Origin of the sequence: Pseudogemmobacter humi (assembly GCF_900609055.1) — a bacterium.
Taxonomy (GTDB): domain Bacteria; phylum Pseudomonadota; class Alphaproteobacteria; order Rhodobacterales; family Rhodobacteraceae; genus Pseudogemmobacter; species Pseudogemmobacter humi.
In genome coordinates this window covers 1-53,947 of record NZ_UXAW01000052.1, presented here as the reverse complement: position 1 = coordinate 53,947, position 53,947 = coordinate 1, and the positions used below count along the sequence as shown (strand labels likewise).

Genomic DNA, 53,947 nt, shown 5'->3' with positions numbered 1-53,947 from the left:
GTGACCAGCGCCGCCATGCCCGATCCCGCGGGCAGGAACTGCGGCAGGAAGGCCACGAAGAACAGGGGCAGCTTGGGGTTCAGAAGGTTCAGCACCACGCCCCGCCAGACGAGGCGGCCCGGCGAGCCGCCCTCCGCCGCGGTGATCGCCATCTGGCCGCTGTCTTTCAGCACCGCCCAGGCCATCCAGAGAAGATAGGCCACTCCAGCGTATTTCAGCACCTGGAACAACACCGCCGAGGTGTGCAGCACCGCCGCCAGCCCCGCCATGGCGACGACCATATGGAACACGGTCGCCAGCGTGCAGCCCAGGGTCGCCCAGAACCCGGCACGGAAGCCGCCGCCCAGAGTGACCGAAAGCGTATAGACCACGCCGATCCCCGGCGTCACGCAGACGACGAAGGCGGTCAGCAGGAACTCGGGTGTCAGAACATTCATGCGTCAGTCGCTTTGTGGCCGGAGCGCGGAGAGGGTGTCTCGCAGACGGCGAGAGCGGTTGGGTCTGGCATGAGAATGTGCATCCGCGGGCCTCGTCAGTCGTTCTGCCGAAGGGTTTCGGGGATCGCGGCGGCGATGGTGTCGAGGACATGGGCCACCCGCGCCTCGTCGGAGACGGCGGCCTGGGCGGGCAGGATCAGCCTGCCGCCGTCGAGCCAGACCGCGCCGCCCCGGCCCGGGCCGCCGACCATCGGCTCTTCCGGTTCGGCGGCAGGGTTGGACAGCAGATCCGACGCCCGGGCGGCATCGAGGATCGCATCCAGCGCGGGGCGGTCAACCTGAGCCTCGCGCGTCTCGCATCCGGGGCCTTCGGTCGCATAGCCCTTGCAATGGCGCAGCACCAGCCTGCCGGTTTCGGAAATCGTCGCAGTCGTTTCCCAGGCGTATTCGGGCGGCAGGCTGCCGGAATTCTGCCAGTAGCTGGCAAGCGGCGCCTCTTCCGCCGCGGCCGGAGCGGCCAGCGCGAGAAGCAGCGAGGCAAGCCGCAGGGGCGCCGTCACGCCCGGGCCTCTTCGCGCAAGACGCGGGGCACCTTGAATTCGATGTCCTCGATGGCGGTCTCGACCAGTTCCACCGCCACGTCGAACCGCGCGCGCACCGCGTCGATCACCTCGTTGATCAGCACTTCGGGGGCCGAGGCCCCGGCGGTGACGCCGAGCGCGCCGATCCCGTCCAGCGCCCGCCAGTCGATGTCGGCGGCGCGCTGCACCAGTTGCGCATAGCCGCAGCCGGCGGCGGCGCCGACCTCGACCAGACGGCGCGAGTTCGAGGAATTCGGCGCCCCGACTACCAGCAGCGCGTCGATCTTCGGCGCGATGGCCTTGACCGCGGCCTGGCGGTTGGTGGTGGCGTAGCAGATATCCTTGTGGCCCGGCCCGGTGATCAGCGGGAACCGCGCGCGCAACGCCTCGACGATGGCGGCGGTGTCGTCGACCGAGAGCGTGGTCTGGGTGGCGAAGGCCAGCTTCGCCTCGTCGCGCACCACCAGCCCCGCCACATCGGCGGGGGTCTCGACCAGCAGCACCTCGCCCGGCGGCAACTGGCCCATGGTGCCCACCGTCTCGGGGTGGCCCTCGTGGCCGATGAAGATCAGTTGCAGGCCGTTCGCGTGATGGCGCCCGGCCTCGTTATGCACTTTGGTGACCAGCGGGCAGGTGGCATCGACCGCGATCATCTCGCGTCGCGCGGCCTCGGCCGGTACGGCTTTCGGCACGCCATGGGCCGAGAACACCACCGGCCGGTCGTCGGGGCATTCCGACAGTTCCTCGACGAAGACGGCGCCCTTGGCGCGCAACCCGTCCACCACATAGCGGTTGTGGACGATCTCGTGGCGGACATAGACGGGCGCGCCCCATTTCTCCAGTGCCATCTCGACGATGCGGATGGCACGGTCCACCCCGGCGCAAAAGCCGCGCGGGGCTGCGAGGTAGAGTTTCAGGGGCGGCCTGTCGATCATGGGTTCAGAGGTAGTGGCAAAGCGGGCCGGGGTCCAGTGCCCGGCACTCAGCCGGGGGCGGAAAACGCGCCGCCGATCCCGGCGGCGGCCAGCGCCAGCGCGGCGTAGCGGCCGGTTTTCGCCAGCGCCGTCAGCGCGAGGAATGTCGCGAACGGCAGCCGCATCAGCCCCGCCAGCGCGACGATCAGATCGCCGCCCGGCGCCCAGGACAACAGAAGCGACCAGCGCCCGTAGCGCGAGAACCAGCCGCGGGCGCGTTCAAGCCCGGCGCCGGTGAAGGGAAACCAGCGGCCGCCGCGCAGTCGCTCACCCTGCATCCCGCACCAGTAGGTGACGCAGGAGCCGAGCGTGTTCGCCACCGAAGCCACCAGGACCAGCGCCACGGCATCATGCCCCAGCCCCTGCAAGGCCAGAAACGGCAGTTCCGAATTCATCGGCAAGGGCGTCGCGGCCAGGAAGGCGGCGATCGCAAGACCTGCAAGTCCCGTCATGCCCGGACGGCAGCCCGCCCGGACGGCGCCGGAGCCGGCGCGGAAAACCCGGCCGGGCGCGTGGGGCGCCCGGCGAGAGACGCGCTCACCGCGCGCCGACGCTGACTTCATCCGCGCCCGCCGGCCGCGGCTCGCGCGGGGGGCGGCCGATCACGTCGCGCAGATCGTCCAGTTCGATGAAATTATCCGCCTGGCGGCGGAGCTCGTCCGAGATCATCGGCGGCTGGCTGCGGATGGTCGAGACGACCGAAACCCGGGTTCCCTGACGCTGCAGGCTTTCCACCAGCGGCCGGAAATCGCCGTCGCCCGAGAACAGGACGATGTGATCCAGCCGCGAGGCCAGTTCCATGGCATCGACCGCAAGCTCGATATCCATATTCCCTTTGACCTTACGGCGGCCCTGGCTGTCGGTATATTCCCGCGCCGGTTTGGTGCGCATGGTGAAGCCGTTGTAATGCAGCCAGTCGACCAGCGGCCGGATCGGCGAATATTCCTCGTTTTCCAGCAGGGCCGTGTAGTAGAAGGCGCGCAAAAGCTTGCCCCGCCGCATGAACTCCATCCGCAGCAGTTTGTAGTCGATGTCGAACCCGAGCGCCTTGGCGGCGGCATACAGATTCGACCCGTCGATGAACAGCGCGAGCCGTTCGTCTTTATAGAACATTATATTTCCCCTCGAGCAGCCGCTCCGGCATGACTATCCCCGACAGGAACCAGCCTTTAGGATCCCCATCAACAAATGCCGCCCGGCTGGGTGCCGGTGTCGGATACGACTGAATGAACTATATGGTATGAAGTTGATCTGCGACAAACCTGCAAGCCCCGCTGTCATCGCGCTGGGCGCAAACTTGCCATTCGGATACATGTTTCCGGCGGAAATTCTCCGCGCGGCTCTGGCTGCGCTTGAGGTTGAAGGGATAACGATTTCAGGGCTCAGCAGGTTCTGGCGCACCCCCTGTTTCCCCGCTGGCGCCGGCCCCGACTATGTGAATGCGGTCGCGCTCGTTCACGGTCATGTGCTGCAAGAGCCCGAAAAATTTCTTTCGATCCTGCACCGGATCGAAGCGGATCATGGTCGCGAGAGGCAGTCGAGATGGGCGGGGCGGACGCTGGACCTGGATCTGATCGCTCTGGGTGATTCGGTTTTGCCCGATGGCGCGACCCAGGACGCCTGGCGCGATCTGCCGCCCGGCCAGCAGGTCTCGCGGGCGCCGGACCGGCTGATCCTGCCGCATCCGCGGCTTCAGGACCGGGCCTTCGTCCTTGTGCCGATGGCCGAGGTGGCGCCCGACTGGATCCATCCGCGGCTTGGCCTGAGCACCCGCGAGATGCTGGCCCGGCTGCCCGAGGCCGACCGTGCGGCGGTGACGCCGTTGTGAACACCCCCCGGGTGCGCGCCTGAATGCGCTTGTCAAGCGGTTCCTTAGGGCTTAGACAAGCCACTTCCGGCAAGCCCGCCCGCCAGGGTGCGGCTGGCCGATTCCGAAACTGGAGTGTCCCATGGCCCGCGTGACGGTCGAAGATTGCGTAGACAAGGTTCCGAACCGCTTTGAACTGGTGATGCTGGCCGCCCACCGGGCGCGCGAGATCGCCACCGGCGCGCCGCTGACCGTGGACCGCGACAACGACAAGAACCCGGTCGTCTCGCTGCGCGAGATCGCCGACGAAACCCAGTCGGCCGAAGTCCTGCGCGAACGGATGATCGAAAGCTACCAGACCCAGATCGAGGTCGACGAGCCCGAAGAGGATCAGATGGCGCTGCTGATGGCGGGCGAGATCGACCGGCCGCAGCAGGACGACATGTCCGAAGAAAAGCTCTTGCGCGCGCTGATGGAAGCCCAGGGCGAGAACTGATCCGACTTCACGGGAATGGACAGGGGGCCCTCCGGTCCCTTCAGGCTGGGCGGCAATGATCGACGTTGAAGACCTTGTCGCCCTCGTCCGCAATTACAACCCGCGTTCCAATGCCGATCTGATCCGCCGGGCCTATGCCTACGGCCTGAAGATGCACGAGGGCCAGTTCCGCAAATCGGGCGAGCCCTATTTCACCCATCCGGTCGCCGTCGCCGCCATCCTCACCGAGATGCGGCTGGACGACGACACGATCGTCACCGCGCTTTTGCACGACACGATCGAGGACACCCGCTCCACCTTCACCGAGATTTCCGAGACCTTCAGCCCCGAAGTGGCCGAACTGGTCGATGGCGTGACCAAGCTGACCAATCTTCAGCTTTCCTCGGCCGAGAGCAAGCAGGCCGAGAATTTCCGCAAGCTGTTCATGGCGATGTCCAAGGATCTGCGGGTGATCCTGGTCAAGCTGGCCGACCGTCTGCACAATATGCGCACCATCAAGTCGATGCGCGCCGACAAGCAGGCGCAGAAGGCGCGCGAGACGATGGAGATCTATGCGCCGCTTGCGGGCCGTATGGGGATGCAGTGGATGCGCGAGGAGCTGGAAGACCTTGCCTTCCGCGTCCTCAATCCCGATGCGCGCAATTCCATCATCCGCCGCTTCATCACGCTGCAAAAGCAGACCGGCGACGTGGTGCACAAGATCACCGCCGACATCCGCACCGAACTGGACCGCGAGGGGCTGGAGGCGATGGTCTACGGCCGCGCCAAGAAGCCCTATTCGATCTGGCGCAAGATGCAGGAGAAGGATCTTTCCTTCTCGCAGCTCTCGGACATCTACGGCTTCCGGGTGATCTGCGGCTCGGTCGCGGATTGCTACCGCATCCTGGGCGTGATCCATCAGCGCTGGCGCTCGGTGCCGGGGCGGTTCAAGGATTACATCAGCCAGCCGAAATCCAACGGCTACCGCTCGATCCACACCACGGTCTCGGGCCGCGCGGCCAGCCGGGTCGAGGTGCAGATCCGCACCCGCGAGATGCACGAGGTCGCCGAATCGGGCGTCGCCGCGCATTGGTCCTATCGCGAGGGCGTGCGCAGCCGGAACCCGTTCGCCGTCGATCCGGCGAACTGGATCAGCCAGATCACCGAGCGGCTGGACGAGGCCGATCACGACGAGTTTCTCGAAAACGTCAAACTTGAGATGTATTCGGATCAGGTGTTCTGCTTCACCCCCAAGGGCGAGGTGGTCCAGCTTCCCCGCGGCGCGACGCCGCTGGATTTCGCCTATGCCATTCACACGCGGATCGGCAATTCCACCGTCTCGGCCAAGGTGGACGGCATCCGCGCGCCCTTGTGGACCCGGCTGAAGAACGGACAATCGGTCGAGATCATCACCGCCGAGGGCCAGCGCCCGCAGGGCACCTGGGTGGATATCGTCACGACGGGCCGCGCCAAGGCGGCGATCCGGCGGTCCTTGCGCGAAGAGGATCGCGGGCGTTTCGTGCGGCTTGGCCAGGAACTGGCGCGCGCGGCTTTCGATCACGTCGGCAAGAAGGCCAGCGACAAGGCTTTGCGCACCGCGGCGAAACTTCTCGGCTGCGTGGACGAGACCGATCTGCTGGCCCGCGTCGGCAGCGCCGAATTCACCGCCCGCCGCGTGGTCGAGGCGCTGTATCCCGAACTGGCGACCGAGCGCGAGGCCGAGATCGACGCGCATCGCCCGGTGGTGGGGCTGATGGACGACCAGGCCTTCCGCCGCGCGCCCTGCTGCCAGCCGCTGCCGGGCGAGCGGATCGTCGGCATCACCTGGCGCGGCAAGGGCGTGGTCGCGCATACGATCGACTGCCCGGCGCTGGAGGAGTTTGAAAGCCAGACCGAACGCTGGATCGACCTGCAATGGATGCCGGGCCGCCATGCTGCGGTGCATACCGTCTCGCTGCAACTGACGATTTCGAACGATGCGGGCGTGCTGGGACGGATCTGCACATTGATCGGCGAGCAACGGGCCAATATCTCGGATCTGCGGTTCACCGACCGCAAGCCGGATTTCTACCGGCTGCTGATTGACGTGGATCTGCGGGACGTCGAACATCTTCACATGGTGATGACGGCCCTTGAAGCGGACACGGATGTTGCGCAGATCTCGCGCTACAGGGATCGCACACGCCAGCCCTGATTTCTGATCGGGCCAGCGACGAAAAGGAAGTGACGTGGTTTTCAAGCGCCGGGATCCGCTAAGCTGGGCCGCCTGGTTCCGCGAGATGGTCTATCCTCGCGGCGGGCTGAAGCGGGCCACGCAATATGTGCTGCACCGGATGAAGCGCCTGCCCGACAGCCCGCAGCGCGTGGCGCGAGGCGTCTTCGCCGGATCGCTGATCGGCTTCCTGCCGCTGCCCGGGTTGCAGTTCGTCGCCGCCTGGATCGCGGCGCGGGTGGCGAACGGCAATCTGCTGGCGGCGCTCCTCGCCACGTTCAACACCAATCCGATCACCACGCCGTTCTTCGCGGTGCTGGCCATGACGCTCGGCCACTGGATCATGGGGATCGAAGCGCCGCTGACCGCCGAATATATCGGCCACCGCTTCGCCGTGGCCGGGGGCGATCTGTGGTATAATTTCATGGCGATCTTCGGCCCGGAAACGACCCGCTGGGGCGGGCTGATCCAGTTCTGGCACGAGATCTACGTGCCCTATTTCATCGGCGCGCTCGGCCCCGGCATCGTGCTTTCGGTGATCGCCTATTACGTCACCATCCCGCTGGTCACCGCCTATCAGCGCGCCCGCGCCGCCAAGTCGAAAGAGCGCAGCGAGAAGCGCCGCCGCCTGCGCGAGATGCTGGCCGAGGCCGCAAGCCGCATCGCCAGCCGCCAGGATAAGGGCGATCAGCCAGGTGACGACGGGCCCGGTTCCCCTTAAGGTGGCGCCGCGCGTGGGGAACTTGCGAAGGGGAAGATGATGGCGGATCGGGGCAGGCTCAGGCTCGGGATCAATATCGACCATGTGGCGACGGTCAGGAATGCGCGCGGATCGGCCTGGCCCGATCCCCTGCGCGCGGCGCTGCTGGCCGAGGCCGCGGGCGCCGACGGCATCACCGCCCATCTGCGCGAAGACCGCCGCCACATCCGCGACGCGGATATGGAGGCCCTGCGCGCCGGGATCGGCATTCCGCTGAATTTCGAATGCGCCGCGACCGACGAGATGCAGGCGATCCTGTTGCGGCTGAAACCCCATGCCGCCTGTCTGGTGCCGGAAAAGCGCGAGGAGCGCACGACCGAGGGCGGGCTCGATGTCGCGGGCGACGAGGCGCGGCTGAAGGATTATATCGCGCCGCTGCGCGAGGCGGGGATCCGGGTCTCGATGTTCATCGGCCACGAGGCGGCGCAGATCGAGGCCTCGGCCCGGATCGGCGCGGCGGTGGTGGAACTGCACACCGGGCTTTATTCCGAACTCGACGCCGAGGGCCGTCAGGCCGAAGCCGGGGCCGAGCTGGCCGCCCTGCGGCGCGGCGCGGCGCTGGCTGCCTCGCTGGGCCTTGAGGTTCATGCCGGCCACGGGCTGACCTATGAGAATGTCGAGCCGGTGGCGGCGATCCCCGAACTGGCCGAGCTCAACATCGGCCATTTCCTGATCGGCGAGGCGGTGTTCCTCGGCCTTGGCCCCGCGATCGAGGAGATGCGCCGCCGGATGGATGCGGCGAGATTCCGGTGATGCGGGGCGCGGGCCAAATTCCTTCGAAGGAATTTGCAAAATTCTTCAAAGAATTTTGCCGGCAGGGTGGCGGATGATCCTCGGTATCGGCAGCGATCTCGCCAATATCGACCGGATCGAGGCCACGCTCGCGCGGTTCGGCGCCCGGTTCCGCGACCGCGTGTTCACCGAATCGGAACAGCGCAAGGCCGAGGGCCGGCGCCAGACCGCCGCCACCTATGCCAAACGCTGGGCCGCGAAAGAGGCCTGTTCCAAAGCCCTTGGCACCGGGCTTCGGATGGGGATTTCGTGGAAGGACATGGCGGTGTCGAATCTGGCCACCGGCCAGCCGGTGATGCATGTCACCGGCTGGGCCGCCGACCGGCTGGCGGCGATGACGCCCGCGGGGCATCACGCGGTGATCCATGTCACGCTGACCGACGATCACCCCTGGGCGCAGGCTTTCGTGGTGATCGAGGCGCTGCCGCTGGCCGCGGGCGTGCCCTGCTTGACACCCCATAACCCCGGGCGCATGTAGCAGCCCAAAGCACAGGCAAGGCAGGATCGGGCATGGCGAAGGCAAAAGGCGAAGGCGGCGGCATCGTGGAAACGATCAAGACCGTCTTCTGGGCGCTGGTCATCGCGGGCGTCTTCCGCACCCTGTTCTTCCAGCCGTTCTGGATCCCGTCTGAATCGATGAAAAGCTCGCTGCTGATCGGCGATTTCCTTTTCGTCAACAAGATGGCCTATGGCTATTCCAAATATTCCTGCCCCTTCGCGCTGTGTCCGATCACCGGGCGCCTGTTCGCCAGCGAACCCGAGCGCGGCGATGTGGTGGTGTTCCGCCACCCGGTCACCGGCGACGATTTCATCAAGCGCCTGATCGGTCTGCCCGGCGATACGGTGCAGATGAAGGACGGCAGGATCATCCTGAACGGCACCGAAGTGCCGCAGGTGGCCGACGGCATCTTCACCGAAACCTTCGAGCCCCAGGGCCCGATGAAGAACTATCCCCGCTGCGAGAACGGTGCGGTCGGGATCGGCGGCACCTGTCAGAAATCGCGCTCGGTCGAGACCCTGCCCACCGGTACCGGCGATGCGACCCGGGCCTATCCGGTTCTCAACATCTACGACGCGCCCGGCCTGCCGGACAATTCCGAGACCTTCACCGTCCCCGAAGGCCATTACTTCTTTATGGGCGACAACCGCGACAACAGCCAGGATTCGCGCTTCCGCCAGGGGGCGCAGGGCGGCGTCGGCATGGTTCCGGCCGAATATCTGATCGGCCGCGCCGACCGGGTGATTTTCTCTTCGGCGGGCTCGCGTCTGTGGTATTTCTGGACCTGGCGCACCGACCGTTTCTTCCACAGGATTGACTGACCCGTGAGGCTTTCGGCCGATCTCAAAGCCTTCCAGAGCCGCATCGGACACGAGTTCCGGCGCGCCGAGTTCCTCGTGCGCGCGGTGACGCATCCGTCCATCGCCTCGGCCACGCGCCCCGACAACCAGCGGCTGGAGTTTCTGGGCGACCGGGTTCTCGGTCTGGTGATGGCCGAGGCGCTGCTCTCCGCCGATCAGGCCGCGAGCGAGGGCCAGCTTGCGCCCCGGCTGAATGCGCTGGTGCGCAAGGAAACCTGCGCCGAGGTGGCGCGCGAGTTCGGCCTCGGCGATGTGCTGAAACTCGGGCGCTCCGAGATGCTCTCGGGCGGGCGCCGCAAAGAGGCGCTGCTTGGCGATGCCATCGAGGCGGTGATCGCGGCGGTCTATCTCGACGCCGGATTCGAGACCGCCCGCGCGCTGGTGCTGCGGCTCTGGGGCGCGCGGATCGGCGCGGTCGAGCCCGATGCGCGCGATGCGAAATCGGCGCTCCAGGAATGGGCGCAGGCCCGCGGCATGCCGCCCCCCGCCTATACCGAGACCTCCCGCGAGGGTCCCGACCATCAGCCGGTCTTCACCGTAGGGGTGGTGCTGGAAAACGGTGCGCAGGAAAAGGCGCGGGCGGGCTCGAAACGCGCGGCGGAACAGATGGCGGCGGCAATGCTGCTGAAACGGCTGGAGGCCGGGGATGACTGAACAGACACGCGCGGGCTTCGTGGCCCTGATCGGCGAGCCGAATGCCGGGAAATCGACGCTCCTGAACCGGATGGTGGGGGCCAAGGTCTCGATCGTCACCCATAAGGTGCAGACCACCCGCACCCGCATCCGCGGCGTCTGCATGGAAGGCCAGACCCAGATCGTCTTCGTCGATACGCCGGGCCTGTTTCGCCCGCGCCGCCGGCTCGACCGGGCGATGGTCAAAGCCGCCTGGGGCGGCGCGGCCGATGCCGATGTGATCGTTCTGCTGATCGAGGCGCATCGCGGTCTGACCGAAGGCGTGCAGGCGATCATCGACCGGCTGGCGAACGAATTGCCGAAAGACCGCCCCGTGGCGCTGGCGATCAACAAGATCGACCGGGTGAAAGCCGAAAGCCTGCTGGCGCTGGCCGACAAGATGAACGCCGCCTGGCCTTTCGCGAAGACCTTCATGATCTCGGCCGAAAAGGGCTATGGCGTCGGCGATCTGCGCGAATGGCTGGCGTCTGAACTGCCCGAGGGCCCGTGGTTCTACCCCGAGGACCAGCTTGCCGACCTGCCGCTGCGGATGATCGCCGCCGAGATGACGCGCGAGAAGCTGACGCTGCGCCTGCATGAGGAACTGCCCTATCAGCTGACGGTCGAGACCGAGAAATGGGAGGACCGCAAGGACGGCTCTACCCGGATCGACCAGATCGTCTATGTCGCCCGCGACGGCCACAAGGGCATCGTGCTGGGGAACCGCGGCGAGACGATCAAGGCCATCGGCCAGGCCGCCCGGGCCGAGATCGCCGCCTTCCTCGACCGCGAGGTGCATCTGTTCCTGACCGTCAAGGTCCGCCCGAACTGGCTGGAAGAGGCCGAGCGTTATTCCGAGATGGGGCTGGAGTTCAAAGACGGCGACGCCTGACGCTCAGGCGCCGCGCGAGAAGCGGTTTCTCACCGCCGCCCAGGCCAGCCAGAGCGCGCCGCCGAGACCGATCGCTTTTGTCGCGCCGCGCGCCACCGGATCGGCGCCGGTGCCCTTCGGATCGGTCCTGATCGCAACGAGCCCGAGCGCCGCGACGATCAGCGCCACGAGCGCGCCGAAAGGTGAACGTCTTTTCCCGGTCATGCCACGCTCCTCACTGCCTGCCCCAAGGATATAATCACCCGAATCCTGCCGCAAAGAGGGGTCGATGACCAGACTGACCGCCGAATTCTGGGTCCAGGCCTATCTGCGCCGCCTGAGCCTCGCCGACATCCCGGCCTATGTCACCGCGAAGGGCGATGCGACCGCCGGGGCGGTGATGGTCAAGCTCGCCATGCTCGACGGCCAGGCCCGCGCCTTCGAGCGCCGCACCGATCTGATGAGCGGCGGACGCCAGTGGATCACCTATGCCGAAGGCCCTGAGCCCGAGGTGGACGCCGCCCTCTCCCGCGCCCGCGCCCGCGACCCCGACCTCTGGATCGTCGAGATCGAGGACCGCCAGGGCCGCACGCTGCTGGACGAGCCTGGGCTGAGCGCCGACTGATCCGCCTCCGGCTGGTGCCGGATGCCCTCCGGGCGGGGGGTATTTGGGTCAGGATGAAAGCCCTTTCACCCTGACGGAAATACCCCGGGGGAGTCTGCGCGACGCGCAGACGGGGGCAGGGCCCCCTCTTGCCGCGGCCCGCCGCAGGGCGGATAGTCCGGCCATGATGGAATGGCGGGATGAAGGCGTGGTGCTCTCGGCGCGGTCCTATGGCGAGCATGGCGCGATTGTTGAGATCTTCACCGGGGGCCATGGGCGCCGGCCCGGCGTGGTGCGCGGCGGCGCCTCGCGCCGGATGGCGCCGCATCTGCAACCCGGCGCCCAGGTTCAGGCGGTCTGGCGCGCGCGGCTCGACGATCATCTCGGCACTTTCACCGTCGAACCTTTGCGCTCGCGCGCGCATCTGATGGGCGACCGGCTGGCTTTGGCCGGGCTGGGGGCGGTCACCGCGCTGTTGCAGGTGGCCCTGCCCGAACGCGCCCCGCATCCCGGGCTGTGGCGGGCCTCGGTCGCGCTTCTGGACCGGCTGGAGCGCCCGGACTGGCCATCCGATTATCTCAGATGGGAGATGGTGCTGCTTGAAGAGCTGGGCTACGGGCTGGACCTGACCTCCTGCGCGGTGACCGGGGCGGCGGCGGATCTGGCTTTCGTCAGCCCGAAGACCGGCCGCGCGGTGACGCGCGCGGGGGCGGGGGACTGGGCCGGCCGCCTGCTGCCCCTGCCCGAGGGCATGGCAGGGGGCGGGCCGCTGAGCCTGGCCGCGGTGGTGCAGGGCGCCGCGATCACCGGCCATTTCCTCGCGCGCGAACTGACCGGGGAGGCCGGCGGGCGACCGCTGCCCGAGGCCCGCGCCCGGTTGCTCGACCTGTTCGCACGCGGGCTCTGAAGCGCCGGGACCCCGGCGCGTTGCACACCTGGCGGGGCCAGATCCGGGGGCGGCTTACCGGCCGAAGCCCGGAGGCGCGTCCGGGGGGCGGTTTGTCAGTCGGCGGGAAAGCCGGTCCCGCGCGAGATTGCGCCGAACCCACAGGCGCGACAATTTTTGTCGTAAACGGTGCAGACGCCGCGGTGCTTCCCGGCTCTGCATGGGCCATGGCGCTGCGATACATTCCCCTTGCTCTCAAACACAGTCCGGTGCCGCAGATCGAGCATTTCGCCCTTCTGTCGGGGCTGGAGGCCGCGGTGCGCGGCACGCTCGTCTCGGCGATGCCGCTTGCGGTCTACCAGACGCTGGGCGATGCGCAGAAAACCTCGGTCGCCTATCTGATGGCCGGTTTCGTCGCGCTGTTCTGGGGGCTGATGGTGCCCTGGATCACTCAGCACATTCCGCGGCGCTGGACCTATACCGGCGGTGGCGGGCTTTACCTGGTGGGGATGATGCTGGCGATCCCGGGCACGCCGACCGGGATCACCCTGGCGCTGATCTGCAATGCCATGGCCACCGCCACCGTCTTCATCTGCCTCAACGCCTATGTGCTGGATTATGTCGAGCGCACCAGCCTCGGGCGCAGTCAGGGGATACAGATGGCCTATGCCGCCACGCCCTGGGCGATCGGGCCGGTGCTGGGCGTCTGGCTCTACGGCAAATGGGCGCCCGCGCCCTTCGTGCTGGCGGGTGTGTTCACGCTTCTCCTGATCGCGGTGTTCTGGTGGCTCCGGCTTGGCAACGGGCGGCAGATCGCGCGGGCGAAGCGGCCGACGGTCAATCCGCTGGGCTTCCTCGGGCGGTTCTTCCGCCAGCCACGGCTGATCGCGGGCTGGTTCTATGCGGTGGTGCGGTCCTGCGGCTGGTGGGTCTATATCGTCTATCTGCCGATCTTCTGCGTCGAGGCGGGGCTGGGCGACAAGGTGGGCGGTTTCGCCTTGTCCTGCTCGAACGCGCTGCTGTTCGGCGCCCCCGCGCTCAACCGTCTCGCGCGGTCGATGTCGGTGCGCCGCTCGGTGCGGCTGGCCTTTGCGGGGGGCGGCGGGCTGCTGATTCTCGCGACGCTGTTCTCGACCCTGCCCTGGGCGACGGTGGTGCTGGCCTTCTGCGCGAGCTTCTTCTTCGTCATGCTCGACGTGGTGGGGGGGCTGCCGTTCCTGATGTCGGTGAAACCGTCCGAGCGCACCGAGATGTCGGCGGTCTATTCCAGCTTCCGCGACGTGTCCGGAATCATGACGCCCGGCGTGGCCTGGGCGGTGCTGTTCGTCTCGCCGGTCTCGGGCCTGTTCGCGGTGACCGGGCTCGCCTTCCTGGGCTGCTGGCTGGTGGCGGGGACATTGCATCCCCGCCTCGGCGTCACGCGCCCCTCGCGCGGGGGCGCGTAAGGCTCAGTCGAGCAGACGCCGCGCGATCACCTGGGCCTGGATCTCGGCCGCGCCCTCGAAGATGTTCAGGATGCGGGCATCGCAGAGGATGCGCGAGATGCGGTATTCCAGCGCGAAACCGTTGCCGCCGTGGATTTGCAGCGCATTGTCCGCCGCCGCCCAGGCGACGCGGGCGCCAAGGAGCTTCGCCATCCCGGCCTCAAGATCGCAACGCTTGTCGTGATCCTTCTGCCAGGCGGCGAAATAGGTCAGCTGGCGGGCGATCATCACCTCGACCGCCATCATCGCGAGTTTCCCGGCCACGCGGGGGAATTCGATCAGCGGCTTGCCGAACTGCTTGCGGTCCTCGGCATATTGCAGCCCGGTTTCCAGCGCCGACTGCGCCACGCCGATCGCCCGCGCGCCGGTCTGGATCCGGGCGCTCTCGAACGTCTGCATGAGTTGCTTGAAGCCCTGGCCGGGCTGACCGCCGAGCAGGTTGTCGGCCTTCACTTTGAACCCGTCGAAGCCGAGTTCGTATTCCTTCATGCCACGATAGCCGAGGACCTCGATCTCGCCGCCGGTCATGCCGGGGGTAGGGAAGGGCGCCTCGTCGGTGCCCGGGGTCTTTTCGGCGAGGAACATCGACAGCCCGCGCCAGTCGGTCGAATCGGGGTCGGTGCGCGCGAGCAGCGTCATCACATGGGTGCGCGCGGCATGGGTGATCCAGGTCTTGTTGCCGGTGATCTCCCAGCCCTCTTCGGTGCGCACCGCGCGGGTGCGCAAGCTGCCGAGGTCCGATCCGGTGTTCGGCTCGGTGAACACCGCCGTCGGCAGGATTTCCCCCGAGGCGAGTTTCGGCAGCCATTCTGCCTTCTGCTCGGGCGTGCCGCCGCAGAGGATCAGTTCGGCGGCGATTTCCGAGCGGGTGCCGAGCGAGCCCACGCCGATATAGCCGCGCGAGAGTTCCTCGGACACCACCACCATCGAGGCCTTGGACAGGCCGAAGCCGCCGTATTCCTCGGGGATGGTCAGGCCGAACACGCCCATTTCGGCGAGTTCCTGAATGACCTCCATCGGGATCAGCTCGTCCTTCAGGTGCCAGTCATGGGCGCGGGGGATGACCTTTTCCTCGGCATAGCGGCGGAACTGGTCGCGGATCATCTCCAGCTCTTCGTCCAGCCCCGAGGCGCCGAAGGTGGCGCGGGCGCGGTCGTCGCGCATCAGTTGCACGAGGCGGGCGCGGGCGGCGGGGCTGTTGCCTTGCGCGATCAGCGTGGTGGCGGCGCCCTCGGGCGTCCAGCTCAGGCCGAGGTCCTGGAGGCGGGCGATCTCGCCCTGGCTCATCGGGATGCCGCCGGCGAGTTGCGAGAGATATTCCCCGAAACCGATCTGAAGGATCAGCGCCTCGATCTCACCGAAGCTGCCGGCCTGTTCCAGCCGCCCGGCCCAGGCGTCGAGCTGGCGCAGGGCCTCGGTATAGGTGGCAAGCCAGGACAGGGCATGGGCCGCATATTGGTGCTCTTCCAGCAGGCGGGCCTGGATCTTGCCGCCCTCGCTGACCATGGCGCGCAGATTCTCGCGCGCAGAGGCGAACAGGGCGTCGGTCTGGGGCAGGGTCGCCTGCGTCAGGCTGCGCAGATCGGGCAGCAGCGGCGAGGCGGTGAGAGGCTGACCATCATGCGGCATGGCGGGCTCCGGGCGGTTTCTGCATCTGCGAATGACCTAAGGCTTTTGCACCTGCGGCGCAATAAGATTTCACATGTATGCCGGTTTCAGACTTAAAATGACCGTCAGGATGTGGCGCCGCAGGCGTCGGCGATCTCGCGCCGCGCTTCGGCCGGGACCACTTCGAATTCCACCCGGTAGAGCCTTTCGCCGCGATCCCAGACCTCGAAGGCCCAGATGCCGGGGATCAGTTCCTGGACCTCGTCGAAACGGAAGAAGACGCTGATCCGGTCGGTGTCGGAAATCGCGGTCGGCCAGGTTTCCGGGGTCTCGCGGCCCGGGCGGAACACCCGCGCCTCGGCCGAGTCGCTGACATAGCCCGGGACGCTGGCGGCCCGCACCCCGAAGGCCAGCCCGAGCGAGGCGGGCACCACGGTCTCGTCGGGCCAGTGGAAGGTGATTTCCTCGCGCGGGACATGCAGCCAGCCCGCGATGGTGCCGGGGGCGGGGGCGCGGTCCATCGCGCGCAGGGCGCAGAAGATGCCCCATTCCAGGCTGTCGATTTCCGGCGCGGCGCCGGGCGGGGCGGGATCGGCCCAGGCGGGCGGGCACAGGGCGATCAGGGCAAGGGAAAGGATCCGGCGCATGGCGGCGATGAAATCACGCCCGCGCGCGCGCCTCAAGCGCGGAAAGCCCGACCCGGGCGGCGGTTCATGCGCCGGGACAGCCGCGCATCTCGACCGCGCCCTTGTCCGAGATCACCGTCACCGTCACGCCCGAGCGGTCCAGCGCGAAGGGCTGGCCCGAGGGCGGCACCAGTTCGGTGACGGCGGTCAGCACGCCGCCCTTGCGCGAGGCGGTGGCTTCCGAGACCCAGACCGAGGGGTCGCCGGTCTCGAAAGCGACGGTCTCGCCTTTGCCCTGGCCCGGCAGCGCGATTGTGGCGGTCAGCCGCAGCCCGTCGGCGATCGGCTCCACATGGCAGGTGATCGAAGTCAGCCCGGCCTCGGCACCGCTGCGGGGCTGCTTTTTCAGCGCGCCCTGGATCAGCGCGTCGGGTGCGCCGGGCCCGTCGATCCCCGCCGCCAGATCCAGCGAGGCGGGCAGGCAGATCTCCTGGCAGATGCCCAGATCCACCTCTGCGGCAAGCCGCATCGGCTGCGAAGGATCGCCTGGCACCAGCTCCACCGGCAGGATCAGCTGGTTGCGATAGCCGATGGTTTGTATCCCGTTGGTCACGAAGACCGAAGGCGCGGGCCAGTGCAGGCGCACCGCCTTGACATTGACCGAGCCGGACCAGTCGAATTGCGGCGGGATGCCGGCATCGCCGGGGCTGCGCCAGTAGGTTTTCCAGCCCGGCGCCAGATCCAGCCGCAGCGCGGCCATATGGGTGCCCTCGGGTGTGGTCCAGCCAGTCAGCACCGAGGCGGCGAGCACCTCGTCCTGGCTGGTGGCGCGGGCCGCAACCCCGGGCAGAAGCACGGCGAGCAGGGCGGAGAGGGCGAGCAGGGCGGGGCGGCGGATCGGGGTCATGGCCCGCAGGATAAGCATCGCCCGCGCCGGGGGAAATCACAACCTGGCGACGACGCGCGTGATGTGGCGCCGCTGCCGCAGAGGGTTTCCCGCGGCCGCTTCGGGGCCGCTCATCGCTGGCGCTCTTCGCTTCGTTTCGCGCGGCGCCTCTTGAGCCGTGGCGCCTGCGGGTCCATGTTGAGGGGGAAAGGTGGCGTGACGATGGAACTTGCGGGCAAGGTGCTGGTTGCGATGCCGGGTATGGCGGATCCCCGTTTTGCCCGGGCGGTGGTGCTGATCTGCGCCCATGGTCCCGACAGCGCCATGGGGCTGATCGTCAACAAACCCTCGCAGGAGCTGGATTTCGGCGGGCTCCTGAAACATCTGGGCATCAGCCCGGGCGCCTCGCGGCGCGAGATCCGCGTGCAATATGGCGGCCCGGTCGAGCGCGGGCGCGGCTTCGTTCTGCATTCCGACGACTGGCGCGGCGCCGATCAGGGCATGATGCAGGTGCCGGGCGGCCTGCGGCTGACCGTGACGCTGGATATCCTGGAGGCCCTGGCCCGGGGCGACGGGCCCGCCCGCGCGCTGCTTGCGCTTGGCTATGCGGGCTGGGGCCCGGGGCAGCTGGAGGGCGAGATCCTCAGGAACGACTGGCTGGTCGCCGATCTGCCGGCGGATCTGCTGTTCGCCGACTCCGACGGGCAGAAATGGGCGCTGGCGCTGAAGCAGATGGGGATCGACCCGCTGACGCTCTCGCCGGTCGCGGGGCGGGCCTGAGGCGCCGGCCCCCTCTCTCATTGTTGCCGATCTGCCATAAATCCCTGCGCTATGACGCGGTTTTGCCACAGATTTCTGTGGCGCAGCGATTCGGGCGCTGCTAAATTTCCCGCATAAAAAGAAAAACGAGCAGGCGAATACAGGCATGACAGCGGGCTCAAGGGCCACGTTCGTCATCTCCTGGTCACAGACGGAAGCGGATGGACTCCGGGCGGTTTCCCCCTCGGCCATCGTCACCGGCGCCACCTGGCGCTGGCTGGGCGAGGCCGTGCGCGTGGATGCGCCGGGGAATATCCTGTTGCTGGAAGGGGCGCAGGGCGAGGCGGATGTGAGGCGGCGCGCGGCATTGATGGTGCAGCGGCTGATCGGAACGGCGGTCGGGCAGGAGAATGCCTCCGGCGACATCGGGGCAGAGCCGGATACATTGCCCGACCAGAGCTTCGTCCTCGGCGACGGGCTCCGGTCCTGGACGGCGACGCTGCTGCCGGTGGCGGGCGGCCGCGGGCATCTGGCGATGTTTCTGGGCGAGATGCCGCCCGCGGGCCGCGATCTCTGGGTGATCCGCAGCCGGATCGCCCCGGCGGCGCCAGACCGCAGCACCGGCGGGGTGATCTGCTTCACCCCCGGCACAAGGATCATGACCCCGACCGGCCCCGAACGGGTGGAGAACCTGCATCCGGGCGATCTGGTCCAGACCCGCGACAACGGCGCGCAGGAGGTGCTCTGGACCGGCAGCCGCCGGATGACCGGCGCGCGGCTCTACGCCATGCCGCATCTGCGCCCGGTGCGGCTGCGCGAGGGCGCGCTCGGCTCCGGGCGGCCGGACGGCGATCTGGTGGTCTCGCCGCAGCACCGGATGCTGGTGAGCGGCCCCGCCGCCCGGGCGCTGTTCAACACCGACGAGGTGCTGGTCGCGGCGGGCGATCTGGTCAACGATCATTCCGTGCTGGTCGATCCGGGCCTGCGCGAGGTGACCTATCACCACCTTCTGCTGGAGCGTCACGAGATCGTCTTCGCCAACGGGCTGGAAACCGAGAGTTTCCACCCCTCGGCGGCGGATCCGGACAGCCTCGACCAGGGCGACCGCGCGCGGCTGACGGCGCTGATGCCGGGCCTTGCCGCCGATCCGATGTGCTATGGCGATTTCGCGCGAAGGATGCTGTCCTCGCCCGAGGCCGCGCTCTTGTGCCATGAGGGCGCGATCTGACAGCGCCCTCCCGATACGCCCGGTTGACTCGGCCCGTGCGGCCTGTATAAGCCGCCCCAAGCTCCCGGGCCATCCGCCCGGGGCTTTTCATTGGTGTTGGCGGCTTCCGCAAGGAATGCCCTGTCGCCGGGCCCGCCCGGAGAGGACAACGCCCTTCAAACCGGCCCGCAACGGGCAACAGAAGGAGATCAGCGATGACCAAACGCACCGCTGCCAAACACAAGATCGACCGCCGCATGGGCGAAAACATCTGGGGCCGCGCCAAGTCGCCGCTCAACAGGCGCGAATACGGCCCGGGCCAGCATGGCCAGCGCCGCAAGGGCAAGATGTCGGACTTCGGCACCCAGCTCCGCGCCAAGCAGAAGCTGAAAGGCTATTACGGCGATCTGACCGAAAAGCAGTTCAAGCGTATCTATGGCGAAGCGCAGCGCGTGACCGGCGACACCGGCGAGAACCTGATCGGCCTGCTGGAGCGCCGCCTCGACGCGCTGGTCTACCGCGCGAAATTCGTGCCGACCATCTTCGCCGCCCGTCAGTTCGTGAACCACGGCCATGTGCTGGTGAACGGCAAGCCGGTCAACATCGCGTCCTACCGCCTGCGCGAGGGTGATGTGGTCTCGGTGCGCGAAAAATCGCGCCAGCTCGCCATCATCGCCGAAGCCATCGCCCTGACCGAGCGCGACGTGCCCGACTATCTGGAAGTCGACACTCAGAAGCTGACCGCGAAATTCGTGCGCACCCCGGCTCTGTCGGATGTGCCCTATCCGGTGCAGATGGAACCGAACCTGGTCGTCGAATTCTATTCGCGCTGATCCGGTCCAGGATTTTTCCCGAAAGGCCGCGCCCCGCTTGCGCGGCCTTTTGCATTTCCCGCCTGCCCTGGTCATTTTCTGTCGCTAAATATCCCGGGGGAGTCCCCGGAACGGGGACGGGGGCAGGGCCCCCTTCCGCCCTTTCCACCCCTTGATTCCGCCTCAGGCCAGGCTATTCCTCACCGCCAGCCGCAACAGGAGCCCCCATGTCCAATCCGGTCGAGAAAGCCTTCGAGAAATCGCTTTTCGCCAGCCGCTGGCTGATGGCGCCGATGTATCTGGGGCTGGTGGTCAGCCTGGTCATGCTGGTTTTCATGTTCGGCCGCGATCTGGTCTGGTACCTGCCCAAACTGATGGAGATGCAGTCCGAGGATGTGATCCTCGTCGCGCTGACGCTGATCGACCTGACGCTCGCCGCCAATCTGGTGCTGATCGTGATGTTCTCGGGCTACGAGAATTTCGTCTCGCGCCTCGATGTCGAGGGCGCCGAGCGGCCCGGCTGGATGGGCAAGGTCGATTTCGGCGGGCTGAAGATGAAGCTGATCGCCTCGATCGTGGCGATTTCGGGGATCTCGCTGCTCAAGCGGTTCATGGCGATCGGCGAGACCCGGGTGCTCAACCCCGACGAGCTGTTCTGGATGGTGGTGATCCATCTGACCTTCGTCTTGTCGGGAGTTCTGATGGCGCTGATGGACTGGTTGCAGGCCAAATCCTACACCAGCCGGAAATAAGCCGACTCGCCTCTGGCTTTGCGGGAAGGCTGCGGCTAGAACGCCTTCGACAGCAGGAGGCCCAGATGTCCGAAGCGATCATTCCGCAACCCGGAATTCTCGATATCGCCCTATACGAAGGCGGTAAGAGCAAGGTCGCGGGTGTGACGAATGTGGTGAAGCTTTCGTCGAACGAGAACCCGTTCGGCGCCTCGGACCGGGCGAAAGAGGCGTTCCAGCGCGCCGTTCACAGCCTCCACCGCTACCCCTCCACCGATCACGCCGGGCTGCGTCAGGCCATCGCCGAGGTGCATGGCCTGGACGCCGGGCGGGTGATCTGCGGCGTGGGCTCGGACGAGATCATCCAGATGCTGGCCCAGGCCTATGCCGGGCCGCGCGACGAGGTGGTCTTCACCGAACACGGTTTCCTGATGTATCGCATCTCGGCGCTGGCCGCCGGCGCCACGCCCGTCGAGGTGCCCGAGCGCGAGCGCGTGACCGATGTGGACGCGATCCTGCGCGCCTGCGGGCCGCGCACGAAACTGGTGTTCATCGCCAATCCGAACAACCCGACCGGCACGATGATCTCGCCCGCCGAGGTCGCGCGGCTGGCCGCCGGTCTGCCGCGCCAGGCGATCCTGGTGCTGGACGGGGCCTATGCCGAATATGTCGAGGATTTCGACGCCGGAAAGGCGCTGGTCGAGGCGCGCGAGAACGTGTTCATGACCCGGACCTTCTCGAAGATCTACGGCCTCGGCGGCCTGCGGATCGGCTGGGGCTACGGGCCGAAACATATCGTCGATGTGCTGAACCGCATCCGTCAGCCGTTCAACCTTTCCACCGCGCAGCTCGACACCGCCGAGGCGGCGGTGCGCGACCAGGACTGGGTGGCGAAATCGCGCGGGGAAAACGCCCGGATGCGGTCCTGGCTTGCGGGCGCACTGGCCGAGGTGGGGGTTCCGTCGGATGTCTCGGCGGCGAATTTCATTCTCGCCCGCTTCGCCAGCGCCGAAGAGGCCGAGGCCTGCGACGCCTGGCTCCAGGGCGAGGGGCTGATCGTGCGCCGCGTCTCGGGTTACAAACTGCCGAACTGCCTGCGCATCACCGTGGGCGACGAGGCGAGCTGCCGCCGCGTGGCCCATGCCGTGACCCAGTTCAAGGCGCAAAGATGAGCCCAGCCTTCCCCCGCGTCGCGCTGATCGGGCTGGGGCTGATCGCCTCTTCCATGGCCCATGCGATGCGGGCGAAGGGGCTGGCGGGCGAGATCACGGGTTACGCGCGCTCAACTGATACCCGCGCCATCGCGCGGGATCTGTTCTGCGACCGGGTGACGGAGACCGCTGCCGAGGCCGTTCGGGACGCCGATCTGGTGGTTCTGGCGGTTCCCGTCGGCGCCATGGGCGGGATCGCGGCGGAAATCGCGCCGCATCTGAAACCGGGCGCCATCGTGACCGATGTCGGCTCGGTCAAGCAGGCGGTGATCGAGGCGGTCAGCCCCCATATCCCCGAGGGGGTGCATTTCATCCCCGGCCATCCGCTGGCGGGGACCGAATATTCCGGCCCGCGCTCGGGTTTCGCGACTTTGTTTGAAAACCGCTGGTGGCTGCTGACGCCGCTGGAAGGCCAGACGCCGGAGCCGCTCGCCCGGCTGCGCGCGCTGCTGGAGGCCATCGGCGCCAATGTCGATGAGATGGACGCGAGGCGCCACGATCTGGTGCTGGCGGTGGTCTCGCACACGCCGCATCTGATCGCCTATACGATGGTGGGGGTGGCCGACCATCTGCGCCGCGTCACCCAGGAGGAAGTGATCAAATATTCCGCCTCGGGGTTTCGCGATTTCACCCGGATCGCGGCCTCGGATCCGACCATGTGGCGCGATGTGTTCCTGACCAACAAGGACGCCGTGCTCGACATCCTCGGCCGCTTCACCGAAGAGCTGTTCATGCTTCAGCGTGAGATCCGCATGGGCGACGGTGAGCAACTTCACGCCTATTTCACCCGCACCCGCGCAATCCGGCGTGGCATTATCGAGGCGGGGCAGGATACTCCGGCGCCGGATTTCGGCCGCGCGCCCGCGGCTGCTCCGGGCAGGACGAAGGCCTGAGACCCGCAAAGGGCAGGGCCGAACGGGGGAAAGGGCCGGGAATGATCGCAAGAGTGCTGGCGGTGCTGATGGTGCTGGCCTCCCCCGCCTTTGCCGAAAGCATGGACCGCTCGCCCCGTCCGCAGGCCAATCCGCGCATGGGGCAGGTCAGCGTCAGCACCTCGACCGCCGCCGCCTCGCCTGCCGCCTCGCCTGCCGTTGCGACAACCGAGGCCTGGCTGCGCCCGAAACCCCGCCCCGCCGCGCTGGAAAAGACCGTGGCCGCGGTGCGCGAAAACGTGGAAGAGAAGAAGAAGGGCAGGGGGCTGAACCTGTTCGGCCTGCGCCCGAAGGAAAAGCCCGAGGTTCAGCTGGTCTCGGCCCCTGCGCCCGCGCCGAAAAAGGACAGGAAGAAGTCGAAAGAGACCGAGACCGTGCGCGGCTCGGTCTGCGGTGTGGCGGCGATCAAAGGCGAGAAGATCGCGCCGATCAAATCGAAGGTCCAGGGCTGCGGGCTCGACGACGGGGTGCGGGTGACTTCGGTTTCCGGGGTGCGGCTGTCGGCGGCGGCGACCATCGACTGCGCCACCGCAAAGGCGCTGAACACCTGGGTCGAACAGGTGGCGCAGCCCGCTTACGGCGGCCAGATCGTCGAATTGCGCATCGCCGGCCATTACGTCTGCCGCCCGCGCAACAACAAGAAGGGCGCAAAGGTCAGCGAACACGGCCGCGGCAAGGCGATCGACATCGCCGGTTTCGTGCTGGCCTCGGGCAAGGTGCAGTCGGTGCTGGGCGGGTTCGACAAGACCATGCGCCGCGCGCATAAGGGCGCCTGCGGCATCTTCGGCACCACGCTCGGCCCCGGCTCGGACGGCTATCACGAAGACCATCTGCATTTCGACACCGCGAACCACGGCAACGGCGCCTATTGCCGCTGATCAGCCCGCCGGAGGCTCGGCCGCGCCCAGTTTCGGCGCCGGGCCAAGCGGCAGCGGGCCAAAGCTCATCCAGCCGTCTTTCAGATCCAGGGGAATGGTCAGCCGGTCGGGCGTGCCGGCCTCGTTCGCCAGCGCGCGCAGCATATTGCCGAGGATCGGCGCCATGCGGGGCTGCACCATGCCGCTGGCCACCAGCAGCGGCGGCAACTGGTTCCAGTTGGTGACGGTCAGCCCGATCCGCCCGGCGGCAAAACCCTGATCGTCGGGCATCAGACGGCCCTGGGCGACCATGGTCAGATCGCCCCAGGTCAGGCTCAGATCGCGCAGTTCGACCGACAAAAGCCGCGGCCGCGTCTCGCCCGCGTGCCGGTCGAGCGGCGCGGAAAGCTCCAGGCTCGCGTCGAAATGAAAGCGGTCGATCACGGCGGGCAGCCGGGTCGCGGGCATGTCCGGCAGATCCACCGCCGCCAGCGCCGCGGTCAGTGCGGGATCGGGGGTGATGCGCTTCGCCTCGATGCCGATGTCATAGACATGCGTGGCCGCCGCATCCGCCGCCGCATCGCGCAGGGCGAGGGCGAGTTCGCCCAGTTGCACCACGCCGCCCGGCGTCGCGTCGATGTTCAGGGAACTGCCGGTCAGCCGGGCCTCGGCCAGCGGCAGATCCATGTCCGGCGCGGCGCGCAGGCTGGCGTGCAGCGCCTCGCTTTCCAGCCGGATCATCCGGTCGGGGGTGGTGATCAGCTGGCTTTGCGGCAGGCCGAGGATCACATGCCAGGGCTTCCAGCTCATCGCGTAAAGCCGCAACGTGCCGCCCTCCCAGGCGATCCGGCCATCAGGGGCGATATAGCGCGGGTTTTCGGCGGTCAGGTCGAACCGGCTGGGAAAGCCCTTCACGCCGAAGCTGTCCATCTCGACGACCGCCCCCGCCGCCCGCTGTTCGGCGATCAGCTTTTCGCTCTGATCCAGGATCAGCGTCCGGCCCGCGAACCACCAGCCGCACCACAGCACCACGAAAAGGCCGAAGATCCCCAGAAGCCAGCGCATTTACAGCCCCCCTTTTCCCGAACGCTCAATCCGTGTTTACAGGGGGGCGAACAGGAGAACCAGCCTTGCAGACGTTGGTGAACGGGCCGCTTTGGGTGTTCGGCTATGGCTCGCTGATCTGGAACCCGGAATTTCCGGTGGCCGAGCGGCGGCTTGCCCGCGTGCGCGGCTGGCGGCGCAGCTTCTGCATGTGGTCGATCCATTACCGCGGCACCGAGGCCGTGCCCGGCCTCGTGCTCGCGCTTGACCGCGACGAGGCGGCGTTCTGCGACGGGGTGGCGCTGCGCGTGGCGCCGGGCGAAGAGGCCGCGACGCTTGCCATGCTGCGCGAGCGGGAACTGGTGTCCTCGGCCTATGTCGAGGTGTCGATGGAGCTTGAGACCGCCGAAGGCGCGGTCAGCGCGCTGGCCTATGTGGTCGATTGCCAGCATGCGCAATATTGCGGCGGGCTGGAGCCAGAGGAACAGGCGCGGATCATCGCGAGCGCCGTGGGCGGGCGCGGGCCGAACCGCGACTACCTGTGGTCCACCACCGCGCATCTGACGGAACTGGGCATCGCGGACCCCGAACTCGACTGGCTGTCCGAGCGGGTGCGCAACCTGGCCCGATAGCACGATCACAACCGGCATCGCGGCGCAGGAATTGATTTTCCCGCCCGGCACAACCTGCTAAGGTCGCGCCAAAGCAGTCACCAGGGCAGGCATCCCCCCTATGCAACGACCCGAGGCGGCGCGGGCAGTGAAGGCGGCGGGCGCCACCTTCAGTCAGCCGATCCGCGCGATTACGAACATGATCATCGTCTGCATCCTGGTGGGTGTGGCGATCTGGTTCCTGCATCGCAGCCTTGCCGATCTGATCATGGGCTCGCATCTGGCGATCAGCGGGCTGATCCTGTTCGTCTTCGGCCTGGGCGTGGTCACCTGCTTCTGGCAGGTCTTCATCCTTGCCCGTTCGGTAAGCTGGATCGAGGGTTACGTCAGTCACCGCCCCGGCGTCGATCAGGCGGCGGCGCCGGTGCTGCTGGCGCCGCTGGCCGCGCTGCTGCGCTCGCGCGCGACGCGGACCATGACGATTTCGGCCTCGTCGGGCCGCACCATCCTCGATTCGGTGGCGCAAAGGATCGACGAGGCGCGCGACATCACCCGCTATCTGGTCAACCTCCTGGTGTTCCTTGGTCTTCTGGGCACGTTCTGGGGGCTGGCGACCACGGTTCCGGCGGTGGTCGACACGATCCGCCACCTGGCGCCCTCGGACGGCGACAGCGGGCTGGACATCTTCACCCGGCTGATGGGCGGGCTGGAAAGCCAGCTCGGCGGCATGGGCACCGCTTTCACCTCGTCGCTTCTGGGCCTTGGCGGCTCGCTGGTGCTGGGGCTGCTGGAACTGTTCGCAGGCCACGGCCAGAACCGCTTTTACCGCGAGCTGGAGGAATGGCTGTCCTCGATCACCCGGATCGGGCTGAGCGAGGGCGACGGCGGCGCCGATCAGTCGGCCGTTGTCCATGTGCTCGATCACATGGCCGGGCAGATGGAGGGCCTGCAATCGCTTTACGTCCAGGCGGATGCGGCGCGATCGGCGATGGAGGGCCGGGTGAACGACCTCGCGACCGCGGTTGAGCGGCTGGCCAGCCGCCTGGGCGAGGGGACCGAGGGCAACGCGCAGACCCTGGCCGCGCTGAACCGGGTGGCCGAGGGGCAGGAGCGCATCACCGCCGCGATCAGCGAGAACCTCGCCGAAAGCGTCGATGCGGAAAGCCGGATGCGGCTGCGCTCGATCGACGTGCAGATGCTGCGGATCCTGGAAGAGATCAGCGCCGGGCGGCAGGAAACCGTGGCCGATCTGCGCCACGATCTTGCGGCCCTGACCATGGCCATCCGCCAGATCTCGCGGCAGATGGCGCCGCCCGGGCCGCGGGAATAGGCCGATGGCACTGTCGAGAAACCGCCGCGATTCCAGCCTGATCTGGCCCGGCTTCGTCGATGCGGTGACGGTTCTTCTGATGGTGATGATCTTCGTGCTGACGATCTTCACCGTCATGCAATCGGTCCTGCGCGAAGAGATCACCACCCAGGACAACGAGCTGACCGCGCTGAACCAACAGGTCGCGGCTTTGTCCGAGGCGCTCGGGCTGGAACGCCGCCGGGTCTCGGATCTGCAAGGCGAGGTCGGGGGCCTGCGGGCCTCGCTGTCCTCCGCGCTGGCCGAGGGGCAGCGCCAGGAGGGCGTGATCGCCGGGCTGCGCGGCGATCTGGCGGCGCGCGAGGGCGAGCTGGCGGATGCCGCGGCGCGGATCACCGGCTTCGAGGCGCAGGTCGCGGCGCTGATCACGGAACGCGACCGGATCACGGCGGATCTGGTCCTGGTGACGGGCGAGCGCGACACGGCGCGGGGCGAGGCCCAGGGGCTGGCGGCCTCGGTCGCCGATCTGGAAGCGGCGAAGGCGCGGCTGATCACCGATGTCGAGGCGGCGCAGCTTGCGCTGGCGGCGGCCCGCGCCGAGATCGACGAAAGCACCGAGGCCGCGCGGCTGGCGGCGGCGCGGCGCGAGGCGCTTGAGGCGCTGGTCGCCGATCTGCGGGCAAAAGGCGAGGCCGACCGCGCCGCGCTGGACGCCGCCCGCACCGAAGTGTCCGAGGCCGAGACGGCGGCGCTCGCTGATGCCGCCGCGCTGGCGGCTTTGCGCGCGAAACTCGAAGGCGCCGACACCGAGATCACCGCCATGACGCTGAAGCTGGAGGCCGAGCGCAAACGCGCCGAAGAGACGCTGACCCTGCTGGCCGCGGCCCGCTCCGACGCGGTGAAAACCGCCGATCAGGGCGAGGCGGCGCTGGCCGCGGCGCAGACCGCGCTGCTGGCCGAGCAGGAAAAGGCGCTCGCCGCCGCGCGCGAGATGGAACTGCTGAACCGCCAGCTTGCGGAACTGCGCAGCCAGCTTGGCGCGCTGCAATCCATCCTGGACGACGCCGAAACGGAACGCGAGGCGTCGAAGGTGCAGCTCGACTCGCTGGGCCGCGATCTGAATGCGGCTCTGGCCCAGGTGGCCGCCGAACAGCGCGCCCGGGCCGAACTGGAAGAGGCCGAGCGCCGCCGGATCGAGGCCGAGAAACTGGATCTGGAGCGCTTCCGCTCGGAGTTTTTCGGCCAGCTTTCGACGCTGCTGTCCGGGCGCGAGGGCGTGCGGGTGGTGGGCGACCGTTTCGTCTTTTCGTCCGAGGTGCTGTTCCGCCCCGGCGCCGCCGATCTGGCGCCCGAAGGCCGCATCCAGATCGCCGGGGTGGTCGAGATCCTGAACGAGATCCGCGGAGAGATTCCCGAGGGCATCGACTGGATCATCCGGGTCGACGGCCATACCGACAACGTGCCCTTGTCGGGGAGTGGCGCCTTTGCCGACAACTGGGAACTCAGCCAGGCCCGCGCGCTGTCGGTGGTGCGCTACATGCAGCACGACCTCGGCTTCCCGCCCGAGCGGCTGGCGGCCACCGGCTTCGGCGAATACCGCCCGGTGGTGGCAGGCGAAACCGAAGCGGCCCGCGCCCAGAACCGCCGGATCGAGCTGAAGCTGACGGAGCGGTAGGGAAGGGGCCCGTTCACCGCCACCTCCAACGCGCGGCCGGGTCGCCGGCTCCGCCTGTCAGCTTTGAAGGTCCGGCACACAGATCTGTTTCAGGGGAATGATCGAGCGATAGCGGGGGGCAAGGCGCGCGTAATGTTCGGGCAGAAGCCCGACAAACTGTTCGCCGTCGATAAGACGCAATTTCGGACGATTGCGCTCCAGCTCTGCCGATTGGCGGCTGAGGGAACCCAGCGTAATGAACAGACCGTATTCTCCCTCACCCAATGTTCCGGGCAACTGATCAACTTCGGGGCGAGGGATCTGATCTGTCTTCCGCTTGCATTGCACTTTGAGAATCGGGGGCTCGAAACCTGGTTTATCGCGATGGGCAATGACATCCACTCCGCCATCGCCCGAGCGTTGAGTGACACGCGCGGTATAGCCGAGGGACTCAAGAAGATGGGCAACAAACTCCTCGAAATCGTAGCCTGACAATTTCGTCATAAGTTGTCGTATCACGAAATCGCCCGTGGTCAGTTCGGCCTGCTGCGAGACTGACACCGTTGCGGTATCGTCGTCAGGAATCACACTCTCGCCGGTGAAGATTGTCTCCTGCGATGCCCCCGCGGCGCCAGCTTTTAAAAGAAATTCCTCGCTGTGTTCACGGATCAGGAAAAGCGTGATATATGCGCCGATTTCGTTCAGCGCGCTCTGGCTGAAATCGTTGCGGGGATAGTGACCGATCCATTCGACCCGGCGGTGGTTCGGATATTCCTCGGGATCGGCGGGGATATGTTCGCAGGCTCCGACAAAACGGCCGATGTTGACCATACGGTCATGCTTCGAGGGGTAAACGACAAAATCACCCTCGCTGATTTCATGTGCAAAACGAAACAGGATGCCCGCGCCAACGGGCGGTTTTCCCCGGGTAATACCGGGCCAGTGCAGCCCTGAGCGTTTCCCGGTCACGATATGCGCAGAGGTCGCCCGTCAGACCCCAGCCGATCGCGACATATCCGTTTTCAATGGGCCGGGCGGCGACGTGTTCGCCCATATGGATGCCCCGGACCCAATGTCATGCCTCTCAATACTGCGGTTCCGATTTCCGGATTCTAAGGCTGCGATGAGACCACATCAAGCCGCACCCCGGCAGGAAGAACCCGGGATGTCGCACAGAGCGGGCAGCGTTCAGAGAGCGCAACGCCGCAAAAGGTGAGCAGGGCGCGGCAGCCGTCAGCCCCTGACCGCGTCTTATGCGCAATGACGCGCCACCCGGGGAGTGGCTCATTTCGCAAAAAGCGAAACCCCCGCCGGAGCGGGGGGTTCAGGTCTTACTCTGCCGTCAGCAGCGGCGGTTTCTGGCTGGCGATCCGGGGCTTGCCCGGCTCCTGGATCTGGAGGTCGATGGCGTCGTCCTTCACCTCCACCCGCACCACGCCGCCCTTTTGCAGTCGCCCGAACAGCAGTTCTTCGGCCAGCGGCTTCTTGATATGCTCCTGGATCACCCGCGCGAGCGGCCGGGCGCCCATCTTGTCGTCATAGCCCTTGTCGGCAAGCCAGACGGCCGCTTCGGGCGACAGTTCGATATGGACGCCGCGGTCGATCAGTTGTGCCTCAAGCTGAAGCACGAACTTCTCGACCACCTGGAGGATCACCTCTTTCGGCAGCGCGCCGAACGAGATCACCGCATCCAGCCGGTTGCGGAATTCGGGCGTGAAGGTGCGCTCGACCGCCACGGTATCCTCGCCGGTGCGCTTTTCGCGGCCGAAGCCGATGGCGGCCTTCTGCATGTCGGACGCGCCCGCGTTCGAGGTCATGATCAGGATCACGTTGCGGAAATCGACCTGGCGGCCGTTGTGGTCGGTCAGCTTGCCGTGGTCCATCACCTGCAACAGGATGTTGTAGACATCCGGATGCGCCTTTTCGATCTCGTCGAGCAAGAGCACGCAATGCGGATGCTGGTCGACACCATCGGTCAGCATCCCGCCCTGGTCGAAACCGACATAGCCCGGAGGCGCGCCGATCAGCCGCGAAACCGCGTGTTTCTCCATATATTCCGACATGTCGAAGCGCAGGAGTTCAACGCCCAGCGTATTCGCGAGCTGCTTCGCCACCTCGGTCTTGCCCACCCCGGTCGGGCCGGTGAACAGATAGTTGCCAATCGGCTTTTCCGGCTCGCGCAACCCGGCACGAGCCAGCTTGATCGAGGCCGCAAGCGCCTCGATGGCCTTGTCCTGGCCGAAGACCAGCCGTTTCAGCGTCCGGTCCAGATCGCGCAGCAGTTCGGCATCGTCTTTCGAGACGCTCTTCGGCGGGATGCGGGCGATCTTGGCCACCACCGCCTCGATCTCGCGGGTGCCGATCTGTTTGCGCCGTTTCGATTCCGGCACCAGATGCTGCGCGGCGCCCGCCTCGTCGATCACGTCGATGGCAGAATCGGGCAGTTTGCGGTCGTTGATGTAGCGCGCCGCCAGTTCCACCGCCGATCTGATCGCGTCATTGGTGTAGCGCAGATCGTGATGCTCCTCGAAATGCGGCTTCAGACCCATCAGGATCTTGATCGCATCGGGGACCGAAGGCTCGTTCACGTCGATCTTCTGGAACCGGCGCGAGAGCGCGCGGTCCTTCTCGAAATGCTGGCGGAATTCCTTGTAGGTCGTGCTTCCCATGCAGCGCAGCTTGCCGCCCTGGAGCGCGGGTTTCAGCAGGTTCGAGGCATCCATCGCCCCGCCCGAGGTGGCGCCCGCGCCGATCACGGTATGGATCTCGTCGATGAACAGGATCGCGTCGGGGTGATCCTCCATCTCCTTGACCACGGCTTTCAGCCGCTCCTCGAAATCGCCGCGGTAGCGGGTGCCCGCGAGCAGCGCGCCCATGTCGAGCGAGAAGATCGTGGCGCCCGAAAGCACCTCGGGCACTTCCTTGCGCACGATCTTCCAGGCCAGCCCCTCGGCGATGGCGGTCTTGCCGACGCCCGGATCGCCCACCAGCAGCGGGTTGTTCTTGCGGCGGCGGCACAGCACCTGGATCGCGCGCTCGACCTCGGATTCGCGGCCGATCAGCGGGTCGACCTCGCCCTTGCGGGCCTTGGTGTTCAGATCGACGCAGTATTTCGACAGCGCGGATTCCTTCGCATCGCCTGCCTCGGCGCGCGGAGTTTCCTGCGGATCGTCCGAGCCCTGGATCGGGCGCGCCTCGCCGAAGGCGGGGTTCTTGGCCACGCCATGAGCGATGAAATTCACCGCGTCGTAGCGGGTCATGTCCTGCTCTTGCAGGAAATATGCCGCGTTGGATTCGCGTTCGGCGAAGATCGCCACCAGCACATTCGCGCCCGTCACCTCGGTGCGGCCCGAGGACTGGACATGGATCGCCGCGCGCTGGATCACGCGCTGGAAGGCGGCGGTCGGCACCGCCTCCGAGCCCTCGACCGAAGTGACCAGCGTCGAGAGATCCTCGTCGATGAAATCGGTCAGGGTCTTGCGCAATTCATCCAGATCGACCGAGCAGGCCTTCATGACGCGGGCGGCGTCGGGTTCGTCGATCAGGGCCAGCAGGAGATGTTCAAGGGTTGCGAGTTCGTGGCGGCGGGCATTGGCCAGCGCCAGCGCACCATGGATGGCTTGTTCAAGCGTGGACGAGAATGACGGCACTTGAGCCTGCTCCTGTTCCTCGGGGCCGGGGGGGCGGGAGGCGCCCTGTCCGACCGTGGCCTCATAAGATTAAAGATCGGTTTTATTCCGCGCACTTCAAGCGCAATCTGACAGCCCGCCCGAATTCTGTCGGCGGATTGCAGGAAAGTGATACCCGCCCGCGCGTCCCGCCTCAGAACCTGTCCTTGCGGGCACGGATTTCCGCAAAGACCAGGGCGTCGGGGGCGTCCGGCATCCCCACGGCGGCCTTCATGCCCGCGAGATGCGCGCGCAGGAAGGGGTTGGTCGCCAGTTCTTCGGCAAGCGTCGAGGGCATCGGCAGGCGGCCTTCGCGGCGCAGCCTTTCCAGCCCTTCGATACGCAAGATAAGCGCGGGATTGTCCGGTTCAAGACTGGCGGCGAAACGCAGATTGCCGTCGAGATAGTCATGGCCCGAGCCGATCAGCGTTTCCGGCGGCAGCGCGGCCAGCTTTTGCAGGCTGTGCCACATCTGATCCGCGCTGCCCTCGAACAGCCGCCCGCAGCCCGCGGCCATCAGGCTGTCGGCGGTGAAGACCATCTTCGACTGCGGGAAATGAAAGGCGATATGGCCCAGGGTATGGCCGGGCACGTCGATCACCACGCCCTCTTCGGGGCCGATCTGCACGCGGTCACCCTCACGCAGCGCGCGGTCCGGCGCGGGCAGGCGGTGGCGGTCGGCCTCCGCGCCCAGCACCTGTGCGCCGGTCGCGGCGCGGATCTCGTCCACCGCCTGGATATGGTCGGCGTGGTGATGGGTGATCAGGATCTGGTGCAGGCTCCAGCCGCGCGCCTTCAGCGCCGCCAGGATGGGCCCGGCCTCGGGCGCGTCGATCAGCGCGGTCTCGCCTGAACCCGCGTCATGCAGCAGAAAGGCGAAATTGTCCGCAAGGCAGGGGATGGTGACGAGTTCGAGGGCCATGGTCTTTCCTTTCCGCGCCGTTAAGATACCCCAGCATCGCCCGAAGGAGGCCCCCGCCGCAATGCACCTCGACGTGCAGGATCTGCGAGACTTCTATTACCGCACCCAGTTGGGGCGGGTGGCGCAGCGTGCGATCCGCGATCAGCTCACGCGGCTGTGGACGCCCGCGCCGGGGCAGACGGTGGCGGGTTTCGGCTTTGCGGTGCCGTTGTTGCGGCCCTGGCTGAGCGAGGCGCGCCGCGTGATCGGGCTGATGCCGGGGCCGCAGGGGGTGATGCCCTGGCCCGCGGGGATGCCCAATGTCTCGGTCCTGTGCGAGGACACCGCCTGGCCGGTGCCCACCGGGCTGGTGGACCGGCTTGCGCTGATGCACGGGCTGGAGACCAGCGAACAGCCCTCGGCGGTGCTGGAGGAGGCGCATCGCGTGCTCGGCCCCGGCGGGCGGGCGGTCTTCGTGGTGCCGAACCGCTCGGGCCTCTGGGCGCGCAGGGACGGCACGCCCTTCGGCTACGGCCGGCCCTATTCCGGCGCGCAGCTTGAGGCGCAGCTGCGCCGCCACGGTTTCACCCCCGAGCGCAGCGTGACCGTGCTGCATGCGCCGCCCAGCCAGGCGCCGTTCTGGCTGCGCACCGCCGATCTGTGGGAGGGGCTGGGCCGCCGCCTGCCCTGGCTGTCCGGCGGCGTGCTGATGGTCGAGGCGACGAAACAGGTCTACGCCCCCACCCGTGGCGGGCTGAAGGCGGTGGTGACGCGGCCGCTGAAGGTGCTGGAAGGGGTGCGCGGCGGCTCGGCCGAGCCGGCGATGAACCAGGTGCCGCACCGGCGGGGCGGGCGCCCCGGGCCTGCCGGCTGAGGGGAGGCGGCCCGCCAGTGCCGCCGTAAGGCGCGGGGCCGCGGCACTCTGGCATGGCTTTTGCTTTTCCCGCCGGATTGCCGTGCGAATTGTCCGGCGCTAACGTGATTCTGCCCGAACGGGTAGCTCCTGCGTCATTCTGGCGCATGGGGCTGCTGCATAGAGTCGCAATCCCTTCGGGCAGGTGCTGAGCCACCTGCTTCCCTGGTGAAACCCTCACGAAACCGCGACCGACGAGGTTGCGGGGTGTTCCGCCCTCTGCTAAGGACGCCCGCGAACAGCGGGATACAAAGGCCTCTTTGTCCATGGCGCGTGACCTGATCGCAGGCGCCGGTGGGCGGGTAAGGTGAGGCCGCAGGAATGGGAAGGACGACCGTGGCGGAACCAGCTTCGATCTCTCAGGGCATTGCCGCGCGATATGCCACCGCGCTTTTCGATCTGGCGAAAGAAGGGGGCGCGCTGGCGGCCATCGAGGCTGACGCCGCCCAGCTGAAAGAGGCCCTTGCCGGCTCGCCCGAGCTGAACGCGCTGATCGCCTCGCCGGTGGTCGTGCGCGCCGACCAGGCCCGCGCCCTGGCGGCGGTGGGCAAGGCGATGGGGCTGAACGCGCTGACCGTGAACACGCTGGCGCTGATGGCCGACAAGCGCCGTCTGTTCGTCCTGCCGCAATTCCTGGCCGTTCTGGGCGATCTGATCGCCGAAGAAAAGGGCGAGGTCACCGCCGAGGTCACCGCCGCCACCAAACTGACGGCAGCCCAGGCGAAGAAACTTGCCGAGACGCTGAAGGCCCGCGTCGGCAAGACCGTCAAACTGAACACCACTGTCGATGAAAGCCTCATCGGCGGACTTATCGTCAAGCTGGGCTCGGTCATGATCGACACGTCGGTCAGATCGAAGCTCGCTTCTCTCCAGAATGTCATGAAAGAGGTTGGGTGATGGGAATCCAGGCTGCTGAGATCTCTGCGATCCTGAAAGAGCAGATCAAGAACTTCGGCAAGGACGCTGAAGTGGCCGAAATCGGCCGCGTGCTGTCGGTCGGCGACGGGATCGCCCGCGTTTACGGACTGGACAACATCCAGGCCGGCGAGATGGTGGAATTCCCCGGCGGCATCCGCGGCATGGCGCTGAACCTGGAAGTCGACAACGTCGGCGTCGTGATCTTCGGTTCCGACCAGGACATCAAGGAAGGCGATACCGTCAAGCGCACCAAATCCATCGTGGACGTGCCGGCTGGTGACGCGCTTCTGGGTCGCGTGGTCGACGGTCTCGGCAACCCGATCGACGGCAAGGGCCCGATCGCGGCCTCCGAGCGCCGCGTGGCCGACGTGAAGGCCCCCGGCATCATTCCGCGCAAATCGGTGCATGAGCCGATGGCGACCGGCCTCAAGGCCATCGACGCCATGATCCCGGTTGGCCGCGGCCAGCGCGAGCTGATCATCGGCGACCGTCAGACCGGCAAGACCGCCGTGGCGCTCGACACCATCCTGAACCAGAAGAGCTACAACGAAGCCGCCGGCGACGACGAGTCGAAGAAGCTCTACTGCATCTATGTGGCTATCGGTCAGAAGCGTTCGACCGTGGCGCAGCTGGTGAAGAAACTCGAAGAGACCGGCGCGCTGGCTTACACCATCGTTGTGGCCGCGACCGCGTCCGACCCGGCTCCGCTGCAATACCTGGCGCCCTATTCGGCGACCGCCATGGCGGAATTCTTCCGCGACAATGGTCGTCACGCCCTGATCATCTATGATGACCTGTCGAAACAGGCCGTGGCTTACCGTCAGATGTCGCTGCTGCTGCGCCGCCCGCCGGGCCGCGAAGCCTATCCGGGCGACGTGTTCTACCTGCACTCCCGCCTGCTGGAGCGTTCGTCGAAACTGAACGAGGACTTCGGCGCCGGTTCGCTGACCGCTCTGCCGGTGATCGAAACCCAGGGCGGCGACGTCTCGGCCTTCATCCCGACCAACGTGATCTCGATCACCGACGGCCAGATCTTCCTTGAGACCGAACTGTTCTACCAGGGCATCCGTCCGGCGGTGAACACCGGCCTCTCGGTTTCCCGCGTGGGTTCCTCGGCGCAGACCAACTCGATGAAGACCGTGGCCGGCCCGGTGAAACTGTCGCTCGCCCAGTATCGCGAGATGGCGGCCTTCGCCCAGTTCGGCTCCGACCTCGACGCTTCGACCCAGGCGCTGCTGAACCGTGGTGCCCGTCTGACCGAGCTGATGAAACAGCCGCAATATTCGCCGCTGACCAACGCCGAAATCGTGGCGGTGATCTATGCCGGCACCGCGGGCTTCCTCGACAAGGTGGCGGTGAAGGATGTCGGCCGGTTCGAGCAGGGGCTGCTGGCTTACCTGCGCGGCCCGCGCAAGGACATCCTCGACTGGATCACCTCGGCCGATCCGAAGATCAAAGGCGCTGACGAAGAGAAGCTGAAGACCGCTATCGCCGAATTCGCCAAAGATTTCGCATAAGAGCCCTGAGGAGATCGGCAGATGCCCAGCCTTAAGGACCTTAAAAACCGGATCAACAGCGTCAAGAACACGCGGAAGATCACCAAGGCGATGCAGATGGTCGCCGCCGCGAAACTGCGCCGCGCGCAGGAAGCGGCGGAGGCCGGTCGCCCTTATGCCGAGCGGATGAACGCGGTCATGGCCTCGCTCGCCGCCGGCGTGGCCGGATCGGAAGGCGCGCCGCGCCTTCTGGCCGGCTCCGGCAAGGATCAGACCCATCTTCTGGTGGTGATGACGGCCGAGCGCGGGCTTTGCGGCGGCTTCAACTCGTCGATCGCCAAACTGGCGCGGAACCACGCGCAGGAACTGGCGGCGGCGGGCAAGACGGTGAAGATCCTCACCGTCGGCAAGAAGGGCCGCGAGCAGCTGAAACGCGACTGGGGCCATGCCTTCGTCGGCCATGTCGACCTGAGCGAGGTCAAGCGCATCGGCTATGCCAATGCCGCGGCGGTCGCGCGCCAGGTGACGGCGGCTTTCGACGGCGGCGAGGCCGATGTGGTCACGATCTTCTACTCGCGCTTCCAGTCGGTGATCAGCCAGATCCCGACCGCCACCCAGATCATCCCGGCGAAGTTCGAGGAAGGCGCCGCGACCAGCGCGCTTTACGATTACGAGCCGACCGAAGAGGTGATCCTCGCCGATCTTCTGCCGCGCAATGTGGCGACGCAGATCTTCACCGCTCTCCTTGAAAACGGCGCCTCGGAGCAGGGCGCGCGGATGTCCGCGATGGACAACGCGACGCGCAACGCGGGCGACATGATCAACAAGCTGACGATCCAGTTCAACCGGAGCCGTCAGGCCGCGATCACCAAGGAACTCATCGAAATCATCTCGGGCGCCGAGGCGCTCTGACGAACCCGGAGAATTCAGACAATGGCAAGAGCACCGAAAGCCGCTGCCGCCGGCGGCAAGGTCACCCAGGTCATCGGCGCGGTCGTGGACGTTCAGTTCGAGGGCGCGCTTCCCGCGATCCTCAACGCGCTGGAAACCGAGAACAACGGCAAACCGCTGGTCCTTGAAGTGGCCCAGCACCTGGGCGAGAACACCGTCCGCACCGTGGCTATGGACGCGACCGAGGGTCTGGTCCGCGGCGCCCCGGTGAAAGATCTCGGCGCCCCGATCTCGATGCCGGTCGGCACCGCGACGCTCGGCCGCATCCTGAACGTGATCGGCGAGCCGGTGGACGAAAAAGGCCCGGTCAACACCGAAACCCGCCGCGCGATCCACGCGCCCGCCCCGGCCTTTGAACAACAATCGACCGCGACCGAGATCCTTGTGACCGGTATCAAGGTCATCGACCTGCTGGCGCCTTACACCAAAGGCGGCAAGATCGGCCTGTTCGGCGGCGCCGGCGTGGGCAAGACCGTTCTGATCATGGAACTGATCAACAACATCGCGAAAGTGCACTCGGGTGTGTCCGTGTTCGCCGGTGTGGGCGAGCGGACCCGTGAAGGCAACGACCTTTACCACGAGATGATCGAATCGGGCGTTATCGTTCCCGACGATCTGGAAAAGTCGAAAATCGCCCTTGTTTACGGCCAGATGAACGAGCCCCCGGGCGCCCGGATGCGGATCGCCCTGTCGGGCCTGACGCTGGCCGAGCAGTTCCGCGACGAGACCGGCGCCGACGTGCTGTTCTTCGTGGACAACATCTTCCGCTTCACCCAGGCCGGTTCGGAAGTCTCGGCTCTGCTGGGTCGTATCCCCTCCGCCGTGGGCTATCAGCCGACGCTGGCGACCGATATGGGCGCGATGCAGGAACGCATCACCTCGACCAAGAACGGCTCGATCACCTCGGTGCAGGCCGTCTACGTTCCGGCAGACGACCTGACCGACCCGGCGCCGGCAACCTCGTTCGCCCACCTCGACGCGACGACCGTGCTTGACCGTGCGATCTCGGAAAAAGGCATCTACCCGGCTGTGGATCCGCTGGGTTCGACCTCGCGTCTGCTGGACCCGCTGGTCATCGGCGAAGAGCATTACGGCGTGGCGACCTCGGTGCAGCGCATCCTGCAGAAATACAAATCCTTGCAGGACATCATCGCCATCCTCGGCATGGACGAACTGTCGGAAGACGACAAGCTGACGGTGGCCCGCGCCCGCAAGATCGAGCGTTTCCTTTCGCAGCCGTTCGACGTGGCGAAAGTCTTCACCGGCTCGGACGGCGTTCAGGTTCCGCTGGAGAAAACCATCGCTTCGTTCAAAGCGGTTGTGGCCGGCGAATATGACCACCTGCCGGAAGCCGCCTTCTACATGGTCGGCGATATCGAAGAAGTGAAGGCCAAGGCTGCCAAACTCGCCGCGGCTGCGGCGTAAGGGGGCGTAAATGGCAGGCAATCTGCAATTCGACCTGGTGAGCCCCGAGCGGAAACTGGCCTCGGTCCCTGCGACCGAAGTGCAGATCCCCGGTGCCGAGGGCGATATGACGGCGATGGAGGGGCACAGCCCCACCATCACCACCCTGCGTCCGGGCGTCCTGCGCGCAGTCACCGCCGCAGGCGTGCAAAGCTTCGTGGTGACCGGCGGCTTCGCCGATATCTCGCCGGCCAGCGTCACCGTTCTGGCGGAACGCGCGATCCCGGTCGCCGAAGCGACTCCGGCGGTGCTGGACGAACTGCTGGCCGAGGCCCGCGCCGAGGCCGCGGCGGCACTGCCCGCCGACAAGGCCCAGGCCGAAAAGACCGTCAATGACGTGGCCGCGCTGCGCGAGGCCGTGCTGAAGCACTGAGGTCAGGCGGAAACGCAGAAGCCCCGCCTTTTGGCGGGGCTTTTCCTTTTTTTAACCTTGTTTCCTGCCATTATGGGCCGACCGCAGATCCAGGACCCGGAAAGACCCGCATGCGCCGCTTCCACTCTCCGATAGGCATTCTCCAGGGGTCGCGGGTGCTGTTTTCCGATTTTGCCGACGGTGGCCAGATGTGGACCGGACAGGGCAACCGCGAGAGCCGCTTCATCGTCAATTTCCGCGAAAAGTTCATCGCGCCGCCCGCGGTGATGGTCGGCCTTTCGATGTGGGACATGGACAGCCAGACCAATTCGCGCGCCGACATCACGGCCGAGGCGGTGACGGTGAAAGGGTTCCACATCGTGTTCCGCACCTGGGGCGATTCCCGCGTGGCCCGGGTGCGCGCCGACTGGACCGCCATCGGCCCCCTGCGCGACGAGGACGACTGGGACGTGGGCTGACCCCCCGCGCGCGCCGGAGTTTTCAAAAACTCCGGTCCGGAGCCTTTGAAGGCTCCGGCACGATTTCTTACGAGAAATCGTGGTTCACATGGCGAGGGTGCGGGGGGGCGTCCAGCGCGGGAACAGTCGCATCAGTGTGCCCGCGCCCCACCAGGACAGGAAGGCGATGACGATCCCGGCATAGCCGTCCACCGCGTAATGCCAGGCCAGCAGCACCGAACCGAGCAGGATCACCACCGAAAAGCCCACCATGATACGCCCGGCAAGGCGGCTGAACTGCCAAGCGTAGAGCGTCATCAGCACGGTTGAGGCAACATGCATCGAGGGAAAGGCCGAGATCCCGTTCAGCCCGACCGGCCCCGCGTAGTATTCCCAGAGCGCGTCCTGAGGTTCCAGCACGGTGATGGGCTGGCTGGTGGCATGCTCGTGCAAAGCCTGCATCAGCGGCGCGTAATAGTCGCCGAATCCGAGGCGCTCATAATAGACCGGCCCTGCCGAGGAAAACAGCGTGGCGACCAGATTCCCGCCCACGCCCCAGCAAAAGACGAAGGCGATCAGATAACGAATCCTGGTCCATGGATCGGTCGTGCTGAAACAGGTAAGCAGCAGAACGAAATATAAAAGAAACATCCAGTAATTATAAGCGCCCGTCACTAGGGTGATGATCCAAGAATAGCCTATCACGCCATGCAGGACGCGCCAGGGGTCCAGTCCGAAATGCACCGAATTGTCGATGGCCGCGAAAGCCTCGTCCCAGGAGAACGGCTGGAGGATTGGGATCAGCTTTTTCAGAAGCCCGAACGAGATCATGATCGTCACCACCAGCACGAAGCCTATCACGCCAGTGACGATGCGCTGCGGATCGGTCACGGTGGCGCGGATGTCAGTCCTGAACCAGGCCATTTGGTCGCAGGGGCGCACCACGAAGCGCATATGCAGAAAGCGCCACAGCAGCATGAAATAGATCATGCCGGGCACATAGCTGAGGAAGTTCCATACCAAGACCCAGCCCATCCCGCTTTCCATGACCGGCGCATGGATCCGGGTCAGGGAAAAGGCAATCAACGCATAGAGGCCGGTGACCGCGATCAGCAGCCCGTGCTGTCGCAGTGCCGGGCGAATCAAGGGAAGAAAACGGGACTCTTGGAAGATGGCGACCTTTTGCATTTGCTTTCCACAGCCTGAAAACAGTCTGCTGGATGACCCGCCATTATGGCCTGAAAAGGGCAGAATATGGAAAAATCTGTTCTGTAACGGGACACGTCCCGCACTCAGCTGCGCGGATAGAGGCTTTCGTAGATCGGCACCAGGGTATCGGTCTCGAACAGCGAGGAGACCGACATGCCGCCCCAGATGTTCAGCACGGCCTGGGCGAAGATCGGCGCGGTCGGCACGATGCGGATGTTGGGACAGGATTTCACCGCCTCGGTCGGCTCGATCGAATCGGTGATCACCAGGGATTTCATCACCGAGTTCTGCACCCGCTCGACCGCGGGGCCCGAGAGAACGCCATGGGTGATGTAGGAATGCACCTCGGTCGCGCCGGCCTCGATCAGGGTCTCGGCGGCTTTGCAGAGTGTGCCGGCGGTGTCGCAGATGTCATCGACGATGATACATTTCTTGCCTTCGACATTGCCGATCACCGTCATCCCGGCGACCTCGCCCGCCTTCTCGCGGCGCTTGTCCACGATGGCGAGCGGCGCGTTGATGCGCTTGGCGATCTCGCGCGCCCGGGCCACGCCGCCCACGTCGGGCGAGATGATCATCACATCGCTCAGCTGGCCGCGGAAATGGTGCTCGATGTCCAGCGCGAAAACCGGGCTGGCGTAAAGGTTGTCCACCGGAATGTCGAAGAAGCCCTGGATCTGCGCCGCGTGCAGGTCGAGCGTCAGCACCCGGTCGACCCCGGCGGTCTGGATGAGGTTCGCCACCAGCTTCGCGCTGATCGGCGTGCGGGCCTTGGTGCGGCGGTCCTGGCGGGCATAGCCGAAATAGGGGATCACCGCGGTGATGCGCGCCGCCGAGGACCGGCGCAGCGCATCGACCATGATCAGCAGCTCCATCAGATTGTCGTTCGCCGGGTTCGAGGTCGGCTGGATGACATACATGTCCTCGCCGCGCACATTGTCGAAGACCTCGACGAAGATCTCCTGGTCGTTGAACCGCTCGACCCGCGCATCCACCAGGTTGAGCGACATGCCGCGGTGCATCGACATGCGCCGCGCGATGGATTTGGCAAGCGGCAGATTGGCATTGCCGGAGATGAGCTTCGGCTCGGTGATGGCGGCCATGGCAGGGGCTCCGTGTGGGCAGCGGAATCGGGATGCGCGCCGCATACCACCGCCCGCGCCCGGGGCAAAGGGGCGGCACAGGGCGAATCCCGCGCCGACGTGGCGAAAATGCCCGCGTCAGACGGGTTGCGGCGGTGCGGGCGCAGGTCTATCCCCGGTGCGGCCCGAAGACAGGAGGCGAGATGACCCACCCGACCGCCCTGCGCAGGTTCGGCCCGCCAGGCGCGCGGCCGCTGCTGGCGCTGCATTGCGCGCTGGCCCATGGCGGGGCCTGGGCGCCGCTGGCGGGCGCGCTGCCCGGCGTGGAACTGATCGCGCCCGACCTGCCCGGCCATGGCGACTCGGCCGCCATGCCCGAGGGCGCGGATTTCCACGAACTCACGACCGGGGTGGCGGCGGAACTGGCCGCGCGACAGGCGCCGGTCGATCTGATCGGCCACAGTTTCGGCGCCACCGTGGCGCTGCGGCTGGCGCTGGAACGCCCGGAGCTTGTGCGCAGTCTCACGCTGGTCGAGCCGGTGCTGTTCGCCGCCGCCCGCGGCACCCCGGCCTGGGCGGAATGCCATGCGAAACAGGCCGCGGTCGCGCGGCTGCTGAGGCAGGATCCCGCAGCGGCGGCGGCGCTGTTCCACGCCGAATGGGGGGCGGGGTTGCCCTTCGCCGCGCTGCCCGCCCGCCAGCGCGAGTATCTGACCGCTCGGATGCCGCTGGTCGTCGCCCCCGGCCCGTTGCTGATGGACGACCTTGCGGGCCTCCTGCGTCCCGGCGGGCTGGAGGGGATCGGGGTGCCGGTGCTGCTGGCCGAGGGGGGCCGGAGCCCGCCGGTGGTGGCGGCGATCCTCGATACGCTGGCGGCGCGGCTGCCGGATGTGCGCCGTCTGACCGTGGCGGGGGCCGCGCATATGCTGCCGCTGACCCATCCGGCGCCCCTGGCGCAGGCGATGCAGGATCTGCTGGCGCGGGCGTGACGCCTCAGAAGGCGGCGAGGAAGCGGTCGATATCCTCGTCGCTCGTGGCCCAGCTTGTGACCAGGCGCGCGCCCGCGTCGTCCTGGTAATATTCCGCCCCCATGGCGCGCAACCGTTCGTGAGTGCCCGCGGGCCAGGCCGGGAACATCATGTTCGCCTGCACCGGATGGCGCTGCGTGACGCCGGGGATCCGGGCCAGCCCTTCGGCCAGACGCGCGGCGGCGCGGTTCGCGCGCGCGGCAAGGTCGAGCCAGAGCCCGTCTGTCAGATAGGCCTCGAACTGGGCCGAGAGGTAGCGGTGTTTCGACAGGAGATGCCCGCCCCGCTTGCGGCGCAGCTCGAATTCCCAGGCGCGGGCCGGGTCGAAGATCACGACCGCCTCAACCCCCATGCAGCCGTTCTTGGTGCCGCCGAAGGACAGCACGTCCACCCCCGCCCGCCAGGTCAGATCGGCGGGGCTGGCGCCGGTCGCCACCACCGCATTGGCGAAACGCGCGCCGTCGAGATGCACCGGCAGGCCGTGGTCGCGCGCGAGCTGTGCCAGCGCGGCGGTCTCGGCGGGCGTGTAGACCGTCCCGGCCTCGGTGACATTGGTCAGCGACAGCGCGCCGCGCTGGACGCCATGCACGCCGCCCGTGCCGGTGGCGGCAAGCGCCGCGCGCAGAGCCCCGGGGTCGATCCTGCCGTGATCGCCGCCCGCGAGCACCAGCTTGGCGCCATGGGTGTAGAATTCCGGCGCGCCGCATTCGTCCTCGGCGATATGGGCACGGGTCTGGCAGAACACCGCGCCCCAGGGCGGCGTCAGCAAGCCGAGCGCGAGCGCATTCGCCGCGGTGCCGGTCGTGACCAGACAGACGGCGGCCCCGGGGGCCTCGAAGATCTCGCGGATGAGGGCGGTGACGCGGGTCATCGCCGCTTCGGTGCCGTAGCCCGGCTGCCAGCCCTCGTTCGCGCGCGCAAGCGCCGCCATGATCTGCGGCGCCACGCCGGAGGTGTTGTCGGAGGCGAAGAACATCAGACGTCTTCCTCGAAGATGTAATCTTCCCAGTCCTCTTCCGGCACGGTCAGTTCCGAAACCGTCCGGCCCCGGATCGAGGGGCCGAGGGTGTGGGTGCTGTCAGGATCGCCGGTGAGCAAAGGGTGCCAGTCGGGCAGTTTCTCGCCGTAGTAGAGCAGTTTGTAGGCGCAGGTGGCGGGCATCCAGTAAGCCGATTTCGCCAGCGTCTTCGGCGTCAGGATCACGCATTCGGGGACATGGCGCTTGCGGTTGGGATAGTCCGAGCAGCGGCAGGTGTCGTTATCGAACAGCCGGCAGGCGACGCAGGTGAAAACCAGCTCGCCGGTGTCCTCGAACTCCAGCTTGTTCAGGCAGCATTTGCCGCAGCCATCGCAAAGCGCCTCCCATTCGGGGGGAGTCATCTTCTTGAGGGGAACGGTTTCCCAGAACCGGGGGCGCAGATCGGACATGGGATACATCTGCCCCCTGGATCCGCGAAAGGGAAGGGGGCGCAAAAATCTTCGAAGATTTTTGCAAATTCCTTTGAAGGAATTTGGCGCTCACTCGGCCAGGATCTCGCGCGCCTGATCGCAGTCGCGGTTCATCTGCTCGATCAGCGCGGGCAGCCCGTCGAATTTCAGCTCGGGGCGCAGGAAGTCCACCAGCGCGACCGAGAGATGCCGGCCGTAGAGATCGCCTTTGAAATCCAGGAGATGCGTTTCCAGATTGGGCGCCACGCCGTTGAACATCGGCCGCACCCCAAGGCTCGCCGCGCCCATATAGCTGCCGGTCTGCGGGCCGGTAAGCACATCGACCCGCACCGCATAGACCCCGAAGCGCGGCAGATGCAGCCCGGCCAGTTCCATATTGGCGGTGGGGAACCCCAGTTCGCGGCCGCGCTTCTCGCCATGGATCACCTCGCCCTCGATCCGGTGCAGGTGGCCCAGCATTTCCGCCGCGTCGCGCGGGCGGCCCTCGGCCAGCGCATCGCGGATCGCGGTCGAGGACACGCCGATCCCGCCCCTGCGGATCAAAGGCGCGATCGTGGTGCGGAAGCCGAACGCCTCGCCCAGCCGTTTCATGTCCCGGGCGGTGCCGGCGCGGCCCTTGCCGAAGCAGAAATCCTCGCCGATCACCACATGGCGGATGCCCAGCCCCTCGGCCAGCACGTCGCGGGCGAATTCCTCGGGGGTAAGGGCGGCAAGGCCCGCGTTGAAGGCAAGCTGGAACAGATGTTCCACCCCCAGCTTGGCCAGCCGGTTCGCCCGCGCCTCGGCATTCATCAGCCGGAAGGGCGGGCCGTCGGGGGCGAAGAACTGGCGCGGATGCGGCTCGAAACAGACGATGCCAAGCGGTTCGGGGCCGCGGGCGAGGTCGATCACCGCCTGGTGGCCCAGATGCACGCCGTCGAAATTCCCGAGCGCGCAGGAAGTGCCGCGGGCAGCGGGGTCGAGCCATTGCCAGTCCTGGTGAATCTGCATCTTTCCCCGCGGGTTTCAGGGCCGCGGGCGCAGATGGTCTGGCCGGACCCCGTTCAGTCGAATTTACGGCTTGGGGCCAGAACGACCGCCTCACCCTTCAGGACCGTTGTTTTACCCACGGATGCGGTGGTTTCAAGGGTCACCCGGCGTTTCGCATGGTCGATCGCCAGCACCGTGACCTCGGCGGTAACCATATCGCCGGGCCGCACGGGGGCCATGAATTTCAGCGTCTGGCCCAGATAGACCGTGCCATGACCGGGAAGCTGCTCGCCGATCACCGCCGAAATCAGCCCGGCGGTCAGCATCCCATGGGCGATGCGGCCCTGAAAGATGGTGTCCTGCGCGTAGGAATCGTCCAGATGCACCGGATTGCGGTCTGTCGAGACCTCGGCGAACAGTTCGATGTCGCGATCGGTGACCTGTTTGGTCAGGCTGCGCCGCATCCCGATTTCGAGATCTTCGATGCAGATGGTGCCGCGCGGCTGATTGTGGCTGGAATCTAACATCATGGCGCTTCCTGTCAGCGGGCGAATCTTCTTCGTCCATCAGAAACGTAACATATGCCGCAATGCAGCGCAATCTTTCGGGTAACTAATTTGCGCGTTGTTGCTGTGGTTGGGAATAAAATTTCCGCCGCATCGCAGTATCAGGTCAGCAGCGGCATGGCGTAGCGCGGATTGGCCTGTTCCTGCGCCAGCCAGGACATCAGCTTTCCGGGTTCGGGCGGCTGACCATATTCCGCGGCATGCAGTCCGCCGGTGATGAAAAGCGCGTCCATTCCTTCGCCCGCGGCGCCCTGGATGTCGGTGAAAAGCCCGTCGCCGATGCACAGGATCGCCGGATCCGCGGCCCCGGTCAGCGCGCTCAGCCGGCGCCGGGCAAGGTCGTAGATCGGCGGATGCGGCTTGCCGAAATAGAGCGTGCGGCCGCCCCGTTCCTCGTAATCGCGCGCGAGCGCGCCCGCGCACCAGATCCGCCGGTCGCCGTAATCGACCATGATGTCGGGGTTGGCGCAGAGCATCGGCAGGCCGAGCGTCTTACCGAGCAGCAGCTCCGCCCGGTAATCCTCCGGGGTCTCGGTCAGGTCGTCGCGCAGCCCGGTGCAGACGATGCCCTCGGCCTCTTTCAGCGGCACCAGCGTGACCGGCGGCTGCGTTGCGGCGATCTCTGCCAGATCGGGGGCGAAATCCGCGAAAAATCCCATGTCTTTCGGCGCACCGATATGGAACACCCGCCGCCCGACGGCGCCGGTCACCAGCCCGTATTGCGCCGCGTCGCCCGAGGTGGCGATCTCGTCCCAGGCGTCGCGCGGCACGCCGAGCCGGCCGATCTGGTCACTCACCCCCTGTTTCGGGCGCGGCGAATTGGTCAGCAGAAGCACCGTCACCCCCCGGGCCCGCGCCGCCTGCAAGGCCGCGACGGCGGCGGGGAAGGCCGCCTTGCCGTTGTGCAGGCAGCCCCAGAGATCGCAGAATACGGCATCGTAATTGCCCACGACCTCGCTCAGAGATCCGATGAGTTCGGTGGTCGGCTGTCCTGCCATGGCGCGTCCTTTCCTGTCCTGCCCCGGATCCAGGCCCGTCTGGTTCAGGCCAGCCTGTTTTGGGCCAGCCTGGTTCAGGCCCGTCTGGTTTAGGCCCGTCTGGTTTAGGCCCGTCTGGTTTAGAGCAGTCTGGCGCAAAGCGCAAAGGCCCTGCGGCTTGCCCAAGTCCCGCGCCCGGTATAGGACCGCGCAAGGGAACCGGAGGCCGGACATGACCGTATCCGTTGGCATCATCATGGGCTCGCAGTCGGACTGGGCCACGATGAAAGAGGCCGCGCTGATCCTCGACGAGCTGGGAATCGCTTATGAGGCGAAGATCGTCTCGGCGCATCGCACCCCGGACCGGCTGTGGGATTACGGACGCGCGGCGGTCTCACGCGGGCTGAAGGTGATCATCGCGGGCGCCGGGGGGGCCGCGCATCTGCCGGGGATGATGGCCTCGAAAACGCGGGTGCCGGTGATAGGCGTTCCGGTGCAGACGAAGGCGCTGTCGGGCGTTGACAGCCTTTATTCCATTTTGCAGATGCCGAAGGGCTTTCCGGTCGCGACCATGGCGATCGGCAGCGCGGGCGCGGCCAATGCCGGGCTGATGGCGGCGGGGATCCTTGCGGTTTCCGACCCGGCTGTCGCGGAGCGGCTGGACGCCTGGCGCGCGGCCCTGTCGGCCTCCATCCCAGAGGAGCCGAAAGATGACTGAACCGCTGCAACCGGGATCGGTGATCGGCATTCTCGGCGGCGGTCAGCTCGGGCGGATGCTCTCGGTCGCCGCGAGCCGTCTGGGCTATCGCTGCCATATTTTTGAACCCGGCGCCGCGCCTGCGGGTCATGTCGCCGAGGTGCTGTTCACCGCGCCCTACGAGGACGAGGCGGCGCTGCGCCGCTTCGCGGAAGGCGTCGATGTCATCACCTATGAATTCGAGAACGTGCCGACCTCGGCGCTGGACCTCCTGGAATCGCTGAAACCGATCCGCCCGAACCGCCGGGCGCTGGCGGTCAGCCAGGACCGGATCTCCGAGAAGGCGTTTCTCAACGATCTGGGCCTGACCACCGCACCCTGGGCGCAGGTGGACAGCGAGGCGGATCTGCGCGTGGCGGCGGAAAAGATCGGCCTGCCGGCGATCCTGAAGACCACGCGGCTCGGCTATGACGGCAAGGGCCAGGCGCGGTTGACTTCGGACGCGGATATTCCCGGGGCCTGGGCGGCGATGGCGGGGGCGCCGGCGGTGCTGGAGGGCTTCGTCGATTTCGAGCGCGAGATTTCGGTGATCGCGGCGAGGGGCCTCGACGGGCGGGTCGCAGCCTATGATCCGGGCGAGAATGTCCACCGCGAGGGCATCCTGCGCACCACCACGGTGCCGGCGCGGATCTCTGCCGGGCAGCGCTCGGATGCGGTGCTGCTGGCCGCGAAGATCCTGAACGCGCTGGATTATGTCGGCGTGATGGGGGTCGAGCTGTTCGTCACCCGCGCGGGCCTTATCGTCAATGAAATCGCGCCCAGGGTGCATAACTCGGGCCACTGGACGCAACAGGGCTGCGCGGTGGACCAGTTCGAGCAGCATATCCGCGCGGTGGCGGGCCTGCCCCTGGGCGACGGTGCGCGCTATGCCGATGTGGTGATGGAGAACCTGATCGGCGCCGATGTCGAAAAGGTGCCGGCGCTGCTGGAAGAGCGCGGCGTCGCGGTGCATCTTTACGGCAAGGGCGCGCACCGGCCCGGGCGAAAGATGGGCCATGTGAACCGCGTCAGCGGCTGAACGCTCGCCTGTGGTCCGGCGGCGGATGCCTCCGGCGGGGGTATTTGAGTCAGGATGAAAGGGCCGGGCCGGGCTTTTCCGCGCTGTGGTCGAAACGGCCATGCGACAGGAAATGCAGGGTCTGGCGGATCACCCCGGGCGAGAACATCATCCAGGTGTGGCTGACCGGCAGGGTGATGTGGTCGCTCATCCCGTCGAGCCTTGTGCTGGCCACGCTGACCTTGCCGTCGTCCTCGCCCGGCAACAGCGCCGAGAACCAGGGGCTGACCGAGCGGTTCCCGGCGATGATCCCGAGCGGGAAATCGGCGGGCGGCAGGCGGTTCGGCCAGCTGTCCGGCCCGGTGCCGAGCGAGAGCCCGGCCGGGCCGTTGATCCAGCGGAACGGGGCGAGGCTGCCGAGATGGTCGACGATCTCGGAGCCGTGGTTCGGCGGGCCGAGCATGACGCTGCGGCCCAGAGCGGCGGGGCGGTGATGGCGCAGCCAGTCGCGTAACAGGATGCCGCCCATCGAATGGCTGACGGTATGGACCGGCCCGCCCGCCCGGGCGAAGGCGGCGGTCAGCCGGTCGGGCAGGCCCGCGGTCTCGCCCCGGGTCGAAGGGTAGCTGGCGGAGAACACCGCGTAGCCCGCCGATTTCAGCGCCACCGCCATCGGCAACAGCGAGCGGCGCGAGCGGGCGAGGCCGTGGATCAGCACCACCGATTCGCCGCGCGGCGGGGCGAGGGGCAGAAGTCCGGTGAGATCGGGCGCGCGCATCGGCGCAGTCTTACGCCGCGCCCGGGATCGCGCAAGTGCTCAGGCCTCGGGCGAGCCGGTGTCGCTTTGCCCCTGGATCCGGTCCGCCCGCGCCGCGCGCGCCAGCTGGGTATAGCGGAGGCGGAAGAGGTCGATACTCTCCTCGTCCAGTTCCTCCAGGTCGAGCAGCGCGTTGTGGGCGCCCTGCGTCGCGCGGATCAGCTCGTCGAGTTTGAGCTGGATCGCGGCGGTGTCGTGGTCCTGGCTGTTCTGGATCAGGAAGACCATCAGGAAGGTGACGATGCTGGTCGTGGTGTTGGCGACCAGTTGCCAGGTGTCGGACCAGCCGAAGAGCGGGCCGGTGACGCCCCAGATCAGGATGAACGAGGCGGCGGCCAGCAGGGTGGCCGGGCGCCCGCACAGTCGGGCGGATCTGCGGGCGATCAGGGCGTAGTTCATGGCGGGCCTCGCTTTGCCGGGGTGGGACAGTCTGTCCCGCCACGCGGGGATGGACAAGCCCGCGCCCGGGTGCCAGCCTGTGGCTTTGTCTGAAGGAGAGGGGGCGCGCATGAGCCGGGCTTTCGTCAACGAGGATGCCGGGATCGACCGCCCCGATCTGCCGGAACTGCCGCTGTCGCCGCATCCGAATTATGTCACGCCCCGGGGGCTCGCGGATCTGCGGGCGCGGCTGGAGGCGCGGCTGGCCGATCTGGCGGCGCTGCGGGCGCGCGAGGAGCGGCTGGACAAGCTGCCCGAGGCGGCGGCGGAACGCGACATCCGCTGGCTGGAGGCGCGGCTCGCCTCGGCGATTCTGGTGGATCCGGCGGCGCAGGATCTGTCCGGGGTGGCTTTCGGCCTCGCGGTCACCGTGGCGGACGAGGACGGGCGCGAGACGGTCTACGAGATCACCGGCGAGGATGAGGCCGATGCGGCTCTGGGCCGGATCGCGCCCTATTCGCCGCTGGCACGCGCGCTGATCGGCGCCCAGGTCGGCGATGAGGTGGTGTGGAAGCGCCCGGCGGGCGATCTGACGCTGGAAGTGGTCGCGATCGGCCTGCCCGGAGGTCAGCCTGGCGCGTAGCGGAACCGGGCCAGGATCCTGACCGCGCCGGCGACGATTGCCACGAGGATGGCGCGGCTCCTCCTGTCCGCTGTTTCCGGCGACCAGGATCAGCAGAAGGAGCGAGAGCAGCGGCAGCGCCACGTCGCGGCCGGGATGAACCGGGCCGCAGGATCGTAGTCCGTGCCGCGCCGAAGAGCAGAACCCATGCGTTGTGTTTCGCGCTGCGGGAATTCGCCGTGGCTTTCCCACCCCCTGCCGCATCCGGCGTTCAGGCTGCGCCGTATCCCCGGGGCACGCAAAGGAAAAGGGCGGCCCGGAGGCCGCCCTTCGCAATCCCGCAAGGGGGATGGATCAGAAGTCCATGCCGCCCATGCCGCCGCCCGGCATCGCCGGAGCCGCAGCCTTGTCGGCCGGACGGTCGGCGATCATGGCTTCGGTGGTGATCAGCAGCGAAGCGACCGAAGCCGCGTTTTCCAGCGCGGTGCGGACGACTTTCGCCGGGTCGATCACGCCGAAAGCGAACATGTCGCCGTATTCTTCGGTCTGGGCGTTGAAGCCGAAAGCGTTCGACGAGGATTCGCGGATCTTGCCGGCAACCACGGCGCCGTCGACACCCGAGTTTTCCGAGATCTGACGCAGCGGAGCTTCCAGCGCGCGGCGGATGATGCCGATGCCGACTTCCTGGTCGGAGTTGGCGCCTTTCAGCCCTTCCAGAACCTTGGTCGCCTGCACCAGAGCCACGCCGCCACCGACGACCACGCCTTCCTGCACGGCCGCACGGGTCGCGTTCAGCGCGTCGTCCACGCGGTCCTTGCGCTCTTTCACTTCGACTTCGGTCGCACCGCCGACGCGGATCACCGCAACGCCGCCAGCCAGTTTGGCCACGCGCTCTTGCAGCTTCTCACGGTCGTAATCCGAGGTGGTTTCCTCGACCTGGGTGCGGATCTGGGCCACGCGGGCTTCGATCTCGGCCTTTTCACCGGCGCCGTCGACGATGGTGGTGTTGTCCTTGTTGATCTGGACCTTCTTGGCGCGGCCGAGCATGTCGACGCCGACATTCTCCAGCTTCATGCCCAGATCGTCCGAGATCACCTGGCCGCCGGTCAGGATCGCGATGTCCTGAAGCATGGCCTTGCGGCGGTCGCCGAAGCCCGGAGCCTTGACGGCAGCGATTTTCAGACCGCCGCGCAGCTTGTTGACCACGAGGGTCGCCAGCGCTTCGCCTTCGACGTCTTCCGCGATGATCACCAGCGGCTTTTGCGACTGGATCACGGCTTCCAGCAGCGGAACCATCGGTTGCAGCGACGAGAGTTTCTTCTCGTGCAGCAGGATGTAGGCGTCTTCCAGCTCGGCAATCATCTTGTCGGCATTGGTGACGAAATAGGGCGAGAGGTAGCCGCGGTCGAACTGCATGCCTTCGACGACTTCGACTTCGGTGTCCATGCCCTTGTTTTCTTCGACGGTGATCACACCCTCGTTGCCGACCTTCTGCATCGCGTCAGCGATGAAACGGCCGATCTGGGTCTCGCCATTGGCCGAGATGGTGCCGACCTGGGCGACTTCGTCCGAATCCTTGACCGGGCGCGAAGCGGCTTTGATCGCTTCGACGACCTTGCCGGTGGCGAGGTCGATGCCGCGCTTGAGGTCCATCGGGTTCAGGCCGGCCGCGACCGAGCGCAGACCTTCCTTGATGATGGCCTGGGCCAGCACGGTGGCGGTGGTGGTGCCGTCGCCGGCTTCGTCATTGGTGCGCGAGGCGACTTCCTTGACGAGCTGGGCGCCCATGTTCTCGAACTTGTCGGCCAGTTCGATCTCTTTGGCGACCGAGACGCCGTCCTTGGTGATGCGGGGCGCACCGAACGACTTTTCGATCACGACGTTGCGGCCTTTCGGGCCGAGCGTCACCTTGACCGCATCGGCCAGGGTGTTCACGCCCTTGAGCATGCGGTCGCGGGCGTCGGTGGTGAATTTAACGTCCTTGGCAGCCATGTGCTGTCTCCTTGGATGTATGGGTTTGGTGGCGGAAAGCGCGGCTCACGGCAGCGGCCGGAGCCCCCCGGTCATCAGCCGATGATGCCGAGAATGTCGCTTTCCTTCATGATCAGCAGTTCTTCGCCGTCGAGCGTGACTTCGGTGCCCGACCATTTGCCGAACAGCACGCGGTCGCCCGATTTGACGCTCGGTGCGATCAGCTCGCCCGAATCCTTGCGCGCGCCCTCACCGACCGAGACGATCTCGCCCTCGGCGGGTTTTTCCTTGGCGGTGTCGGGGATGATCAGCCCGCCCTTGGTCTTTTCCTCGGACTGGACGCGGCGGACCAGCACGCGGTCATGCAGCGGTTTGAAAGCCATCTGGTAACACTCCCATGGGTATCCAGGTTGAATGTGATTAGCACTCACGCCGGGCGAGTGCTAACGGCGAAAGAGGTAGGCAAAGGCCGCGGGCCTGTCAACACCCGGTTGCGGCGAATTTGCGCACAGGGCGGCGGGCGGGACGGAATCCGGCGTGCCGGATAAAATCGCCGGAGAAAATCTTCGCCCGCGCTCTTGGTCCGGCGGCGCTTCGGTGCCACCTTGGCCACAACGCGCTGCCCGGAAGGAACCGCCATGACCCGTCTGATCGCCCTTGCCCTGACTGCGGCTTTCACGCTTGCGGGGGCGGGGGTGCGGGCCGATTGCGCCGGCGTCAATCTGATGGATCAGATGATGCCGGGCGAGCGCGCCGCGATCGGCGCGCGCGCCGATGCGGTGCCCTGGCCGCGCGGCAATTTCTGGACCGCCGAGCGCCAGGGCCAGAGCATGATCCTCGCCGGAACCTATCATATGGACGATCCGCGCCACGATCCGGTGGTGGCGGCGCTGGCGCCCCGGATCGAAGCCGCCGATGCGCTGCTGGTCGAGGCCGGGCCGGATGAGGAGGCCGCACTTCTGCGCGCCATGGGCGAGAATCCCTCGCTGATGTTCATCACCGAGGGGCCGTCGCTGCTGGAGCGGCTGCCGCGCGACACCTGGCGGCGGCTGTCCGAGGCGCTGGAGGCGCGCGGCATCCCCTCGATCATGGCGGCGAAGTTCCAGCCCTGGTATGCGACTGTGGTTCTTGCGATCCCGCCCTGCCAGCTGGCCGATCAGCAACTGCCCAAAGGGCTCGATGGCCGGCTGATCGACGCGGCGCAGGCGGCGGGCGTGCCGATCCGGGCGCTGGAAGCCTATGACACGATCTTCAGCATCTTCGGCTCGCTGACCGACGATCAGTCGCTGGCGATGATCGAATCGACGCTGGCGCTGGAAGGCCAGTCCGAGGATTTCGCGGTGACGCTGGCCGAACTGTATTTCCAGGGCGATTCGCGGCTGATCTGGGAACTGACCCGGCTGTATGCCTATGACCAGCCCGGCTACACCCGTGAAGAGATCGACGCCGAAATGGCCATGATGGAGGAAATCCTGATGACGCGGCGCAACCGGGCCTGGATTCCGGTGATCGAAGAGGCTGCCGCGGCGGGGCCGGTGGTGGTGGCCTTCGGCGCGCTGCATCTGTCGGGCGAGGCGGGGGTGCTGAACCTTCTGGCCGCCAACGGCTGGCAGATCCGCGAAATGCCAATGCCCGCCGTTCCATAAGTCCAGATCCCGGCCGCCTGTGGACCGCACCGCCGTCTGGCGCTATGGCTCTGGCGGGCGCCCGCCCTTCCCATCCGCAAGACGACAGCCGCAAGGATACCGCCATGACCGCTTACCGCGACACGCTTCTTTTCATCGACGGCCAGTGGCGCGCGGCGACCGGGGGCCGGACGCTCCCGGTGATCAACCCCGCCACG

Annotated in this window: 58 protein-coding genes (1 of these 58 cut by a window edge); 34 read left to right on the top strand and 24 right to left on the bottom strand. The window is 66.9% G+C overall.

All coding sequences use genetic code 11. The features are described 5' to 3' along the window. The 5 genes from XINFAN_RS08100 to XINFAN_RS08080 all read right to left on the bottom strand — a co-directional run. Window positions 1-428, bottom strand: the 5' portion of a protein-coding gene (locus XINFAN_RS08100; RefSeq protein WP_124086023.1) for a LysE family translocator. The gene continues 178 nt to the left of window position 1, outside the view; 428 of the gene's 606 nt are visible here — the first part of the coding sequence; the start codon lies at window positions 426-428; its stop codon lies off the left edge, out of view. 104 nt (window positions 429-532) lie between these two features. Next, window positions 533-997, bottom strand: coding sequence for a hypothetical protein (locus tag XINFAN_RS08095; protein ID WP_124085987.1), 465 nt, complete (start codon window positions 995-997; stop codon window positions 533-535). Then, complete coding sequence (gene ispH / locus XINFAN_RS08090; protein WP_124086022.1) at window positions 994-1,950, bottom strand: 4-hydroxy-3-methylbut-2-enyl diphosphate reductase; 957 nt, start codon at window positions 1,948-1,950, stop codon at window positions 994-996. The genes XINFAN_RS08095 and ispH overlap by 4 nt, the downstream gene beginning before the upstream one ends. A gap of 50 nt (window positions 1,951-2,000) precedes the next feature. Further along, entirely contained in the window at window positions 2,001-2,444 is a 444-nt protein-coding gene (locus XINFAN_RS08085) for a YqaA family protein (protein WP_124085986.1), read from the bottom strand. A gap of 85 nt (window positions 2,445-2,529) precedes the next feature. Beyond that, window positions 2,530-3,105 carry a LabA-like NYN domain-containing protein gene (locus XINFAN_RS08080; RefSeq protein WP_124085985.1) on the bottom strand — a complete coding sequence of 192 codons (576 nt, stop codon included), beginning with the start codon at window positions 3,103-3,105 and terminating at the stop codon, window positions 2,530-2,532. 127 nt (window positions 3,106-3,232) lie between these two features. Here XINFAN_RS08080 and folK point away from each other — a divergent pair, with 127 nt between their 5' ends. The 9 genes from folK to era all read left to right on the top strand — a co-directional run bounded on the left by folK (window position 3,233) and on the right by era (window position 10,961). Then, complete coding sequence (gene folK, locus XINFAN_RS08075; RefSeq protein WP_124085984.1) at window positions 3,233-3,820, top strand: 2-amino-4-hydroxy-6-hydroxymethyldihydropteridine diphosphokinase; 588 nt, start codon at window positions 3,233-3,235, stop codon at window positions 3,818-3,820. Between the two features lie 121 nt (window positions 3,821-3,941). Further along, entirely contained in the window at window positions 3,942-4,295 is a 354-nt protein-coding gene (rpoZ, locus tag XINFAN_RS08070; RefSeq protein ID WP_124085983.1) for a DNA-directed RNA polymerase subunit omega, read from the top strand. A 55-nt stretch (window positions 4,296-4,350) separates the two neighbouring features. Next, window positions 4,351-6,468 carry a RelA/SpoT family protein gene (locus XINFAN_RS08065; RefSeq protein ID WP_124085982.1) on the top strand — a complete coding sequence of 706 codons (2,118 nt, stop codon included), beginning with the start codon at window positions 4,351-4,353 and terminating at the stop codon, window positions 6,466-6,468. Between the two features lie 34 nt (window positions 6,469-6,502). After that, on the top strand, window positions 6,503-7,207 hold the full coding sequence (locus tag XINFAN_RS08060) for a DUF2062 domain-containing protein (protein WP_124085981.1): 705 nt from the start codon (window positions 6,503-6,505) through the stop codon (window positions 7,205-7,207). Between the two features lie 39 nt (window positions 7,208-7,246). Beyond that, the gene (locus tag XINFAN_RS08055) at window positions 7,247-7,999 is read left to right on the top strand and encodes a pyridoxine 5'-phosphate synthase (RefSeq protein ID WP_124086021.1); all 753 of its coding nucleotides are present in this window, start codon (window positions 7,247-7,249) and stop codon (window positions 7,997-7,999) included. Between the two features lie 73 nt (window positions 8,000-8,072). Beyond that, a complete protein-coding gene (acpS, locus tag XINFAN_RS08050) occupies window positions 8,073-8,516 on the top strand; it encodes a holo-ACP synthase (protein WP_124085980.1) in 444 nt (147 codons plus the stop codon). A gap of 32 nt (window positions 8,517-8,548) precedes the next feature. Beyond that, window positions 8,549-9,358 carry a signal peptidase I gene (lepB, locus tag XINFAN_RS08045; RefSeq protein ID WP_124085979.1) on the top strand — a complete coding sequence of 270 codons (810 nt, stop codon included), beginning with the start codon at window positions 8,549-8,551 and terminating at the stop codon, window positions 9,356-9,358. Window positions 9,359-9,361: 3 nt separating this feature from the next. Further along, window positions 9,362-10,051, top strand: coding sequence for a ribonuclease III (gene rnc, locus XINFAN_RS08040; protein ID WP_124085978.1), 690 nt, complete (start codon window positions 9,362-9,364; stop codon window positions 10,049-10,051). Next, entirely contained in the window at window positions 10,044-10,961 is a 918-nt protein-coding gene (era, locus tag XINFAN_RS08035; protein WP_124085977.1) for a GTPase Era, read from the top strand. Before rnc ends, era begins: the two co-directional genes overlap by 8 nt. A gap of 3 nt (window positions 10,962-10,964) precedes the next feature. Here the strand turns inward: era and XINFAN_RS08030 are convergent, their stop codons facing one another. After that, window positions 10,965-11,165 carry a hypothetical protein gene (locus tag XINFAN_RS08030; protein WP_124085976.1) on the bottom strand — a complete coding sequence of 67 codons (201 nt, stop codon included), beginning with the start codon at window positions 11,163-11,165 and terminating at the stop codon, window positions 10,965-10,967. 64 nt (window positions 11,166-11,229) lie between these two features. On the opposite strand from XINFAN_RS08030, the gene XINFAN_RS08025 reads away from it, so the two are divergent. The 3 genes from XINFAN_RS08025 (at window position 11,230) to XINFAN_RS08015 (ending at window position 13,875) form a co-directional block, all read left to right on the top strand. Next, entirely contained in the window at window positions 11,230-11,565 is a 336-nt protein-coding gene (locus tag XINFAN_RS08025; protein ID WP_124085975.1) for a DUF1491 family protein, read from the top strand. A gap of 163 nt (window positions 11,566-11,728) precedes the next feature. Continuing rightward, a complete protein-coding gene (gene recO, locus XINFAN_RS08020) occupies window positions 11,729-12,451 on the top strand; it encodes a DNA repair protein RecO (protein WP_124085974.1) in 723 nt (240 codons plus the stop codon). Window positions 12,452-12,657: 206 nt separating this feature from the next. After that, window positions 12,658-13,875, top strand: a complete 1,218-nt coding sequence (locus tag XINFAN_RS08015) for an MFS transporter (RefSeq protein ID WP_124085973.1) — start codon at window positions 12,658-12,660, stop codon at window positions 13,873-13,875. Window positions 13,876-13,878: 3 nt separating this feature from the next. On the opposite strand, the gene XINFAN_RS08010 is transcribed toward XINFAN_RS08015, so the two are convergent. The 3 genes from XINFAN_RS08010 to XINFAN_RS08000 all read right to left on the bottom strand — a co-directional run bounded on the left by XINFAN_RS08010 (window position 13,879) and on the right by XINFAN_RS08000 (window position 17,073). After that, window positions 13,879-15,543, bottom strand: coding sequence for an acyl-CoA dehydrogenase family protein (locus XINFAN_RS08010; RefSeq protein ID WP_124085972.1), 1,665 nt, complete (start codon window positions 15,541-15,543; stop codon window positions 13,879-13,881). 104 nt (window positions 15,544-15,647) lie between these two features. Continuing rightward, window positions 15,648-16,205 carry a DUF3859 domain-containing protein gene (locus tag XINFAN_RS08005; protein ID WP_124085971.1) on the bottom strand — a complete coding sequence of 186 codons (558 nt, stop codon included), beginning with the start codon at window positions 16,203-16,205 and terminating at the stop codon, window positions 15,648-15,650. 28 nt (window positions 16,206-16,233) lie between these two features. Further along, window positions 16,234-17,073, bottom strand: a complete 840-nt coding sequence (locus XINFAN_RS08000; protein ID WP_124085970.1) for a protein-disulfide reductase DsbD domain-containing protein — start codon at window positions 17,071-17,073, stop codon at window positions 16,234-16,236. 183 nt (window positions 17,074-17,256) lie between these two features. Between XINFAN_RS08000 and XINFAN_RS07995 the strand changes: the two genes are divergently transcribed. The 7 genes from XINFAN_RS07995 (at window position 17,257) to XINFAN_RS07965 (ending at window position 23,564) form a co-directional block, all read left to right on the top strand. After that, window positions 17,257-17,814, top strand: a complete 558-nt coding sequence (locus XINFAN_RS07995; protein WP_124086020.1) for a YqgE/AlgH family protein — start codon at window positions 17,257-17,259, stop codon at window positions 17,812-17,814. Window positions 17,815-17,959: 145 nt separating this feature from the next. Then, the gene (locus tag XINFAN_RS07990) at window positions 17,960-19,021 is read left to right on the top strand and encodes a Hint domain-containing protein (protein ID WP_124085969.1); all 1,062 of its coding nucleotides are present in this window, start codon (window positions 17,960-17,962) and stop codon (window positions 19,019-19,021) included. 194 nt (window positions 19,022-19,215) lie between these two features. Next, the gene (gene rpsD / locus XINFAN_RS07985; protein ID WP_124085968.1) at window positions 19,216-19,833 is read left to right on the top strand and encodes a 30S ribosomal protein S4; all 618 of its coding nucleotides are present in this window, start codon (window positions 19,216-19,218) and stop codon (window positions 19,831-19,833) included. A gap of 206 nt (window positions 19,834-20,039) precedes the next feature. Then, complete coding sequence (locus XINFAN_RS07980; RefSeq protein ID WP_124085967.1) at window positions 20,040-20,564, top strand: TIGR00645 family protein; 525 nt, start codon at window positions 20,040-20,042, stop codon at window positions 20,562-20,564. Between the two features lie 65 nt (window positions 20,565-20,629). Then, window positions 20,630-21,715, top strand: a complete 1,086-nt coding sequence (hisC, locus tag XINFAN_RS07975) for a histidinol-phosphate transaminase (protein ID WP_124085966.1) — start codon at window positions 20,630-20,632, stop codon at window positions 21,713-21,715. Further along, window positions 21,712-22,647, top strand: coding sequence for a prephenate/arogenate dehydrogenase family protein (locus XINFAN_RS07970; protein ID WP_124085965.1), 936 nt, complete (start codon window positions 21,712-21,714; stop codon window positions 22,645-22,647). Before hisC ends, XINFAN_RS07970 begins: the two co-directional genes overlap by 4 nt. Window positions 22,648-22,688: 41 nt before the next feature. Further along, window positions 22,689-23,564, top strand: a complete 876-nt coding sequence (locus tag XINFAN_RS07965; protein ID WP_124085964.1) for an extensin-like domain-containing protein — start codon at window positions 22,689-22,691, stop codon at window positions 23,562-23,564. Here the strand turns inward: XINFAN_RS07965 and XINFAN_RS07960 are convergent, their stop codons facing one another. Continuing rightward, entirely contained in the window at window positions 23,565-24,608 is a 1,044-nt protein-coding gene (locus XINFAN_RS07960; protein WP_124085963.1) for a DUF2125 domain-containing protein, read from the bottom strand. 65 nt (window positions 24,609-24,673) lie between these two features. On the opposite strand from XINFAN_RS07960, the gene XINFAN_RS07955 reads away from it, so the two are divergent. The 3 genes from XINFAN_RS07955 (at window position 24,674) to XINFAN_RS07945 (ending at window position 28,182) form a co-directional block, all read left to right on the top strand. Further along, a complete protein-coding gene (locus XINFAN_RS07955; RefSeq protein ID WP_233352168.1) occupies window positions 24,674-25,219 on the top strand; it encodes a gamma-glutamylcyclotransferase in 546 nt (181 codons plus the stop codon). 100 nt (window positions 25,220-25,319) lie between these two features. Further along, window positions 25,320-26,528 (top strand): biopolymer transporter ExbB, encoded by a 1,209-nt coding sequence (locus XINFAN_RS07950; RefSeq protein WP_124085962.1) that lies wholly within the window; start codon window positions 25,320-25,322, stop codon window positions 26,526-26,528. A gap of 4 nt (window positions 26,529-26,532) precedes the next feature. After that, window positions 26,533-28,182 carry a peptidoglycan -binding protein gene (locus XINFAN_RS07945; RefSeq protein ID WP_124085961.1) on the top strand — a complete coding sequence of 550 codons (1,650 nt, stop codon included), beginning with the start codon at window positions 26,533-26,535 and terminating at the stop codon, window positions 28,180-28,182. A 57-nt stretch (window positions 28,183-28,239) separates the two neighbouring features. Here the strand turns inward: XINFAN_RS07945 and XINFAN_RS07940 are convergent, their stop codons facing one another. The 3 genes from XINFAN_RS07940 to gloB all read right to left on the bottom strand — a co-directional run bounded on the left by XINFAN_RS07940 (window position 28,240) and on the right by gloB (window position 32,751). After that, complete coding sequence (locus tag XINFAN_RS07940; protein WP_199286383.1) at window positions 28,240-29,130, bottom strand: restriction endonuclease; 891 nt, start codon at window positions 29,128-29,130, stop codon at window positions 28,240-28,242. Between the two features lie 362 nt (window positions 29,131-29,492). Continuing rightward, window positions 29,493-31,811, bottom strand: coding sequence for an ATP-dependent Clp protease ATP-binding subunit ClpA (gene clpA, locus XINFAN_RS07935; RefSeq protein WP_124085960.1), 2,319 nt, complete (start codon window positions 31,809-31,811; stop codon window positions 29,493-29,495). A 172-nt stretch (window positions 31,812-31,983) separates the two neighbouring features. After that, a complete protein-coding gene (gene gloB, locus XINFAN_RS07930) occupies window positions 31,984-32,751 on the bottom strand; it encodes a hydroxyacylglutathione hydrolase (RefSeq protein ID WP_124085959.1) in 768 nt (255 codons plus the stop codon). A 61-nt stretch (window positions 32,752-32,812) separates the two neighbouring features. On the opposite strand from gloB, the gene XINFAN_RS07925 reads away from it, so the two are divergent. The 7 genes from XINFAN_RS07925 to XINFAN_RS07895 all read left to right on the top strand — a co-directional run bounded on the left by XINFAN_RS07925 (window position 32,813) and on the right by XINFAN_RS07895 (window position 39,303). Beyond that, the gene (locus XINFAN_RS07925; protein ID WP_124085958.1) at window positions 32,813-33,604 is read left to right on the top strand and encodes a class I SAM-dependent methyltransferase; all 792 of its coding nucleotides are present in this window, start codon (window positions 32,813-32,815) and stop codon (window positions 33,602-33,604) included. Window positions 33,605-33,979: 375 nt separating this feature from the next. After that, window positions 33,980-34,540 (top strand): F0F1 ATP synthase subunit delta, encoded by a 561-nt coding sequence (locus XINFAN_RS07920; protein WP_124086017.1) that lies wholly within the window; start codon window positions 33,980-33,982, stop codon window positions 34,538-34,540. After that, window positions 34,540-36,078, top strand: coding sequence for a F0F1 ATP synthase subunit alpha (gene atpA, locus XINFAN_RS07915; RefSeq protein ID WP_124085957.1), 1,539 nt, complete (start codon window positions 34,540-34,542; stop codon window positions 36,076-36,078). The genes XINFAN_RS07920 and atpA overlap by 1 nt, the downstream gene beginning before the upstream one ends. Window positions 36,079-36,099: 21 nt before the next feature. Further along, window positions 36,100-36,969, top strand: a complete 870-nt coding sequence (locus tag XINFAN_RS07910; RefSeq protein ID WP_124085956.1) for a F0F1 ATP synthase subunit gamma — start codon at window positions 36,100-36,102, stop codon at window positions 36,967-36,969. 21 nt (window positions 36,970-36,990) lie between these two features. Beyond that, entirely contained in the window at window positions 36,991-38,433 is a 1,443-nt protein-coding gene (gene atpD / locus XINFAN_RS07905; protein WP_124085955.1) for a F0F1 ATP synthase subunit beta, read from the top strand. A gap of 10 nt (window positions 38,434-38,443) precedes the next feature. Continuing rightward, window positions 38,444-38,845 carry a F0F1 ATP synthase subunit epsilon gene (locus XINFAN_RS07900; RefSeq protein WP_124085954.1) on the top strand — a complete coding sequence of 134 codons (402 nt, stop codon included), beginning with the start codon at window positions 38,444-38,446 and terminating at the stop codon, window positions 38,843-38,845. Window positions 38,846-38,955: 110 nt separating this feature from the next. After that, window positions 38,956-39,303 (top strand): H-type lectin domain-containing protein, encoded by a 348-nt coding sequence (locus XINFAN_RS07895; RefSeq protein WP_124085953.1) that lies wholly within the window; start codon window positions 38,956-38,958, stop codon window positions 39,301-39,303. Between the two features lie 84 nt (window positions 39,304-39,387). On the opposite strand, the gene XINFAN_RS07890 is transcribed toward XINFAN_RS07895, so the two are convergent. Together XINFAN_RS07890 and XINFAN_RS07885 are read right to left on the bottom strand one after the other, a co-directional pair. Beyond that, complete coding sequence (locus tag XINFAN_RS07890; protein WP_160144566.1) at window positions 39,388-40,428, bottom strand: phosphatase PAP2 family protein; 1,041 nt, start codon at window positions 40,426-40,428, stop codon at window positions 39,388-39,390. Window positions 40,429-40,574: 146 nt separating this feature from the next. After that, window positions 40,575-41,594, bottom strand: a complete 1,020-nt coding sequence (locus XINFAN_RS07885; RefSeq protein WP_124085951.1) for a ribose-phosphate pyrophosphokinase — start codon at window positions 41,592-41,594, stop codon at window positions 40,575-40,577. Between the two features lie 182 nt (window positions 41,595-41,776). Between XINFAN_RS07885 and XINFAN_RS07880 the strand changes: the two genes are divergently transcribed. Next, window positions 41,777-42,562, top strand: coding sequence for an alpha/beta fold hydrolase (locus XINFAN_RS07880; protein ID WP_124085950.1), 786 nt, complete (start codon window positions 41,777-41,779; stop codon window positions 42,560-42,562). A 4-nt stretch (window positions 42,563-42,566) separates the two neighbouring features. Here XINFAN_RS07880 and XINFAN_RS07875 read toward each other — a convergent pair whose 3' ends face one another. The 5 genes from XINFAN_RS07875 to XINFAN_RS07855 all read right to left on the bottom strand — a co-directional run bounded on the left by XINFAN_RS07875 (window position 42,567) and on the right by XINFAN_RS07855 (window position 46,583). After that, window positions 42,567-43,577 carry a threonine aldolase family protein gene (locus tag XINFAN_RS07875; protein ID WP_124085949.1) on the bottom strand — a complete coding sequence of 337 codons (1,011 nt, stop codon included), beginning with the start codon at window positions 43,575-43,577 and terminating at the stop codon, window positions 42,567-42,569. Next, window positions 43,577-44,029: a YcgN family cysteine cluster protein gene (locus tag XINFAN_RS07870; RefSeq protein WP_124085948.1), complete on the bottom strand. Its 453-nt coding sequence runs from the start codon at window positions 44,027-44,029 to the stop codon at window positions 43,577-43,579. The genes XINFAN_RS07875 and XINFAN_RS07870 overlap by 1 nt, the downstream gene beginning before the upstream one ends. 90 nt (window positions 44,030-44,119) lie before the next feature. Then, the gene (locus tag XINFAN_RS07865) at window positions 44,120-45,040 is read right to left on the bottom strand and encodes a bifunctional riboflavin kinase/FAD synthetase (RefSeq protein WP_124085947.1); all 921 of its coding nucleotides are present in this window, start codon (window positions 45,038-45,040) and stop codon (window positions 44,120-44,122) included. A 53-nt stretch (window positions 45,041-45,093) separates the two neighbouring features. Next, window positions 45,094-45,546 (bottom strand): MaoC family dehydratase, encoded by a 453-nt coding sequence (locus tag XINFAN_RS07860; protein ID WP_124086016.1) that lies wholly within the window; start codon window positions 45,544-45,546, stop codon window positions 45,094-45,096. Between the two features lie 140 nt (window positions 45,547-45,686). Continuing rightward, window positions 45,687-46,583, bottom strand: coding sequence for a TIGR01459 family HAD-type hydrolase (locus XINFAN_RS07855; protein WP_124085946.1), 897 nt, complete (start codon window positions 46,581-46,583; stop codon window positions 45,687-45,689). A 211-nt stretch (window positions 46,584-46,794) separates the two neighbouring features. On the opposite strand from XINFAN_RS07855, the gene purE reads away from it, so the two are divergent. Together purE and XINFAN_RS07845 are read left to right on the top strand one after the other, a co-directional pair. Continuing rightward, window positions 46,795-47,280, top strand: coding sequence for a 5-(carboxyamino)imidazole ribonucleotide mutase (gene purE / locus XINFAN_RS07850; RefSeq protein ID WP_124085945.1), 486 nt, complete (start codon window positions 46,795-46,797; stop codon window positions 47,278-47,280). After that, window positions 47,273-48,337 (top strand): 5-(carboxyamino)imidazole ribonucleotide synthase, encoded by a 1,065-nt coding sequence (locus tag XINFAN_RS07845; protein WP_124085944.1) that lies wholly within the window; start codon window positions 47,273-47,275, stop codon window positions 48,335-48,337. The genes purE and XINFAN_RS07845 overlap by 8 nt, the downstream gene beginning before the upstream one ends. Before the next feature lie 49 nt (window positions 48,338-48,386). Here the strand turns inward: XINFAN_RS07845 and XINFAN_RS07840 are convergent, their stop codons facing one another. Both XINFAN_RS07840 and XINFAN_RS07835 read right to left on the bottom strand, forming a co-directional pair. Beyond that, window positions 48,387-49,094, bottom strand: a complete 708-nt coding sequence (locus XINFAN_RS07840; protein WP_124085943.1) for an alpha/beta hydrolase — start codon at window positions 49,092-49,094, stop codon at window positions 48,387-48,389. A 39-nt stretch (window positions 49,095-49,133) separates the two neighbouring features. Further along, on the bottom strand, window positions 49,134-49,532 hold the full coding sequence (locus XINFAN_RS07835) for a low affinity iron permease family protein (protein WP_124085942.1): 399 nt from the start codon (window positions 49,530-49,532) through the stop codon (window positions 49,134-49,136). A 109-nt stretch (window positions 49,533-49,641) separates the two neighbouring features. Between XINFAN_RS07835 and XINFAN_RS07830 the strand changes: the two genes are divergently transcribed. Continuing rightward, window positions 49,642-50,154, top strand: coding sequence for a GreA/GreB family elongation factor (locus tag XINFAN_RS07830; protein ID WP_124085941.1), 513 nt, complete (start codon window positions 49,642-49,644; stop codon window positions 50,152-50,154). Window positions 50,155-50,487: 333 nt separating this feature from the next. On the opposite strand, the gene groL is transcribed toward XINFAN_RS07830, so the two are convergent. Further along, window positions 50,488-52,125: a chaperonin GroEL gene (gene groL / locus XINFAN_RS07825; RefSeq protein WP_124085940.1), complete on the bottom strand. Its 1,638-nt coding sequence runs from the start codon at window positions 52,123-52,125 to the stop codon at window positions 50,488-50,490. 74 nt (window positions 52,126-52,199) lie between these two features. Beyond that, the gene (gene groES / locus XINFAN_RS07820) at window positions 52,200-52,487 is read right to left on the bottom strand and encodes a co-chaperone GroES (RefSeq protein ID WP_124085939.1); all 288 of its coding nucleotides are present in this window, start codon (window positions 52,485-52,487) and stop codon (window positions 52,200-52,202) included. 255 nt (window positions 52,488-52,742) lie between these two features. Between groES and XINFAN_RS07815 the strand changes: the two genes are divergently transcribed. Beyond that, on the top strand, window positions 52,743-53,750 hold the full coding sequence (locus tag XINFAN_RS07815) for a TraB/GumN family protein (RefSeq protein ID WP_124085938.1): 1,008 nt from the start codon (window positions 52,743-52,745) through the stop codon (window positions 53,748-53,750). Window positions 53,751-53,947: the final 197 nt, after the last annotated feature.

Excerpts from the sequence above, each read along its gene's own strand:
- XINFAN_RS08085 (WP_124085986.1), bottom strand. The coding sequence starts at position 2,444 with ATGACGGGACTTGCAGGTCTTGCGATCGCCGCCTTCCTGGCCGCGACG.
- XINFAN_RS08080 (WP_124085985.1), bottom strand. The coding sequence starts at position 3,105 with ATGTTCTATAAAGACGAACGGCTCGCGCTGTTCATCGACGGGTCGAAT.
- folK (WP_124085984.1), top strand. The coding sequence starts at position 3,233 with ATGAAGTTGATCTGCGACAAACCTGCAAGCCCCGCTGTCATCGCGCTG.
- rpoZ (WP_124085983.1), top strand. The coding sequence starts at position 3,942 with ATGGCCCGCGTGACGGTCGAAGATTGCGTAGACAAGGTTCCGAACCGC.
- XINFAN_RS08065 (WP_124085982.1), top strand. The coding sequence starts at position 4,351 with ATGATCGACGTTGAAGACCTTGTCGCCCTCGTCCGCAATTACAACCCG.
- XINFAN_RS08055 (WP_124086021.1), top strand. The coding sequence starts at position 7,247 with ATGGCGGATCGGGGCAGGCTCAGGCTCGGGATCAATATCGACCATGTG.
- acpS (WP_124085980.1), top strand. The coding sequence starts at position 8,073 with ATGATCCTCGGTATCGGCAGCGATCTCGCCAATATCGACCGGATCGAG.
- lepB (WP_124085979.1), top strand. The coding sequence starts at position 8,549 with ATGGCGAAGGCAAAAGGCGAAGGCGGCGGCATCGTGGAAACGATCAAG.
- era (WP_124085977.1), top strand. The coding sequence starts at position 10,044 with ATGACTGAACAGACACGCGCGGGCTTCGTGGCCCTGATCGGCGAGCCG.
- XINFAN_RS08030 (WP_124085976.1), bottom strand. The coding sequence starts at position 11,165 with ATGACCGGGAAAAGACGTTCACCTTTCGGCGCGCTCGTGGCGCTGATC.
- XINFAN_RS08025 (WP_124085975.1), top strand. The coding sequence starts at position 11,230 with ATGACCAGACTGACCGCCGAATTCTGGGTCCAGGCCTATCTGCGCCGC.
- recO (WP_124085974.1), top strand. The coding sequence starts at position 11,729 with ATGATGGAATGGCGGGATGAAGGCGTGGTGCTCTCGGCGCGGTCCTAT.
- XINFAN_RS08015 (WP_124085973.1), top strand. The coding sequence starts at position 12,658 with ATGGCGCTGCGATACATTCCCCTTGCTCTCAAACACAGTCCGGTGCCG.
- XINFAN_RS08010 (WP_124085972.1), bottom strand. The coding sequence starts at position 15,543 with ATGCCGCATGATGGTCAGCCTCTCACCGCCTCGCCGCTGCTGCCCGAT.
- XINFAN_RS08000 (WP_124085970.1), bottom strand. The coding sequence starts at position 17,073 with ATGCTTATCCTGCGGGCCATGACCCCGATCCGCCGCCCCGCCCTGCTC.
- XINFAN_RS07995 (WP_124086020.1), top strand. The coding sequence starts at position 17,257 with ATGGAACTTGCGGGCAAGGTGCTGGTTGCGATGCCGGGTATGGCGGAT.
- XINFAN_RS07990 (WP_124085969.1), top strand. The coding sequence starts at position 17,960 with ATGACAGCGGGCTCAAGGGCCACGTTCGTCATCTCCTGGTCACAGACG.
- rpsD (WP_124085968.1), top strand. The coding sequence starts at position 19,216 with ATGACCAAACGCACCGCTGCCAAACACAAGATCGACCGCCGCATGGGC.
- XINFAN_RS07980 (WP_124085967.1), top strand. The coding sequence starts at position 20,040 with ATGTCCAATCCGGTCGAGAAAGCCTTCGAGAAATCGCTTTTCGCCAGC.
- hisC (WP_124085966.1), top strand. The coding sequence starts at position 20,630 with ATGTCCGAAGCGATCATTCCGCAACCCGGAATTCTCGATATCGCCCTA.
- XINFAN_RS07970 (WP_124085965.1), top strand. The coding sequence starts at position 21,712 with ATGAGCCCAGCCTTCCCCCGCGTCGCGCTGATCGGGCTGGGGCTGATC.
- XINFAN_RS07965 (WP_124085964.1), top strand. The coding sequence starts at position 22,689 with ATGATCGCAAGAGTGCTGGCGGTGCTGATGGTGCTGGCCTCCCCCGCC.
- XINFAN_RS07960 (WP_124085963.1), bottom strand. The coding sequence starts at position 24,608 with ATGCGCTGGCTTCTGGGGATCTTCGGCCTTTTCGTGGTGCTGTGGTGC.
- XINFAN_RS07950 (WP_124085962.1), top strand. The coding sequence starts at position 25,320 with ATGCAACGACCCGAGGCGGCGCGGGCAGTGAAGGCGGCGGGCGCCACC.
- XINFAN_RS07945 (WP_124085961.1), top strand. The coding sequence starts at position 26,533 with ATGGCACTGTCGAGAAACCGCCGCGATTCCAGCCTGATCTGGCCCGGC.
- gloB (WP_124085959.1), bottom strand. The coding sequence starts at position 32,751 with ATGGCCCTCGAACTCGTCACCATCCCCTGCCTTGCGGACAATTTCGCC.
- XINFAN_RS07925 (WP_124085958.1), top strand. The coding sequence starts at position 32,813 with ATGCACCTCGACGTGCAGGATCTGCGAGACTTCTATTACCGCACCCAG.
- atpA (WP_124085957.1), top strand. The coding sequence starts at position 34,540 with ATGGGAATCCAGGCTGCTGAGATCTCTGCGATCCTGAAAGAGCAGATC.
- XINFAN_RS07910 (WP_124085956.1), top strand. The coding sequence starts at position 36,100 with ATGCCCAGCCTTAAGGACCTTAAAAACCGGATCAACAGCGTCAAGAAC.
- atpD (WP_124085955.1), top strand. The coding sequence starts at position 36,991 with ATGGCAAGAGCACCGAAAGCCGCTGCCGCCGGCGGCAAGGTCACCCAG.
- XINFAN_RS07900 (WP_124085954.1), top strand. The coding sequence starts at position 38,444 with ATGGCAGGCAATCTGCAATTCGACCTGGTGAGCCCCGAGCGGAAACTG.
- XINFAN_RS07895 (WP_124085953.1), top strand. The coding sequence starts at position 38,956 with ATGCGCCGCTTCCACTCTCCGATAGGCATTCTCCAGGGGTCGCGGGTG.
- XINFAN_RS07885 (WP_124085951.1), bottom strand. The coding sequence starts at position 41,594 with ATGGCCGCCATCACCGAGCCGAAGCTCATCTCCGGCAATGCCAATCTG.
- XINFAN_RS07880 (WP_124085950.1), top strand. The coding sequence starts at position 41,777 with ATGACCCACCCGACCGCCCTGCGCAGGTTCGGCCCGCCAGGCGCGCGG.
- XINFAN_RS07875 (WP_124085949.1), bottom strand. The coding sequence starts at position 43,577 with ATGTTCTTCGCCTCCGACAACACCTCCGGCGTGGCGCCGCAGATCATG.
- XINFAN_RS07870 (WP_124085948.1), bottom strand. The coding sequence starts at position 44,029 with ATGTCCGATCTGCGCCCCCGGTTCTGGGAAACCGTTCCCCTCAAGAAG.
- XINFAN_RS07865 (WP_124085947.1), bottom strand. The coding sequence starts at position 45,040 with ATGCAGATTCACCAGGACTGGCAATGGCTCGACCCCGCTGCCCGCGGC.
- XINFAN_RS07860 (WP_124086016.1), bottom strand. The coding sequence starts at position 45,546 with ATGTTAGATTCCAGCCACAATCAGCCGCGCGGCACCATCTGCATCGAA.
- XINFAN_RS07855 (WP_124085946.1), bottom strand. The coding sequence starts at position 46,583 with ATGGCAGGACAGCCGACCACCGAACTCATCGGATCTCTGAGCGAGGTC.
- purE (WP_124085945.1), top strand. The coding sequence starts at position 46,795 with ATGACCGTATCCGTTGGCATCATCATGGGCTCGCAGTCGGACTGGGCC.
- XINFAN_RS07845 (WP_124085944.1), top strand. The coding sequence starts at position 47,273 with ATGACTGAACCGCTGCAACCGGGATCGGTGATCGGCATTCTCGGCGGC.
- XINFAN_RS07840 (WP_124085943.1), bottom strand. The coding sequence starts at position 49,094 with ATGCGCGCGCCCGATCTCACCGGACTTCTGCCCCTCGCCCCGCCGCGC.
- XINFAN_RS07835 (WP_124085942.1), bottom strand. The coding sequence starts at position 49,532 with ATGAACTACGCCCTGATCGCCCGCAGATCCGCCCGACTGTGCGGGCGC.
- XINFAN_RS07830 (WP_124085941.1), top strand. The coding sequence starts at position 49,642 with ATGAGCCGGGCTTTCGTCAACGAGGATGCCGGGATCGACCGCCCCGAT.
- groL (WP_124085940.1), bottom strand. The coding sequence starts at position 52,125 with ATGGCTGCCAAGGACGTTAAATTCACCACCGACGCCCGCGACCGCATG.
- groES (WP_124085939.1), bottom strand. The coding sequence starts at position 52,487 with ATGGCTTTCAAACCGCTGCATGACCGCGTGCTGGTCCGCCGCGTCCAG.
- XINFAN_RS07815 (WP_124085938.1), top strand. The coding sequence starts at position 52,743 with ATGACCCGTCTGATCGCCCTTGCCCTGACTGCGGCTTTCACGCTTGCG.